Below are 55,744 nucleotides of genomic sequence, written 5' to 3' on the forward strand. Positions count from 1 at the left end.
AGCATCGGCTCGAGCTCCAGCTTGTCCTCCTCCACCGGCGTGACGTCTTCCGGCTCCGACCCGTCCATGCTCGCTTCCAACTTGAAGCGTTCGTGGAACGGAAGCACGACGTGCTCCTTGGTCGGCTCCAAGCAGCGGGAGCAAGACAATTCCACGTCGAGGGACAGTTCGCCCTCCACATGGGCAATCCCTTCTTCGCCCCACGCCTTCGCGTTCACGTCCATCGGACTCGCGCTCAGGACATCTTTGCGCACTTGCTTCAGCCAATCGGTGTCCAAGCTGGTCTTGAACGTCGTCGCCGTCGCTTTGGCGGCCACTTCCCGTACATGAATCTCCATGGTATCACTCCAAACAAACAAAGTTTATTATATCGATTCCCGGATCGTTTTGTCAACATTTTCACGTCGTGCTATAGTGAAAAAGATACGAAAAACGGACGGAGGTCGGACGATGCGCACGGTCGGCATCATTGTCGAGTACAACCCGTTTCACAACGGTCATCTCTATCATTTGCAGCAATCGCTGAAAATAACGAATTCCGACGCCGTGGTCGCGGTCATGAGCGGCCATTTCCTGCAGCGGGGCGAGCCCGCGCTGCTCAACAAATGGACGCGCGCCGAGATGGCGCTGCGCGGCGGCTGCGACGTCGTCATCGAGCTGCCCGTCGCCTACTCCACGCAGGCGGCGGAATGGTTCGCCTACGGCGCCGCGGCGCTGCTCGACGCGACCGGCGTCGTGGACGCGCTCTGCTTCGGCAGCGAAGCGGGCGACATCGCGCCGCTGCGCCGGGTCGCGCGGCTGCTCGCGCGCGAGCCGGCCGCCTTCGCCGGGCTCATGGCGGCCGAGCTGCGCACGGGAGCGAGCTATCCCGCCGCGTACAGCGCCGCCGTCCGGCGGTTCATGGCCGAGGCGGGCGACGCGGAAGCCGCGGCCTTCCCGTTCGAGCAGCCGAACAATACGCTCGGGCTGCATTATCTGCTGGCGCTGGAGCGGCTGGGCAGCGCCATCGAGCCGTTCTCGCTGCGACGGGAGAAGGCCGGCTACGCGCAGACGACGATTACGGACGCGCAGATCGCGAGCGCGACGGCGATCCGCAAGCTCGTCGCGGAGTCGGCATCGCCGGCGTGCGCCGCGCCGTTCGTGCCCGCCTCGACGCTCGAGCTGCTGCTGCGGGACGACGCGCTCGGCAGAGGCCGAAACGGCTGGGAACGGTACGCCCTGCAGCTGTTTCACAAATTGGCGGGAGAGCCCGCGGACGTGCTCGGCCGCTATCACGAAATGAGCGAAGGACTGGAGCACCGCGTCAAACGGCTGCTTCCCGGGCTCGATGCCGTCGCCTTCGAGCCGCTGCTCGAGCGGCTGAAGACGAAGCGCTACACGCGCACGAAGCTGCAGCGCGCCCTGCTCGCCGTCCTTCTCGGGCACGGCAAGGAACAGCTCGCGCCGGACCGTCTGCGAAGCGGCGTGCAGTACATCCGCGTGCTCGGCTTCAGCCCGCGCGGACGCGAGCTGCTGAAGCGCATGCGCGCCGCCGCCAAGCTGCCGATTCTGAACAGCGCCGCCGGGGCGCCGGGCGAGTATCCGTATTTGACGCTGGACGTCCAAGCCACCTCGGTCTATGCCCTGGGCTGGCCGAACGCCGCGCCCCGGGATCTGTTTCGCGATTACTACGAGAAACCGGTCACCATCGGCTAGCGAGGAGCGAAGCAGGTCTATCCGCGTCCAGACAAGCGTACACATGTAATGGCCCTGGCATGGCCAGGCCCTACCCTGTACGTGGAGCGTGGTACGATGAAACGCACCGTAACGCTTGCCCTATTATCCATCCTGCTCGTAGCGGCTATCATCACGAAGCCGGACGAAGCGTTCCGGGCCTCGCTGCAAGGCTTGACGGTCTGGTGGAATATCGTGTTCCCGGGATTGCTTCCGTTCTTGACGCTGCTCGAGCTGATGACGGCGTTCGGCGTCGTCCATGCCTTCGGCACGCTCCTGCAGCCGCTGATGCATAAGCTGTTCCGCTTGCCCGGCGAAGCCGGCGTCGCCGTTGCCTTCGGCTGGACCGGGGGCTTCCCTTGCGGCGCCGAAGCGACGTCGTCGCTGCGCAAAAGCGGCGCCTTGTCCGCGGCCCAAGGCAACCGCCTGCTGGCGCTGGCGCACATGCCCAACCCGATCTTCATCATCGTCGTGGTCGGGACGGGTTTCCTGCATCGCCCCGAGCTCGGCGTCGCCATCTTGCTCGTCGTCTGGCTCGCGGCGCTCGCGCCGGCGCTCGCGCTCGCGAGATTGGCGAAGCGCGAGCGGGCCGAGTCGGTCTCCCCGCCGCCGGCCAATCTCCTTCGCCGGGCCGCGGCCGCGATGCGGGACGCCCGAAAGCGAGACGGCCGCTCGTTCGGCAAGCTCCTCGGCGACGGCGTCACCGCCGCCGTCTACAAACTGATGGCCGTCGGCGGCTTCATGATTTTCTGCGCCGTGCTCGTTCGGTTGCTGGCGCCGGCGATTCCCGGCATCGTGCCGGCCTACGCGCTCCCCGGCTTGATAGAAAGCCACATCGGCTCCTATGCCGCCGCATCGGCTTCGTTCGCCGGCGGGCTGCCTTGGAAAGCCGCGGCGGCGGCGGCGGTGCTCAGCTGGGGCGGCTTCAGCGCCATGCTGCAGGCCGGCGCGGCGGTCATCGGCGCCGGTCTCTCCCTACGGCTGCTGGCCGTGTCCCGCGTTTTGCAAAGCGCGATCGCGTTTCTGCTCATGCTGCTGGCCTGGAAGCCGATCGCCCGGCTCACGGACGGCATCGCGCCGGCTTTCTCGGCGTTCTCCGGGCGAGAGGCGACGTCCTTCGCCCCTTCGGGCGCCGTGCGCGCGTCCGAGCTGCATACGCTATGGCCGTATGCGCCCGCCGTGCTGCTCGCCTTCGTCGGCGCGCTGCTCTTGCTGTCCGCCGTCTCCGCGATCGCGGCCAAGCTGCGGCTTCCTTAGCCTTGCGGACCGTTCGCGCCCGCGCTTTCCGAGAACTTGGCGATCAGCGCCCGCTGCACTTCGGGCGGCACCAAATCCTGCACGTTCCCGTGGAACATCGCGATCTCTTTCACGATGCTGGAACTTAGATACGAATATTTCGGATTCGTCATCATGAATATCGTTTCGATGTCGCCGTCCAATTGATGGTTCGTCGACGCCATTTGAATCTCGTATTCGAAGTCCGTCACGGAACGGATCCCGCGCACGATGACGTCGGCCTGCCGCGACTTCATGAAATGGACGAGCAAATCGCGAAAGCTGTCGACGGTCACGTTCGGCAAATCCTGCGTCACCTCCGCCAACAGCTGCTTGCGCTCCTCGACGCTGAACAGCGGCTTCTTGCTCGTATTGTTAAGCACCGCCACGATCAAACGATCGAACTGCTTCGCGGCGCGCCGGATAATGTCCAAATGCCCGCACGTGACCGGATCGAAGCTGCCGGGATAAACCGCCACGCGGCTCCCGGGCGATCCGGTTGTAGGTGTTGCTTCCATGATTCAATCCTCCGTTGGCTCTTGCCCGTTCTCCGCTTCGTAGCGGTAAATCGTGACCGCGGTATCGCCGTAATGCGTATGTTTGATTTGGCTGTAATGATCCATCGCTTCGGGATACAAGTGTTCCGCGTCATGCTCCACGACGAGCTTCGCGCCATCCACCAGCAGCCCGCGTTCCGCCAGTTCCCCCATCAGGACGTCCATGTCCTTCATCCGGTACGGCGGATCCAAGAACACGAGCGCGAACTTCAACCGGCGCTTGGCCAGCGCCTTGACGGCCCGCACGGCGTCGGTTCGATAAATTTCCGCGCGATCCGACATGCCCGCCGCCTGCACGTTCTGCTTCACGACTTCGATGCTGGCCCCTTCCAAATCGACGAACACGGCTCTGTCCGCTCCTCGGCTCAGCGCCTCGATGCCCAGTCCGCCCGTGCCGGCGAACAAATCGAGCGCCAAGCCGCCGTCGAAATACGGACCGATCATGCTGAAGATCGCTTCCTTCACTTTATCGGTCGTCGGGCGCGTGTTTTTGCCCGGCACCGCTTTTAAAGACCGGCCTTTCGCCGTGCCTGATATGACTCTCAATGCTGCGACTTCCCCTTTCCTCTGCAACCAACCCGCATACGCTAGATATCGTATCACAATTCGACCGGCAAATTAAAGAACGGGCGGCCGCGCAGCCCAAAAAATCCCCCTCCGCCGCCGTCGGTCAAACCAAAAAGCGCTCCGCCGAAAGGCGGAACGCTTTTCTACTATAATAAGGGCATGAATTACGCGTAATGGCAAGCTGCCCAGTGGTTCGGTTCCACTTCGCGGAACGCCGGCACCTCCGCGGCGCACTTCTCCGTCGCGAACGGACAGCGCGTGCGGAACGGACAGCCGCTCGGCGGATTGATCGGGCTCGGCAGGTCGCCGGACAAGACGATCCGCTCCTTGTGATCGGCAACGTCGAGATCCGGTACCGGAATCGCCGACATCAGCGCCTTCGTATACGGATGCTTCGGGTTGGCGTAGAGCTCTTCGCTCTCCGCGAGCTCCACCATCTTGCCCAAATACATAACGGCTACGCGGTCGCTGATGTGCTTGACCATCGCCAGGTCGTGCGCGATGAACAAGTACGTCAGGCCGAAGTCGCGCTGCAAATCCTGCAGCAGGTTGACGACTTGCGCTTGGATCGACACGTCGAGCGCGGAGATCGGCTCGTCGCAGACGATGAATTTCGGATTGACCGCGAGCGCGCGGGCAATGCCGATCCGCTGGCGTTGACCGCCGGAAAATTCGTGCGGATAACGGGAAGCGTGCTCCGGACGGAGTCCGACGCGGTCAAGCAGCCGCTCGACCTGCAGACGGCGGTCTTTGCTTCCGTTCGCCAAACCATGAATGTCCAGCGGCTCGGCGATCAGGTTCTCGACCGTCCAGCGCGGATTGAGCGACGCGTACGGATCCTGGAACACCATCTGCATTTCGCGCCGCAGCGCCTTCAGCTTCGAGCCTTTGGCCTGCATGATGTTCTGGCCTTTGAAATTGACGACTCCGGCGGTAGGCTCATACAATCGCAGGATCGTGCGTCCGGCCGTGGACTTGCCGCAGCCCGACTCGCCGACCACGCCGAGCGTTTCGCCTTCGCGAATGCCGAAGCTAAGGTCGTTGACGGCCTTCAGCGTCTGATTGCCGCCGACCTGGAAAAACTTTTTCAAATGATCGACTTCGATCAACACGTTGTCTTTTTTGCTCATGCGCTCGCACCCTCTTTCATAGCCGGGTCATGGAGCCAGCAGCGCGCCGTTTGCGTCTCGCTGATCGTGTAGTTGACCGGGTCGTTGTCGACGCAGATGCGCATCGCTTCGTCGCAGCGCGCGCAAAACGCGCAGCCCTTCGGCGGAGCGGACATATCCGGCGGCGTGCCGACGATCGGAATCAGCGGCTCGTCCTTGCTGTGGTCCAGGCGCGGCAGCGAACGCAGCAGGCCTCTCGTGTAAGGATGCTGCGGGTTTTTGAAAATTTCGTACTTCGTGCCCGTCTCCACGACTTTGCCGGCGTACATGACGACGACGCGGTCGCAGGTTTCGGCCACGATGCCGAGGTCATGCGTGATCAGGATGATGGACGTGCCCGTTTTCTCCTGCAGCTCTTTCATCAGCTGCATGATTTGCGCTTGGATCGTGACGTCGAGCGCGGTCGTCGGTTCGTCGGCGATCAGCAGCGCCGGGTTGCACGCGAGCGCGATCGCGATCATGACGCGCTGCCGCATGCCGCCGGAGAACTGATGCGGGTATTGACGCACGCGGTCATTGGCGTTCGGGATGCCGACCAGCGTCAGCAGCTCGATCGCGCGTTCCGTCGCCTGCGATTTCGTCATGTTCTGGTGCTTGATCAGCACCTCGGTAATTTGGCGGCCGACCGTGAGCGTCGGATTCAGCGACGTCATCGGGTCTTGAAAGATCATGCCGATCTTATGACCCCGGATCGCTTCCATTTCCTTCTCGGATTTCTTCAGCAAATCTTCGCCCATAAATTCGATGGTGCCTTGCTTGTATTCGCCCGGAGGCGTAGGGATCAAGCGAAGAATCGATTGGGCCGTGACGCTTTTGCCGCTGCCCGATTCGCCGACGATCGCTACGGATTCGCCGCGTTTGACATCCAGAGTGACGCCGCGCACAGCTTGTACTTCTCCACCGCGCACATGAAACGAGATATGCAAATCGTTGATGCTTAATATCGGATCGTTCATAGAGCTCACTCCCAGCGCTGAAATTTATTTTTTCATTTTCGGGTCGAATGCGTCCTGCAGACCGTCCCCGAAAATATTAAAGGCAAGCATCATGATGCTAAGCAGGGATGCCGGAATAAACATCGTCCATGGATAGAGCGTCCAGGACGAAATGGCTTCGCCGATCAAGGAACCGAGCGACGCGGCCGGCGATTGTACGCCCAGGCCCAGGAAGCTGAGGAACGCCTCGGAGAAAATCGCCGACGGCACCGACAAGGTAACCGTTACGATGATCGGACCGAGCGTGTTCGGAATCAAGTGCTTGAACAGGATGCGCGCGTTGCTTGCGCCCATCGACTGCGCCGCCAGCACGTACTCCTGGTTTTTCAGCTGCAGGATCTGGCCGCGCACGATCCACGACATCGTAATCCAGCCGGTAATCGACAACGCGATGATAATGGTCGTCAGGGACGAGCCCATAACGACGCTAAGCAGGATGACGACGAGCAAATGCGGAATGGCGTAGAGCATTTCCGCGATCTTGTTCATGGCGCCGCCGAGACGTTTGCCGGCGTAGCCCATGATGCCGCCATAGATAATGCCGATGATCAAATCGAATAGCGCGGCCGCGACGCCGACCGTAAGCGAGATGCGAACGCCCAGCCAAGTGCGGGTAAATAAATCACGGCCCAGATTGTCTGTTCCGAACCAGTGCTTGGCCGACGGGGCGGCGAACGTATCGTCGAGATTATTCGTGTACGACGTATACGGCGACAGCATCGGACAAACGATGGACAGCACGGCGATGACGATCAAAATATACAAACCGGTCATGGCCCAGCCGTTGCTGCGGAGCCGTGCCCAAGTAATTTGCCAAGTTGAACGGCTCTCGGTTGCGATAACCTCGGCCTCGGTATGCTTTTTTTCCAAACGTTCGAACGGAGACGGAGCAGTTTGACTCATGATTTAACTACACCTCCGCTCAATTTAATGCGTGGATCCACAAAGATGTACAGGATATCCGTAACGAAGCGTGCGGCCATCAGAATGACGGCATAAAAAATCGTAATCCCCATGATTAGCGTATAGTCACGGTTCATGACGCTGTCCACGAAGTAAGCGCCCAAGCCTGGGAGTCCGAAAATTTGTTCGACGACGACGGAGCCGGTAATGATGTTCGCGGTCATAGGTCCCAAATACGTCACGACGGGCAGAATTCCGTTGCGCAGGCCGTGCTGCCACAAAATCGCCCGCGGCGTCAAGCCTTTGGCCTTCGCGGTGCGAATATAGTCGGACGTAAGCACTTCCAGCATGGTCGAACGGGTCAGACGCGCGATAAACGCGATCGGAAGCGTACACAACGCAATCGTCGGAAGCACGTAGTCCAACGGACCTTCCAAGCCCGCAACGTGAAAAATCGGCACTTTAACCGCCAGAAAATATTGAATGATCGCGCCGATAACGAAGTTCGGCACGGAAATGCCGATAACGGCAAGAAACATCGCCGTATTGTCGACGAGCCCGCGATGCCGGAGCGCCGCCATCATGCCCAAATAAACCCCGATAATGACAGAAACAACGACCGCGATCGCACCGACTTTCGCAGACGTTCCGAAGGAATCCGATATGATGCTGGTCACCGTACGGTTTTGGCTTTTCATCGACAATCCGAGATCGAACTGAAACAGCTTCTTCATATAGATCAAGTATTGCTCGCCCAGCGGTTTGTCCAAACCGTAGTGCGCCATGATGTTCGCCTTAATTTCCGGTGGAATAGCCTTCTCTTGGGTGAAAGGGTCCCCAGGGACTGCTTTCATTAAAAAGAAGGTTGCGGTGGCTAGAATCAGAAGGGAAAACACGATGTTGATAAGTTTACCACCCAAGTACCGAACCATCCTAAGCACTCTCCAATCATAGAGAAGGGATATATATGGGTATACCACATATATCCCTATGTCCCCTGAATTCTTATTGCTTATTTATTATTTTTCGATCGAAATGCGCGTATAATCCACATTGCCGCTGAAATCAATGACGTAGTTTTTCACGTACGGCTTGATCAGCTGCGCGGAAGAGTAGTAGTAAAGCGGCATGATTGCTTGATTGTCGCCAATCAGGATTTTCTCCGCTTTTGCCATTGCGTCAACGCGTTTTTGTTGATCTGCCGTAGCGTACGCCTCTTTCACCAGCGCGTCGTATTCGGGATTTTTAAAGCCGATGTCGTTGTTGCCGCCTTTCGACGTGAACATGTCGATGAACGTCATCGGATCGTTGTAATCCGCGCCCCAGCCCGCACGAGCGATATCGTAGTTCAGGCTTTGACGGTTTTTCAGGAAGACCTTCCATTCCTGCAGCTCGAGCTTGGCATCAATGCCGAGGTTTTCTTTCCACATGTTCGCGATCGCTTCCGCAACCGTTTTATGCAGGCCTTCGTTGAAGGAGAGCGTGAATGCAGGCATCGACGTCATGCCTTCTTCTTTCAGACCTTCGGCAAGCAGTTCTTTCGCTTTCGCTACGTCTTCTTTGAAGTAGTCGTCCTTCACTTCGGAACGATATTCGCCGTTCACGCCGTGGATACCGGTCGATACGAAGCCGTAGGCAGGTACTTCGCCAGCTTTCGTAACTTTGTCAACGAGGTCTTGACGATTGATTGCCATCGAAAGAGCTTGACGAACTTTAACGTTATCGAATGGTTTCTTCGTGTTATTGAAGTTGTAGTAGTACGTGCTTGCGATACCTTTGATGGACAGCTCTTTGCTGTTTTCTTGACGGTACTTGTCCAGTTGCTCAGGCGGAATTGCACCTGTAGGTTTACCTGCCCAATCCAGCTGGCCGGTCTTGTACATGTTCAGCTCGGTGTTCGGGTCTTTAACCATCGAGAACTTAACGCTTTTCAGCTTGATGCTGTCTTTATCCCAATAGTTTTCGTTCGGCACGAGCTCGATGGAATCGCCGTGCTTCCACGATTTCATTTTGAACGGGCCATTGCTGATATAACCGTCGGCTTCCGCGAAGTTCGCGTCTTTTTTCACCGGATAAGCCGTGAAGAACGCCGCGATGTTCAGGAAGTAAGGCGTCGGGTTTTCCAGGTCGACTTCAAGCGTCCTGTCGTCGAGCGCTTTGACGCCGACTTGGCTCGGATCCGTGATATGATCCGGGTTGTCCGTCGCGATGTTGTAATTCTGGCCGTTCTTGATGTAGTAGAGCTGGTAAGCGTATGGCGCCGGCGGGTTGAGCTTCGGGTCGAGCGTACGCTTCCACGAATACTCGAAGTCTTGCGCCGTTACAGGGTCCCCGTTGGACCATTTTGCATTGTCGCGCAGATGGAACGTGTATTTTTTGCCGTCCGCGGAAACGTCCCATTTCTCGGCTACGCCCGGTACGATATTACCGTCGGCGTCTGCGCGCGTCAGACCTTCGTAAAGGCCTGTAAGTACCGTAAACGATACTTGGTCTTGCGCTTGCGAGACGTCAAGACTAGGCGGTTCGGACGTCAGGTTCATCCGGAACGTTTCGCCGGAGCCCGATCCGCTCTTCCCGCAGGCAGCCAAAACTCCTGTCAGGACCAGCATGAGTGAAACTAAAAGCAGCATTTTCTTTTTCATTCTTCAGAGCCCGCCTCCATGCAAAATGTATAATTTTTTAAATCCTGTAGCCAATCATACATCCTTTTTTACAATTTGTAAAACACAATTTGAACGCTTGTAAAGATTTACTATCCCTCGATGTCAATTAAGTTGACATTTATGTAACTGGTAGCGGATTCATGGTTGATGCGCCTCAGTTTCCTTATCATTATATCCGTAACGCAAAAAGCACCGCAGGCCAAATTATGGCTTGCGATGCTTCTACTTGCTTGATCGGCGAGCTTAATTGTTCGTCGTCGCGTTGCCTGTCGCGGCGTTACCCGTCGGGACGTTGCCCGTCGAAGCGTCGCCCGTCGCGGCCGCGGCGGTCGAGAGCGTGTTCGTGATTTGCGATTTCTTCTTCAAATCGTCCAGCCATGCCGTCGACAGGTCGGAGACTTTCGACTGGATCAGCTGTTCCTTGATCTCGTCTTTCTTCTCGGCCAACGTCGACGCTTTGGCTTCGTGACGGTCCGTGACCTTGATGATGTGATAGCCGTACTGGGATTTGACCGGCTCCTTCGTCATTTCGCCGACCTTCAGCGCGAACGCCGCTTTCTCGAAAGCCGGATCCATGGCGCCTTTGCCGAAGAATCCGAGGTCGCCGCCATTGTCCTTCGAGCCCGTATCCGTCGATTTCTCTTTGGCCAGCGCCGCGAAGTCCGCGCCGCCTTCGAGCTGCTTGATGATCGCGTCGGCTTCTTCTTTCGTCGCGACGAGAATATGCGACGCCTTGACTTCTTCCGGCTGATCGTATTGCGCTTTGTTCTGGTTAAAATAATCTTCGACGTCTTTGTCGGTCACTTGCGCCTGCGGCTCGAGGATTTTGCGGATCCGCAGCTGCATCGGCGTTTGCGCCTTCAGGTCGTCCAGCGTCATGCCGCTTTGCTGCAGCGCGCTTTCGAACTCGGCTTCCGACGGGAAGCGCTTCTTGATGTTCGCGATTTCCTTGTCGACGTCCGCATCGGAGATGACGATGTTCTTCTTGTCGGCTTCCTGCTTGATGAGTTCGTCTTGAATCAGGTTGTCCATCGTTTGCGCGCCGCCGAGCTTGGCCATCGCGTCATAGAGCTGATCCTTCGTGATCGATACGCCGTTGACGGAACCGACCGCCTGCTTGCCCGAGCTGCCGCCGAACGGAGGCTTGATCAAGACGACGATCAGAATCAGCGCGAGACCCAGGGAAATATACATCCACGCCTTGCCGCCGCGGGACGGCTTGGAGACGAATGCCGCAGGCACCGCCCGGCGCGCGTCGTCTTCCCGCTCTTCCTCGTCCCGATCGAAAGGCTCGTCCTTATGATCGTCCGCGTCCGCGAACTCGGCCTCGTTCGCCGCTGCTTCGCGTTCGCGCGCGGTTTCTTCGGTATCTGCGCTCGCTTGGGTGGTGTCTTGCTCCAACGATTGCTCGTTGTCCTGCTTCAATTCTTTCTCTTTGTCGTTCAACTTGAAATCTCCCTTCCGGCAATTAGCTGTCGTCTTATCTCTACTGTGTCACTATAGCAGAAAAAATATCGACAAACCTTAAGAAAAGATAAAAGTTGACTCGACAGGTTTCGATCGCATTTCGTTCGCGATCCGTTCGCGCGTTTAAAGCAGCCACGCATGCACGGGAAGGAGCAGTACCGGCGTAAACGCCGCGCTCGCCGCCATCGCGAAGCCGCTGAGTCCGCCGCGTTCCTCCGATTCCGCGATCAGCCGCGCGGAACCGATGCCGTGGGCGGCGGCGCCGATCGCGATGGAGGACGCGATCTTGCCGGAGACGCCGCACAGCCGCAGCAGCCACGGCCCCGTCACGCTGCCGAACAGGCCGGTCAGCACGGTCAGCGCCGCCGTCAATGCCGGCGAACCTCCGAGCCAGCCGGACAAATCCACGGCCACCGCCGACGTGACGGACTTCGGCAGCGCCGAGCGAAGGAAGGCGCCGGTGCCGCCGAAAGCGAGCACGCACGCGGCGTTGACGAGCAGGCCGAGCGCGCTCCCGGTCAGCGCTCCGAGCACCAGCGACGGCAGCAGCGCCTTCAGGCGCATGGCGTGCTTGTACAGCGGGACCGCCATCGCCACCGTGGCCGGCCCGAGAAAGAACGACACGAGATCGCCGCCGATGCGGTACGCGTCGAACGAAATGCCCGCAAACCGGAGGCAAAGGTAGACGATCAAAGGCGCGCCGATCAGCGGATGCAGCCACGGGAGCCTCCGGTATGCGAAGACGGCCGCCGCGTATGCCGCGAGCGTAAGCGTCGTTCCGAGCAGCGGGTCGGCCATCAGATTAACGTTCATGCCCAGCCGCCTCCCTTTTCTCCCGCTCGCGCATCAGCCATTTCGTCGCGAGTCCCGTTCCGACCATCACGGCCGACGTGCCGGCCGTGAGGCCGACGAGCGCCGCCAGCCACGATTCTCCCAGCATCGGCGCGACCGCGGCGGCTCCCGCGAGCAGCGGTACGAAGAACAGCATCATGTGCTTGGTCAAAAACGCCGCGCTGCCCTCGACCCACTCCAGCTTGATCACCCGCAAGAACAGCGCGGCCGTCAGCAGCAGCAGCCCGAGCACATGCGACGGCAGCGGCACGCCGGCCGCTTGGTGAAGCAGGAAGCCGGCGCCGTCGAAGCCCATGATGATGCAGAAGCCCCGCACGCCGTCAGTTCACCCGGTTGACGGCGTTCCCGCGCAGGAACGACCGCACATTGTTCGCGGCGATCGCCATGAGCCGGCGCCGCGCTTCGACGGTCGCCCAGCCGATGTGCGGCGTGACGAGGCAATTCGCCGCCGCGAGCAGCGGATGGCCGGGCGCCGGCGGCTCCGCGACGAGCACGTCCAGCCCCGCTCCGGCAATGCGCCCTTCGTTCAGCGCGTCGGCCAGCTCTTGCTCGACGACGTGAGCGCCGCGCGCCGTATTGACGAGCAGCGCGTCCCGCTTCATCAGCGCCAGCGTATCGCGGTTCACGATCCCCTGCGTGTCCGGCGTGAGCGGACAATGCAGCGAGACGATATCCGCCTCGCGGAATGCGTCCTCCTTCGTCACGAACCGGACGGCTTCCAAGCCCGCGACGTCCTTCGGCGTGCGGGTATGTACGATCACCTTCATGCCGAACGCCAGCGCGATCCGCGCGACTTGTCGGCCGATGCTGCCGAAGCCGATCAACGCGAGCGTCTTGCCGGCCAGCTCGCGCAGCGGCGACAGCGTGAACGTGAAATCCGGCCCGGCCGCCCAGCGGCCGCCGCGGGCGGCGTCGCTGTGAACGCCCACGCGGCTCGCGAACTCCAGCAGGAACGCGAAGACAAGCTGAGCGACCGAAGCGTTGCCGTAGTCCGGCACGTTCGCGACGACGATTTCTCTTGCCGCCGCCTCATTCAGGTCGATGATATTGTAGCCGGTCGCCAATACGCCGATATAGCGCAGCGACGGCAGTTGCCGGATGACCTCCGCCGGAAGCGGCGTTTTATTGGTCAATACCAGCTCCGCTCCTGCCGCGCGGGACACGATCTCCTCGTACGCGGTGCGATCGTATACCGCCAGTTCCCCTAGTCCCCCGATCTCGTCCCAGCTCAAGTCGCCCGGATTCAGCGTGTAACCGTCCAACACCACGATCTTCTTCTGCATGCGATCCCCTCTCCGCTTCCAAGTCTGGCAGTGCTCTAAGAAGATCATACAACAGGAATTCGGAAGCCGTAACGCATTTCGGGAAAAATGATTTCCAACCCGAGGTATAAGTCGCCGCAATCTGGGTATTCTGAAGATATCGGCGTCGCGAGATGCCGTAGACAACCGCGGAGAAGACTTACGTTTCCCCATAAGCTCTTCGTCCGGTTTCTCCTCTCCCATGAAAGGGGCCCTTCGAAAGAAGGGCCCCGGATTTTTTATATCCCCGGAAGCTCTCCGTTTCCGAATGATTTTCGAAACCTGCGCTTCCGCATCGTCATTTCACTGCCCGCTATCGCCCCATGAGCTAACTGCGCGGCGTTAAAGCTAACCTACGAATGCTTCCGAGTTAACGGGAGTTACGCTTATTACTGGAAATATTTCAATCCGCTGGTTTATGACTTCTATATAAATGATAATGAATTCTGCCATACCCTCGTAACAGTGCCGTTCACTTAACCGGACAGCAGGCCTTCTTTTGAAAAAAAATGAAAGCCCCGGCGTAAATTCGCCAGGGCTTTTTTATCTTGTTGCTTCGGATCGTTAACGCTTATTAGCTGCGTTCCGGGTTACGGTCATGGTTACGGCTTCTTAAGCCGGCCAGACCGATCAATCCCAACAATCCCAGCCAACCCCAATCAAAATCATTGTCGTTATCCACGGCGTTGGCGCGGTAATTGCCGCCCGTCGCGGTCGAGGTCGCGTTGTAGCTGTTCGTATTCATTCCGCGCCCGTCGTACGACTGATTATTCATAACCCCGTTGTTACTTTGGTTCGTGGCCGTTCCATGAGCTTCTAGGATGCCGGTGCCCAGCATGAAAGCCAAACAGCCGACCAGCAGCGTTGCCAAACCGAATTTCTTCTTCAAATGAATCTAACTCCTCTACAGGGTAGTTTATATTTCTAACGTTGGTTTTCCCGCAGCCGAGTCTAAATATTCGGGAAATGCTCCCATTCGTTTGGCCGCGGTCGGCTTCCGGAATAGTTGGCGTCGCATCCCGTTGCATGAACGGAAAGAAACGCGAGCGTAGTAAAGAAAAGTATGAATGGCCAAAGCAAAAGCCGGGAAACAAGCCGAAGGCATGAATTCGTGAGTAGAGCCCGGAGGAATCGCGCGAAGACCGGAATCCGGCAGGCCAGGCGGCCCAAGCATGTTGCTGCTCGGGGGTCATGTACGGCTTCGTCTGCATTGGGGACCGATTGTATGGGGGATGATCGGATTGGCAAGCGGCACCGCGATCGGCTTTGCGCTCGATAAAGCCGTAAAGACGGCTTCCCGCAAAAAGAAACGCGGGATAGAACGGCGGCGGAGATAGCTCCGCTTCGCCCGGGGCATGCTATAAGCAAATCGAGGATCAAAGGAGCGGGTACCCGATGAACAAGGAAACGGCGATCTTGTCCGCGCTGGAGGAAGTCAAGGATCCCGAGGTCGGCGCGAATATCGTGGATTTGGGGCTGGTCTACGGCATCGATGCGGAAGCAGACGGGACCGCGGTCATCCGAATGACGCTGACCATCCCGGAATGTCCGCTCGCCGACGATATCGTACGGGACGTGAAGAACGCGGCATTGTCCGTGAGCGGCGTCAACGACGTGCGGGTGCGCCTGGTGTGGGAGCCGAAGTGGACGCCGGCGATGATGAACGACAACGCCCGGGAAGAGATTCGCGCGCTTCGCCAGGCGGGGCACTGATTAAGCCCGGCTTCATAGAAGAACAGCTTGCCGCGATATTCCGCCGCAGGCAAAACAAAAGCCGCCTTCCGGTCAAGCCCGGTTTGGCGGCTTTATCGTTTCGCGTTCAATTCGCTTCGGAGAAAGGCCAGGAACCGCAGCGCTTCTTCGCGCGTCAACTCCCGTTCGCCCAACGCAAAATTAAATTGCTTCAGAATGGTCTCATCGTCCAAATGAAGCGCGTCGACTAGGTCCTGAATATGCTTGTCGATGTCAACCACGGCCAATTTCCCTCCTCATCCGGCAGCTGGCTGGCATTGAAGCCCCTATAGCTTTGCGTCACCATTTTTCAATGGTTTTGCCTTGACTTGCATACGTTTGATCGGGAAACGATGAATGCTTAAGGAAGACGGAGTCGTTGCGCTAACGAACGTCCCGGATCCGCGGGATGCTCATCCGGGATCTGATCGGCATTGCCCTCGCAAGTCTCTTCGTCCATGCTTATCGCAAACGCCTGGCCTTCTGTCTCTCTTGGGCCTGCTTCAACATCCAGTTCGGCGTCTTTCCACGCGTTGAATTTAACTGAACTAATCCCGAGTTGCCGTATTATATCACTTAAATCCAACTTCATCAATTTCCCTTCCTCCCATCCGCCTAAGGCATTCATAACGAACCAACATCATTAACCATATCAAGAATCGGACGAGGAAGTTGTCGAACGAGGCCGGCGATTTTTGTCGAAATCAACTTCATTTACCACATCGAATTTTTATTGACAAGCCGCCCCTTTTGTGTTCTCGAAAATGATCGCTTTTGGCGGACCGTCCCGATCCGCGAGGCGCCCGGCTTTTTTCGGCGAGATTGCCGATTCGACAAAACAAACGGCCGCCCGCTCCTGCGGTTCGACTTACTTTTTAGCCGAGATTTAATAAAATACTGTTATTCCGAAAACATTCATGATCAATGATACGATCAAAGGAGAATACAACCCGTCCTATGAAAACAAGAGAATGCTCCACCCAAGCGACGTTCGAAGCGCTTATTTCGCGCATGGTCATTGCGAGAACGAAAAGAGAAGCCGTCGAGAAAGCAGCCTACGAATTGAACGCGCATAATGCCGACGCCGACCGGATCACGCTGCGCGGCGAACGGGGCGAACCGTTCCTCTTCTTCGTCGTCAAGGTCGAACTGCTGGATTGGCATGACGCGGACCTGACGGATTGCTGCCATCAATTCAAGGTTTTCGGCCGGATGCGCCTGGCGCTCCGGCCCCAGCAGACCGCGTTCGATCCAAGCGGCGAAGGGGAGCGCGGAGCCTTCCGCCTGCCCGTCACGTCCGTCGGCGACAACCCCGTGTTCGTGCTGCCGAACGGATCGGAGCCTTGTTTCTTGACGGTGCTGCAGCAAAGCATGTCGTGGGAATCTTCGCGCATCAAAAGCATCGCTCACCTTAGCAAGCTTGCTTGAACCCGAAATCATTCATCGAGGAGATGGTAACATGCGGACGATCTACGAAAACTACAGAGGCTTTACAATTTTCAAGCAAACGAACAATTACAATGCGGTCAAGAACAGTACGGACGACAATCAAAACGAAATCGTGTTCTGCCACCGGCAGCTGGGCGAAGTCCTGAACACGGTTGATAAGTATATCGAAGAATAACCGGGCAGCCGGAACGAATCATCCCGCCCATGACGGAAACGAATCCCCTAAAGCAACCCGCGATCGCAGAGCAACCCGCGCCCGGCAGCCGTATTCCGGACCGGGTTGCTTGTTTGCCTTCCGTCCCTTCGCCGAGGCGGCGTCCGGCTTCACGCGCTTTCAGGCGGTTCGGAGGTCCGGCATCACGGCCAGAATCCGCGCGACGCGAAATACGCGAGGCGCCCGTTTCTCCATATCGAACGCTTTGACGCGATCCCCTTGAACCGCATCCACCCGAATCCGGCGCTGCGTTATCCGGCCGGACCGATCGCAGTATATCATCGTCACGACCGTACCCACGTATTTTTGGGGCATCTCCAATCCCTCCTGATCCGTTTCCGTCTTTTTCTACAGTATAGAACAGAACGCTTGTTCCCATCAAGCGTCAATCTCGTTCGTCCGTCCGGGAAATACCGGAAATCCAATTATGAATTATATTTTCCATTTTTTACAACACTAAATTATTGTTATTTCTGGAGGAAAACGTTTCTTGGCAAGGTACTCATGTAGAGCGATGTAATTATGATCAGAAAGGAATGTTCGAGGTTGAAAGCATTCCATCTTGACCGGACGGGTTCGATTCGGGAACATGCCGAAATCGGGCTGTTGAAAGCGCATGGTTTGACGGAGCCGGCCATGGCGGAGACGCTGCGCGCGCATTACCCGCACGGCCTCTCGTATCACGGACGAGCCTATTTCACGGAAAACCCGCTGCACGGCCGATTCGGAATCGAAGCGATCTTCGAATACGAACGACGCCTGCATTTCCCGGCGCTTCCCTCCCGGTTCGAATCGTTCTTCGCCGCGGCGACGCTCGAGGAGCTGATGTTTCAATGGTACCCGCGCTTGCTGCCTCCCTACGAGAACGGGCATGTCTGGGAAATCGAGTTCGAGCATGCCCATCATGCGACGCTGGATGCCGCCTGGCTTCATTACGGACACCCGGAATCGTTCTGGGCATGCGAATGCAACGCGCGCAAGTACTGGAGCGGGGAACGCAGCGATGCTCCGTTGATGGAAATCATCGTCAAGCCTCCGCTTACGGCGACCCGGAAAGTGCGGTTTTGAACCGTTCGCCGGCTTAACATGAAAGCGTTTCAACGACGAAAGACCCGCCTGGCGCCTCTTTGAACCTCGAAGCGGCCTCCGGCGGGTCCTTTTCGTATTCAACTGGCCTGCCGCGCCCGACGGCTCGCGGACGCGGGTGCTGCACCGGATCCGATAAGCCGGCGCGTTCTGCCGGATAACGCCGATCAGATCAATTTCGCCCGGCGCAACACGGACAAGATCCGGTAAAAGTCGTAGCTGGCGCCGTAAGGCGAATCCACCAGCTTCTCCTGCACCGCCGCCGCTACGGCCTCCTTCGCCCAAGCGGGAATCTCCTTCACCGCGTGCAGCGCTTCCAGCCGCGCCGTCCGGTCCCTGAGCGCCTGCATCGCGCCGTTCTGCTCGTCGAGCTTGGCCCGCAGCGCCGCGTTGTCCGCCGCCAGCTCCGCGACGGCCGCTTGAAGCGCGTCGAACGCCTGCCTTTCCTCCGCCGTCATCGGCTTTCCCTCCTCGCCTCTCGCGTCGCTGTCCTTCAGCCGGTTGTCGTTGATGATGCGGACGAGCTTGTCGGCATAAGCCGGATCCGTCGCGTAGCCGCTGGCCTGCAGCATCCGCGCCTGCGCCTCCGGCGTAGCGGCGTTCCGGACGGCGTCGTACCGGCTTCGCGCGTAGAGCAAATCCTGGTCCTTATAAAAATCGCCTACGCTGTCGTACGCCCGGAACGACGCCACGACCTCCGCCCGCTGTCCCCCGACCGTCTCCCAGGTGCGCTTGTTCACGACGTCGCCTTTCCAATACCCGTTCGGAACGCCGCCGGCCGCTTTCAATCCGCCGAGGTTGTTCCAGGCCGGAATGATCCCGCCGGTCTCCAGCCAGCTCTGCGCCAGCCGGACCGACGGGAAGATCGGGGAGCCTTCCGCGTACAACCGCCGCGCGATCGGCCGAAGCAGCCCGAAAAACGATTGTTTGTCCATCGCCAACCTCCCTCCGGCTTATACAAGCCTGCGGCATGTATATGCAGCCCGCGGCGCGGGCGGCACCGCTGGCGCCCGCATGCGCCGTCCGTACGGACGAACGCCCATCTCCGCCGCTGCATACGATGTAGCAGGAACACCAGGTTTCGACTCGAAGGAGAGGGTGACACGTGGAATTGCATTTGGTTCCGCTGCATTGGGTTTACCTCGCGTTTATCGTGCTTATACTCGGCGTGCTGATCAAACGCCGGGATACGACGCTCGTCTGCGTCGTCGGCATTTTCGCCCTCGGGCTGATCGCGACCGACAGCTTGAGCGGCTCGGTCAGCGGCATTTTCAACAGCTTTATTTATGCGACGACGCAGCTCATCGGGACCATCTTCATCATCTCCGTCATCGTGGCCATGAGCCGCGTTCTCATTCGCACCGGCATCAACGAAATGATGGTCGAGCCGCTGACCCGCTTCATGCGGACGCCCGCTCTCGCGTTCTGGGGCATCGGCCTGATCATGATGGTGACGTCCTGGTTCTTCTGGCCGTCGCCCGGCGTCGCGCTCATCGGCGCCGTGCTGCTGCCCGTCGCGGTCCGCGTCGGCTTGCCCGCGCTAGGAGCGGCGATGGCGATGAACCTGTTCGGCCACGGCATCGCGCTGTCCGGCGACTATATCATCCAAGGGGCGCCGAAGCTGACCGCCGACGCGGCCGGCCTGCCCGTCTCGAGCGTCATGGAAGCGAGCGTCCCGCTCGTCGTCGTCATGGGCGTCGTCACGACCGTCGCCGCTTTCTGGATGATGCGCCGCGACATCGCGAACGGTAAATGGCGCGACGGCCTCGTGGCCGGAGGCAGCCCCGCCGCGTCCGCCGGGGAAGACCGGATCGTCCTTCCGAAACGATGGATGCGGGCGCTCGCCGTGCTGATTCCGCTTCTCTTCGTGCTCGACGTCGCCGGCATGTTCGCGCTGAATCTTCAGGGCGGCGACGCGACCGCGCTCGTCGGCGGCACGGCCATCTTCATCCTGCTGCTCGTCACCATGCTCGCGCACCGGAACAAGGGGCTGGAGCAGACGACCGAATACCTGATCGAAGGGTTTCAGTTCGGCTTCAAGGTTTTCGGGCCGGTCATCCCGATCGCGGCGTTCTTCTACCTCGGCGACTCCGCGTTCGCGACGCTGTTCGGCGACGTGCTGCCGGCAGGCTCGCAGGGCATCGTCAACGATCTCGGCGTCGCGCTTGCCCATCACGTGCCGCTGAACCAGGCGGTCGCCTCCGTCACCCTGACCGTGACCGGCGCCATCACGGGCTTGGACGGCTCCGGCTTCTCCGGCATCTCGCTCGCCGGTTCCGTCGCCCAGCTGTTCGCGTCGGCCATCGGCTCCGGCGCGGCCACGCTGACGGCGCTCGGCCAAGTCGCGGCGATCTGGGTCGGCGGCGGCACGCTCATTCCGTGGGCGCTCATTCCGGCCGCCGCGATTTGCGGCGTCAGCCCGTTCGAGCTGGCGCGCCGCAACCTGAAGCCCGTCCTCATCGGCTTGGCGGCGACGACGATCGTGGCGATGTTCCTTGTTTAAGGTCATTGACAAATAATTATTTTTGTGTTATAATAATAATTTATGCTGTTGACGCTCATCATTCCCTTCGGCTAAGATGGTCTTCGAGACTTTCTAAGCGGAGGGATTTTTTATGTTCATCGCAAACGGCATCGCCATGCTCGAACTTCGCGCCGTCGTCATGGGCCGGACGACCGCGATCCATCCGACCTTGCTCTGGCGGGACGACCGCGTCCTGCTGGTCGATACCGGCTATCCGGGTCAGCTGCCGCTGCTGCGGGAAGCCATGACGGAAGCGGGGCGCCCGCTTGAATCGCTGACCGACGTGCTGCTCACCCACCAGGACATCGATCATATCGGCGGGCTTCCGGGGCTGCGCGACGGCTTGCCGGCGCGTCCCGTCACGTGGGCGTCGGCGTTCGAACGGCCCTACGTTCAAGGCGAGAAACTGCTCGTCAAAATCACGCCGGACGCCGTCGACGCGGCCGTTGCCGCCCTGCCGCCGGAAGTGCCGGACGACAAGCGCGCCGCCTTCCGCCAGGCGCTTCTTCATCCGCCGAGCGGGCCGGTCGACCGCCTGATCGGCTACGGACATGCCGAAGCGCCGCTCGAGGACGTCGAGGCGCTGGACACGCCGGGCCATACGCCCGGGCATGTCAGCTTGTATCACCGGCCAAGCGGGACGCTGATCGCCGGCGACGCGCTCGTGCTCGAGGACGGCCGGCTGAAGCTCCCGGACGCCCGGCTGAACAGCGACCACGAGCAGGCGCGCCGCTCGCTCCGGCAGTTGGCCGGGCTCGCCATCGCGGGCGTCGTCTGCTACCACGGCGGCTATTTCAAAGGCGACGTGCAGGCGCAGCTCCGCGAGCTGCTCGCTTGAACCGCACGCCGCGGCGGAGCGATCGGCGCCGGTGCGCCATGACCGTCGATGGCGCGCAGCGCAAACAGCGCCGCGGTTCCTTCCCTGAGAAAGGACCGCGGCGCTGTTTGGCCTTGCCTATTCGGTTGAAGATTCGCATACAAGACCGGATGCCGGCTCCGCTTCCGAACCCGCTGCCGCCGCGCGCCTATTCCTTTCGGCATGCCTCGCAGACGCCGAATACCTCGAAGCGGTGGTTGATGATTTTGAAATTCCCGGGCAGGTCGAGCGGCTGCTCCATCGGGCAGTACTCGAACGTCAGCGTTTTCTCGCAGTTGATGCAGATCAAATGGTGGTGGTGATGATCGAGGCAGCTAGCCCGGAACTTCAGCCCGCCGTCCATGAAATAAAACTGCTCGAGCGCCCCCATCTCGCTGAGCAGCCGCAAATTGCGATAAACCGTATCGAAGCTGACGCCGGGGTGGGCGACCGCCATTTGATCGTAGACGTCCTTCGGGGACAAGTACCCTTCCGCCCGAGAGAAGATTTCCGCCAGCTCCCGCCGCTGCTCCGTGATCCGCCAGCCGTTGGCGGTCATGATCCCGATCATCTGCTTCACGGGATCCTGGTGCTGGTGCTGTGAATCGGCCATTTTCCTCGCCCTTCCTGTACGGACCGCCGGGTGGCCGGCGACCGCGTCATTAGACTGATAGTGCTAGTTTAGCATATTTCCCCGAAGATTCACCAATTTATGACCAAGTCGCGGTACGCGCGCGCAAAAAGGCCCTTCCCGGACTGCCGGAAAGAGCATTAAGCACGCCTGGCCCGCGCTATGGCACGTTGCCCTTTCTTCCGCCGCCGCGACGGGCAGGCTCAGGACAAGCCGTAGAACGTCAGCGCGTTGGCCAGCAGCCGTTCCTCGACCTCCGGAACGGGCAAGCCTTTGACCGCCGCGATCTCTGCCGCGACGCGGCGCGTCATTTCCGGCGCCGTGCGTCGTCCCGCGAACGGACCTTCGAACGGCCACGGACCGTCCGTTTCCGTCATCAACAGCTCGAGGGGATACGCGCGGACCAGCTCGCGGATCTCCGCTTCGTAGAGCACGTCCGGCGTGACGGATACCGCGTACCCGTTCGCGATCATCCGCCGCACCGTCGCTTCCGGCCCTTTGAACCAGTGGAAATGCGCGCGCCGTACGCCGTAACGTTCCAGCAAGTCGCAGGCCTTCGCCGCATCCTCGTAGACCGCGTGCAGGACGATCGGCCGGCCCAGCTTCGCGGCCAGCCGGACGAACCGTTCGAGCAGCGCGGCGTACGGCGCTTCGTCGAAGCGGCGGCCCGCCTTCTCGGCTTCCGTCCGCGCGTAATACGGCAGGCCGACCTCGCCTACCGCGAATTCTTCGCCCTCCGCCGCGCGCGCCTCGATCCAGGCGACCAGCGCGTCCAGCTCCGCCTCCGGCGGCAGCGGCTGCTCGGGATGAAACCCGTACGCGGGATGGACATGGCCGGGAAACAGCCGCGCCAGCCGGCGGTTGGTCTCGCAGGAGCTCCGGTGCATCGAGACGGCGACGACGGCCGCTATGCCGCCTTGGCCGAACGCGCGCCGCAGAAGCGGTTCGCGCTCGTGCTCCTCGTACAAATCCAGATGAATGTGGGCATCCGCCCATCGGCCGTATCGCCGCAAGCGGCTCATGGCGCCGCCCCCTTTCCGATTCTTCGCTAGAACGGTTTAACCGCGCGCCGCGTCGGGCCGCAGCATGTCGTACAGCTCCTGCTTCAAGCGAATGAATGCCGCATCGCCCCAGAGCGCTTCCGAACGCGGCCGCGGGAACGGCACGGCCACTTCGCGCACGATCGACGCCGGCGCGGCCGACAGCACCAAGATCCGGTCGGAGAGCAGCAGCGCCTCCTCGATGCTATGCGTGACGAACAGCACGGAGCGGCGGTTGCTTTCCCAGAGCGAGAGCAGCCAGGCCTGCATGTGCTGCCGGGTCAGCGCATCCAGCGCGCTGAACGGCTCGTCCAGGCACATGAGCCGCTGCGGCGACAGCAGCGCCCGGAGGAAGGACACCCGCTGCTGCATGCCGCCGGACAGCACGTCCGGGTATTGGTCCGCGGCCGCGTCCAGCCCGATCCGGGCCAGCCAGTCGCGGGCAAGCCCGCGCGCCTCGCGCTTGCCGAGGCCGGCGATCGTCAACGACAGCTCGATATTCGCGGACACGGTGAGCCACGGCATGAGCGACGCCTGCTGCGGCATGTAGGCGATATGGCCGCGCGCGCCGACCGTGCTCCGGCCGTGCAGCTGAATATCGCCCGAAGTCGGCAGTTCCAAGCCGCCGATCAGGTGAAACAACGTCGTCTTGCCGCTGCCGGACGGACCGATCAGCGTGACGAACTCGCCGTCGTCCACGCGGAACGACACGTTGTCCAGCACGGCCTTCTCCGGCGTCCCCCGCTTCCCGGGGAACCGCTTGGACAACTCGCGGACTTCCAGTACGGCGCTCACGACGGCCGTCCCTCCCTTCGCCCCTGCGCCGCGCCTCGCGCGAGAAGCCGCTCCGCGAGCGCGATGGCGCCGAACAACGCCAAGCTGAGCAGCACGATCACGCCGATGGCGGCGAATACTTTCACGGTCTCGAAGCCGTGCTGCGCGATCAGCATGAAATATCCCAGGCCGCTGTCCGCGCCGATCGCCTCCGCGTAGATGGCGCTGATGACGGCGTAGGACGCGGCGATCTTGAGGCCCGAGAACAGATGCGGCACCGCGCCGGGCAGCTCCAGCCGCCAGAACAGCTGGCGCCGCGAGGCGCCGATCATGCGCATGTAGTCGTACAGTTTGCCGTCGCTCTTCGACAGGCCCGTCATCATGGCCACCGCGACGGGAAAGAACGTCACGAGCGCGATCAGGATGACGCGCGGCAGCGCGCCGAAGCCGAACCAGAGGACGAGCAGCTGGCCGATCGCCATGACCGGCACGTTCTGGCTCAGGACGAGCAGCGGGTAAAAGCCCGCTCGGACCCAGGGCAGCACGTGCAGCAGCGCCGCGATCAGGAATCCCGCCGCCGCGCCGATGCCGAAGCCGAGCAGCGTGATGCCGAGCGTCGCCCGCATATGATGCGCCAGCAGCGGCGCGGAATCAATCGCCTGCTTGGCGATGGCGGACGGCGCGGGCAGGACGTACGCCTCCGTCCCGAAGAGCCAGACCGCCCCCTGCCAAAGCAGCAGAAAAGCCGCCATGACGATCGCTGGCGGCAGCAGGAGGGCGCGTTTATTGCCCATCCGGGTATTTCTCCAGCAGGGCGTCCATCGACGCGGTGCCTGCCGGCACGTAATACACTTTGATCTGCGAGATGATCGACGGGCAGCCCATCTCCGCCATGGCGGCGTTCATCTCCTGCACGACGGCGAGCAACTTGTCCAGCTCGCCTTCCATCGTCGTCTCGAGCGGCGCGACGCGGTACGGCACCCCGGACGCCTTGATGACGTCGATGGCGCGGTCGACGTACGGAATGACGCTTTCCCCGTTCGGGGTGCGCGGCAAAATTTGAATGCTCAGCAGTGCGTTAGCCATGAATCAGTTCTCCTTTTCCGGCAGGAAGTCGTTGGTGAAGGCTTTATCGGCGTCGAGCGGCTTGTCGAGCAGCTTATGGTCGTACATCCAGTCGGCGTAGTTCTTCCACACCGTCAGCTTCTGCTCGCCCCAGCGCGGCGCGTCCGCTTGGTAGCGCGGGCTGAGCCACTTCTGGCTGGCGCGGACGAGATCCGCGTTCAGCTCGGGCACGGCCTTGATCAGCACGTCCGCGGCTTCGTCCGGATGGTCGATCGCGAATCGGTAGCCTTCGGCCGCGGCCGCCATGAACGCTTCCACGGTGTCCTTGTGCCCGGCGATCATCTTCTCGTTCGTCGCCAGCACCGGCGTGTAATAATCCAGCTTGTCGCTGTAATCGGTCAGATAAACCATGTTGATCTTCTCGCCCTTCAGCTCCGCCGCGACCCCGTCCCAGCCGTAGAAAATCCAGGCGAAGTCGATGTTCTTCTTCGTCGCCGTGAAGAAATCGGCGTCGCCGATGTTGGCGATCTTGACCTTCTTGAAGTCGCCTTTGTCTTCTTCCATCAGCGATTGAATAACCGCCGGTTCCGCGGGCGAACCCCAGCCGCCGTACGTCTTGCCTTCGAACGCCTTCGGCGACGTGATGTTCTTGACCGCCGGCGACGCGAAGCCGGAGGTGTTATGCTGGATGACCGCCGCGAGCGACACGAGCGGCACGCCCTGGATCCGCGCCTGCGTGACGCCTTCCTGGTAGCTGACGCCGAAGTCGGCGGCGCCCGTCGCGATCATCGTGTCCGCGCCCGCTTCGCCGGGCTGGATGATATCGACCTTCAAGCCGTGCTGCTCGAAGAAGCCTTTGTCGCGGGCCACGTACAGCCCCGTATGATTCGTGTTCGGCGTCCAGTCGAGCACGACCTTGATTTCCTTCAGCGCGTCTCCGGCTGCGGCATTCCCGCCGTTCGCGGCCGCGTTCGTACCGCCGCTCCCCGCGCCGTTCGCGGCGTTGCCCGCGTTCCCCTCGTCGTTCTTGGCACCGCAGCCGGCCAACGCCAGCGCCGCGATCAGCACCGTCGCCAGCGCGGCCGTCCAGCCGCCCCGTCTAATTTTGTGTCCCATGTCTCGTTTCTCCCCTCGCCTGCCCTCTTGCCGGACCGCGGATAATCTGCGAATCATGCTGCCCCGAATCGTGATCTGCGCCGCTCGGACGCCCGTCGTCTGCTACCTATCGTGCCCCGAACGCCGATGCGGCATCAGGCCTCGCTTGGCGAACGCGTGCGCCGGTCGTCCACGAACGAACCAAAAAGGCATCCCCCTTCCGGAGGATGCCTCTATCAGCTGCTTACGGCTTGCCACGACGCCGTGCCACGGCGTGCGCCAAGCAATTGTACGCGGTTCCTACGCTGGCATTATCCAGATCAGGTCTAGGGTCGAGATCGTGCGGAATCTCCTCTCAGCCGGCCATGCCCAGCTCCCCATCGCTATTCGATTGGTTGCAACGAGCTTATTATAGCAGACCTTCCCGTAAAATGGCACCCCCTCCGGAAAAAAAGCCCCGCGGAGGGGACCGGGCGAGCGGAAGCCGCGTTCGCGCATGAAAAAACCGGGGGTCAAGACCCCCGGCCGTTGCGAAATTTCTGCGTATGCGCCTTCGCCTCGTCGGTATTCGTGACGCGGTTGCGGCTCCATTCGATCAAAATCCGGTCGATGTACCGGAAGTGCAGCTTGCCGGCGAACACCGCTTCCTTGAGCGCGAAACGAATCAGCTCGTCCGGATACCGGTCCTGGTCGACCCAAGCGCTGATCGTCTCGCATTCCATCGGCGACAGCGGCCGGCCGAACTCCTGCTCGAACGCCGTATACAGATCCGCCGGCTTCGTCCACTCCGCCGCGTCCTGCGCCGCCCCCGGCGTCCGTCCGGACTGCGGCTCCCGTTCGGCGCCGACCGAGCGGCGCGCTTCGTCCGCCAGCCATTCGGCGCCGCGGATCAGGAAGCCCGTCCAGTTGTACCGTTCGATGACGATGCCGCTGACGGGATCGGCCTCTTCGTCGATCGCGAGCAGCCCTTCCTTGATCAAGCGGCCAAGCTGGCCGTGCGCCGTCTTCGGCGCGATGCCGAGCCGTTCCGCCAGCTGCTCGGGCGTCGGGAAATCGACGCCCTCCGCCTGCCGGAACAGCATCAGCTGCAGCATCAGCATCATGTCCGCGTCGGACAGGCCGACGCCGCGGTAAGCGCGCAGCAGACCGGCGGGAACGACGACGCTGCCGCCGTTCATGGCCGCCGCCATCCCGCGCGCGTACGCTTTCCACAAGTCTTGTTTCACCGGCCGTATTCCTCCCCCTTGCATAACCTGGCCGTTGTCCGCCGCTTCCGGCGATTACGGGTACAGACGGTACAGCATGCGCGGGAACGGAATCGTTTCGCGCACGTGATCGAGCCCGCAAATCCAGGCGACCGTCCGTTCGAGACCGAGACCGAAGCCGGAATGCGGCACCGTGCCGTACTTGCGCAGGTCGAGGTACCATTGGTACGCCTCGGTGGACAGCTCATGCTCCGCGAAGCGTTCCGCCAGCAGCTCCGGATCGTCGATCCGCTGCGAGCCCCCGATGATTTCGCCGTACCCTTCCGGCGCGATCATGTCCGCGCACAGCACGACTTCCGGACGGTTCGGATCGGGCTTCATGTAGAATGCCTTGAACGACGTCGGGTAGTGCGTAATGAACACCGGACGGTCGTACATCTCGGCGATGGCCGTCTCGTGCGGCGCGCCGAAGTCCTCGCCCCACCGGATCTCGTGTCCCTGCTTCTGCAGATACGCGATCGCTTCGTCGTACGTGATGCGCGGGAACGGCGCCTGAACGGCCTCGAGCTTGCTCACGTCGCGGCCGATCGTCTCCAGCTCCTTGCGGCAGTTCTTCAGCACGTTCTGCACGACGAAGGAGACGAACTGCTCCTGCACGCGCAGGTTCTCTTCGTGGTCGACGAACGCCATCTCCGGCTCGATCATCCAAAATTCGATCAAGTGGCGGCGCGTCTTCGATTTCTCCGCCCGGAACGTCGGTCCGAACGAGTACACCTTGCCGAGCGCCATCGCCGCCGCTTCCATGTACAGCTGGCCGCTTTGCGTCAGATACGCGTCTTCGTCGAAATATTTCGTATGGAACAGGTTCGTCGTTCCTTCGCACGAGGACGGCGTCAGCACCGGCGGGTCCACCAGCGTGAAGTTCCGTTCGTCGAAGAACTGCTGGATCGAGCGGATGATTTCCGCGCGGACGACGAGAATGGCGCGCTGCTTCGGCGCGCGCAGCCACAGGTGGCGGCGGTCCATCAGGAAGTCGACGCCGTGCTCCTTCGGCGTGATCGGGTAGTCGTGCGAAATCTGAATGACCTCGATCCCTTCCACCGTCAGCTCGAAGCCGGATTGGCTCCGCGGCTCTTCCCGCACGACGCCCTTCACGTACAGCGAGCTCTCCTGGGTCAGCTCCTTCGCGGCGTCCCACACGTCCTCCGCCGCTTCGCTCTTCACCACGACGCCCTGCACGTAGCCCGTGCCGTCCCGCAGCTGCAGGAATTGGATCTTGCCGCTCGAGCGCTTGCCGTTCAGCCAGCAGCCGATCCAGACGGACTGGCCGACCGCGTCTTTCAATTGTCCGATCGTCGTTAAGGTTTTCATTCTATCGTCCTCCGTTCGAATTAACGCTATTCCTTGTCTTGCTTCGCCAGCCGGTACGTGTCGCGGGCGATCAGCAGCTCTTCGTTCGTCGGCACGACCAGCGCTTTGACGCGGGAGGCGTCGGTCGAGATGAACCGCGCTTCCTTCGAGCGGACCGCGTTGCGCGCCTCGTCGAGCTCGATGCCGAAGAACGAGAGGTTCTCGCACACCGCCTTGCGCACCGCCGCGGAATTCTCGCCCACGCCCGCGGTGAACACGACGGCGTCGAGGCCGTTCATGCCGGCGGCATAGGCGCCGATGTACTTGCGCAGCCGGTACGTGTACATGTCGAACGCCAGCTTCGCCTGCTTGTCGCCGTCTTCCATCGCTTCGACGATCTCGCGCATGTCGCTGCCGATCCCGCTGATCGCGAGCAGCCCGCTGTGCTTGTTCAGCATGGAATTGACCTCGTTCAGCGTCAGCTCTTCCTTGTTCATCGTGAACGGCACGATGGCGGGATCGAGATCGCCGCTGCGCGTGCCCATCATAAGCCCTTCGAGCGGCGTCAGCCCCATGCTCGTGTCGTACGACTTGCCGTGCAGGATCGCCGCGCAGCTCGCGCCGTTGCCGATGTGGCAGGTCACGAGCTTGAGCGTTTCGAGCGGACGGCCGAGCGTCTCGGCCGCCGCCTTGCTGACGTAGTCGTGAGACGTGCCGTGGAAGCCGTAACGCCGGATTTTATGACGGCGGTAGAGCACCATCGGAATGGGATACAGGAAGGTCTCCTGCGGCATCGACTGGTGGAACGCCGTATCGAACACGACGGCCTGCGGCACGCTCGGCAGGTTGTATTCCACCGCGGCGATCCCCATCATCGCCGGCGGGTTGTGAAGCGGCGCCAGGTCGAACAGGCGGCGGATCTCCTTCTTCACGTCCTCCGTGACGAGCGTCGACTCCTTGAAGCTTTCGCCGCCGTGCACGACGCGATGGCCGACGGCGTCGATCTCCTTCATGGACAGCAGCACGCCGTGCTCCTTATGCGTCAGCATGTCGATCAGCCGGCGCACCGCCGTGTTATGGTCCAGAATTTCGCTCACTTCGTTCACTTCCGGCCGTCCAGCCGGCTCGTGCACGAGAATCGACGCATCCATGCCGATCCGTTCCACGCGGCCCTGGGCCAGTACCGCTTCTTCTTCCATATTATACAGCTGGTACTTCAGCGAAGAACTGCCGGCGTTCATGACAAGAATGATCATATCCGTCCACCGTCCTTGTCGTATTCGAAAAAGCCGCTCCCGCTCTTGACGCCGAGCTGGCCGCCGCGCACCATTTTTTTCAGGATGAACGACGGCCGGTATTTCAGCTCCCCGTACTCGCGGAACATCCGCTCCAGCGCGGCCAGCACGGCATCGAGCCCGAACCGGTCCGCCATCTCGAACGGCCCGTGCTGGAACGCGTAGCCGATCCGCATGGCGCTGTCGATGTCTTCCGCCGACGCGACGCCTTCCTCCAGCACGTGAAGCGCCTCGTTGATGAACAGGCAGATCAGCCGGGTCGTGACGAAGCCCGGCGATTCGAACACCATGACGCCTTTCTTATGTATCGTCGTCTCCACGAACCGCTTCGTCCGTTCGAACACGTCGTCGCTCGTCTTCAGCCCGCGCACGATCTCCACGAGGTCCGCCCGGTTGACGGGATAGACGAAATGCATGCCGATGACGCGGTCCGGATTGGACGTCACGCTCGCGAGCTCCGTCAGGCTGAGCGTCGACGTGTTGCTCGCCAGGATGACGTCGGGCAGGCAGACGGCGTCCAGTTCCTTGAAAATCGCCAGCTTGCTGTCCAAGTCTTCCGTGATCGTCTCGATGACCAGCTCGCAGGACTGCAGCTCGTTCAGCGACGACTTCGGATGGATGCGGCTCAGCACGAGCTTCTTCTCCGCGGCCGTCACCGCCCACCGTTCCATCTGCTTGTCCAAGCTTAATTCGATCATGTCCAGGGCATGCGCGAGCCGTTCTTCGTTCTGCTCGGCCATATACACGTCAAGCCCATTGGCGGCGAGCATCTCGCAGATGCTCTGCCCCATCGTTCCGGCGCCTACCACGCCGACTTTACGCACTGCAGTCAATCGTGCACACCTCCAAATTTCATCTTCTAGTATACCGTTTTTGCGCGCAAATAAGAAGGCGGATGTCCATCCGCCTTCTTGTCCGAATGCGTATCATTGCGCGAGCGCCCCGGGACGCTCCGCGGTCAGCTGCCGCAGCAGCGCGCGGAACCGGTCGCCGCTCAGCGTTTCTTCCTTCACCAGCACGTCGAGCGCCGAGAGGAAGACGTCGCGGTGCGCCTCCAGCAGTCCTTTCACGCCGTGCATCAGCTCGTTTAGGACGTTGCCCGTCACGGCCGCCCATTTGTCGGGCGTCATCATGGAGCCGTCGACGATGCCGAGCTCGGTCAAACCGGATTCCACCATCGAGCGGACGATGTTCATCGCCTGCTCGAAGTCTCCGCGCGAACCCGTGCTGCGCTCGCCGTAAAACATCTCTTCGGCCGCGGCGCCGCCGAGCGCGATCATGATCTGGCCTTCGAGAAACTGCTTCGTGTACAAATACTTGTCCTGCTGCGGGTTGTGTCGGACGTAGCCGAGCGCGCCGCCCCGCGGCAGCAGCGCGACCTGCGAGACGCTGCCGGGACGGACGAGCTCCGCCGCGATCGCGTGGCCGAGCTCGTGGAGCGCGACGCGCTCCCGCTCCTCGTTCGTCGCCTCGCGGTCCGTCCGCTCGCCCATCATGACTTTGTCGATCGCCATGGACAGATGCCGCTGGCTGATCGTCTCCCCGTCCTCGCGCATCGCGTAAATCGCCGCTTCGTTCATGACGCTCTCGAGCTGCGCGCCGGAGAAGCCGAACGACTCCTCCGCAATCTTCCCGAGGTTCACGCTGTCCGGATCGATCGGCTTGTTGCGGGCATGCAGATTCAGAATATGCTCGCGGCCTTTCTTATCGGGCAGGTCGACGGCGATATGGCGGTCGAAGCGGCCCGGGCGGAGCAGCGCCGCGTCGAGCATTTCCTTGCGGTTCGTCGCGCCGATGAGCAGGATGCGCGGCGAATCCGACGTATGGATGCCGTCGAGTTCGGTCAGCAGCTGGTTGAGCGTCTGGTCGTATTCGCGCTGCTGCCCGCCGTCGCGCTTGCCGCCGATGACGTCGATCTCGTCGATGAAGATGACGGCGCTGGCCTTGCCCTGCTTGGCGGCCTTCTGGCGCGCCTCCTTGAACAAGTCGCGGATCCGGCTCGCGCCGACGCCGACGTACATCTCCACGAACTCCGAGCCCGACGCGCCGAGATAGACGGAATCGGTATAATTGGCGGCGGCTTTCGCCAGCAGCGTCTTGCCCGTGCCCGGAGGGCCCGTCAGCAGGATGCCCTTCAGCGGGCGAATGCCGAATTTGGAAATCTGGTCGACGTGCACGAGAAAGTCAAGCGCTTCGATCAGCTCCTGCTTCGCCCTGTCCTGGCCGCCGATCTCTTCGAACGACATCGGCTTCAGCTGACGCGGCTTTCCTTTGCGCTCGCCGCCGACCGTCGCCAGATGGCCGCGCGAACGCGCCATGTAGATCAGCGCGCCGGCGACGACGGCCAGCATCACGAGCGGCATGACGTTGATGCCTGCCGCGAATTGCAGAAACAAAATCAAGACCGGGATGAACCCGATCAGCATTTCCTTGCCGTATTTAAGCATTTGGCCACGCTCCAATCGTATTCGCTTCTCGCGGAAGCACGACGTATTTGACCGACTGGCCGTCTTTCAGCGTAATATAGACGTTGGCGTCGTCCATCTCGGAACCGGCTTGAATGCCGGGATGGTCGGTCTGCGCCTGCGTCATGGCGGCCGGAATCGCCGCGTATTCGCGGTGGTCCATCGCCTGGGCGACCTTGAAGAGCATGGAAGACCAGACGTCGTCCAGCTTCGCGGACGAGCCTGAAGGCTCGATGTTCAGCTTAAGCGTTTTGGAACCGATGATGGCATCGCCTTTCGTGGCGATCGTATCGTATATATGCCGAAGATTCGCAACCCCGTTGAGCGTCAGATTCACGGTCACGGCGTCGCGGCCGATGACGGGCTTGGCGTTCACGACGCCGGGCGCGCCGGTCGCGATGCGGTCAAGCGGCTTAAGGTCGGCTTCGTTGCGGTACATGAACCACCCGCCGGTAAGCAGGGCGGCGGATATGACAGCCGTCAGCGCAATCGGCAACGGACGTAATTTCATGGCAAAAAGCTCCCTTCATCCTTGGATTCGTTATCCTTTCGTCTATCAATGCCGCTATACGAAAGTATATCATAATCCGTAGATTCCAGGAGCCGGGGAATGCTGGCAGGCTTGCCTGCCGCTATTGGGCCGGCAGCTTATACATGACGATCAGCGAACCGTCGCGATACCGGTAAAAGTCATAGAAATGATAAACGGCGCCGCTTTGCTTGCGCGCGTAAAACACTTCCCATACCGGCTCGCCGCCGAACAGGCCGAGGCGGATATGGGCGATATCGGCATCCGGCTTCTGCTGCAGGAACGCCGCTTTGATCTCGGCCTTCGTTCGGCCTTCGCTCGCCTTGAGCGTGATGGTCGCCTCCTTCTTGAGCCAGGCGTAAGCGGGCGCGCCGCTCTCGTCCTTGCCCTTGACGACCCATACCGGCTCATCCCAGACGTACGCATACGAGCCGGCGATGTCTTTCAGTCCGCTGCGCTGCTTCGCGTCCGCTTCGGCGGACGCCTCCGCCTTCCATACCGGCGCTTGCACGTAACGATAATACGCGTTGAACGCGACGAGCAGCAGCGCCAGCACGACGACGAGCAGCGCGATCCAGCGGCCCGTCGTCATGAACGGCGCTCTCTTGAACCGGTTGACGCGCATCAGCTCGTTGACAGCCTTTCAAAGCAGCGCTGCGCCTCGGCGCGAATCCGCGCCTCGTCCAGGAAGACGCAGGCGCCGTCCTTGACGACCCGTTGGCCGTCGACCCAGACGTGGCGCACGTCCCGTCCCGTTCCGGCGTATACCAAATGCGAGACGAGATCGGTCCGCGGATAGAAATGCGGCTGTTCGATATCGATCGCGATGAAGTCGGCCTTCATGCCTTCCTTCAGCCGGCCGATCCGTCCGTCCTGCCAGATCGCGCGCGCGCCGCGGACCGTGCCGAGCTTGAGCGCTTCCCATGCGGGAACGGCTGTCGGATCGCCCGAGACGCCCTTGTGGATGAGCGCCGCCAAGCGGATCTCGTCGAACAGGTCGAGGTTGTTGTTGCTGGCCGCGCTGTCCGTGCCCAGGCCGACGGTCACGCCCGCGCGCAGCAAGTCCGGCACGCGCGCCACGCCGCTTGCCAGCTTGAGGTTGCTCGCGGGGTTGTGCGAGACGCCGACGCCGCGCTCGGCGAGCAGGGCGATCTCGCCGTCCGTCAGATGTACCGCGTGCGCCACCAGCGCCGGCCGCGAGAAAAAGCCGAGCTTGTCCAGGTGCTCGACGGGACGGCAGCCGTACTCGTTGACGTTCTGCTGCACCTCGGCGGCGGTTTCCGACATATGGGTATGCAGCGGGAGATCCAGCTCGTGCGCCGCTTCCACGATCCGCGCGATGTAATCGGGCGGGCAGGTATACGGCGCGTGCGGGGACAGCATCGTCCGAATGCGGCCGTTCGCCCGGCCGTTCCATTCCTGCGCGAACCGCTTCGCTTCGTTCAGCTTGGCGGTTTGCACGTCGGGCGGGCACAAGCCGATGACGCCGCGGGTCAGAAGCGCCCGAATGCCGGACTGTTCGGCCACTTCGGCGACCAGATGCATCCGGTCGTACATGTCGACGAACGTCGTCGTGCCGGAGCGAAGCATCTCGCTGACGGCCAGCGCCGTTCCCCAACGGGCGTCTTCGTCCGTATATTTGCCTTCCATCGGCCACATCTTCTGCTCCAGCCAAACCTGCAGCGCTTCGTCGTCGGAATAACCGCGCAGCAGCGACATGGCGGCATGGCCGTGCGTATTAATGAGGCCGGGCATGAACGCATAGCCCCGTCCGTCGATGATTTCGGCGCCATCCGGCACGGGATCCGGCGTCTCCTCGCTCAGGTATAGGATGGTATCGCCCTCGACGACCATGTGGCCGTACACCACCGGACGGGCGTCGTCCATCGTGACGAAGGCGCCGTCTTTAATCCAGATCCGCTTCATTCTCGTTCTCTTCTCCTTCTTCGTCCAAATAATACGCGAGGCTCATCAGCTCGGTCGTGAAATTCGCATAGTGGATCCGCACGGCATCCTGCACGCGGAGGATGGTCGGGGCGAAATTCAGAATGCCGTCGACGCCGGCTTCGACGAACTTGTCCGCGACGTTCTGCGCTTCGATCGCCGGTACCGTGATGATGCCGATCCGGATGTGGCGCTCGACGATCGTCTCCTTCAGCTTCTCCATCGGCAGCACGGTCAGCCCGTTGATGGACGAGCCGATCATGGACGGATGCACGTCGAACACCGCGGTGATTTTCATATTATCCTTCAAGTACGTATTATAATTGCAGAGCGCCCGGCCGAGATTGCCGGCGCCCACGAGCGCGACGTTGAGGGGCTGGTCGAGCTTCAGGATTTGCCGGATCTTCTCGATCAGGTACGTCACGTCGTAGCCGATCCCTTTGCGGCCGAAATCGCCGAAGTACGCCAGATCCTTGCGAATCTGGGCGGGATTGAGATCGAGCCGGTTGCCGAGCTCCTGCGATGAAACCGTCTGGACATCCCGCGCGCTCAAGTCGTTCAATACCTGCAAGTACACGGGAAGTCTGCGAACGACGGCCTCGGAAATTTTCATCGGTTTCATGTTTCCACTCCTTCTTCGCGCGGGGTCAGCCATTCGTGCATCCGCGGCACGATTTGGTCCACGTGCATCGTTTCGATCTTCGGACCCGGAAGCGAGTACAGAAAGTATTTGCCGTAATACGTATCGATGACGCGCGTATCGTAAATGAGGACGATGCCCCGGTCCTTCGCCGTCCGGACCAGCCGGCCGAAGCCCTGCTTGAAGCGAATGACCGCCTGCGGAATGGACAGCTTCATGAACGGGTTCTGGTTCTGCTCCTGCAGCAGCTCCGACTTCGCCTCCACGAGCGGATGGTTCGGGGGCTGAAACGGCAGCCGGACGATGGCGAGGCACGTCAGCGCGTCGCCGGGAATGTCGACGCCTTCCCAGAAGCTGCTCGTGCCGAGCAGGATCGAAGCGGCCTGCTGCTGGAAGCGGCGCGTCAGCTTGCTGCGGTTGCTGCTGTCGATGCCTTGTCCCAGCACCTGAATGCCGTGTTCCGACAGCGCTTCTTTGAGCGGCTCGTACGCTTGCTTCAGCATTTTGTACGACGTGAACAGGACGAGCATCCGGCCGTGCGTGCCGATGGCCGTCTCCGTCAGCGACGCGACGAGCTTCTCCATGAACATCGGGTCGCCGGAGGCGCCCTTCAGCACCGGGAAATTGCGCGGGATGATGACGAGCGCTTGTTCCCGGTAGTTGAACGGAGACGGCAGCTGAACGGTTTTCAGCCGTCCCGCTTCTTCCTCGCCGGCCAAGCCGAGCTGCTCGCAAGCGTACTGGAACGATTTCTGCACCGACAGCGTGGCCGATGTCAGGACGACGCTGCGCTTCGTGTCGAAGAAATAGGTGCGCAGCTGGCTGCTGACGTCGGCGGGCACGGCGTACAGCTGCACCGACTTCGCCCGCGAATTGGCATTGGCCTCCAGCCAATATACGGTGTCGGTCTTATCCGCCTTGATGAACTGGCGCAGATCGTCCCGCGCGCGGGCCAAATCCTTCACGGTCCCGCTCAGATCGGTGACGAGCGCCGCGATGGCGGGATCGTCGATGTCCTCCTTGATGGCGGCGAACACCTTGTCGAGCGGCCGGATGATTTGAGTCAGGTAACCGTGCACCGCCTCCTCGATCAGCTGGGCTTCTTTCCACAGCTCCGGCAGCTTGCCGCCCCGAAGCCGCAGCACGTACTGCCCCGCCTCGCCGCCGGGCGAATCGGCCGCCCCGCTTCTCCCCCCGCCGCCGCTCGCGCTCGCGAGCGCGTACAGCAGTTCGAACAGCCGGTCCCACTCGTCGCGCAGCTCGCCGAAAACCGGCACCACCTCGTCGATTTCCTCGCGCCACTTCTGCGTCTGCTCGACGTTCTCGTGCGCCAGCCGGCTGTTCAGCACGATCAGCTGGCCGTTCCGGGCATCCTTGCAGAGCCGGAACACCGGCTGCTGGATCCCGTAGTAGGACAGCTGCGTCCCGAGATGCTTGCCCGCGACGTCCTCCAGATGATGCGCTTCGTCGAGGATGAGATGCTCGTAGCCCGGCAGGAGGCGGTGATCCGCGCGGATGTCCGTGAACAGCATGGAGTGGTTCGTGATGACGACGTCCGCGATGTTCGCTTCCTGCTTCGCGCGGTGATAATAGCAGCGCTTGAACCACGGACAGCTTCGGTTCAGGCAGGAATCCGCGTCGCTCGCGACCGCGCTCCAGAAGTCCGCGCCCCGGTTGCCGAAGTTCAGCTCCTCCTGATCGCCGTGCTCCGTCTCGCTCAGCCAGACGACCATTTGCGAGGCCGTGATCCGATCCTCGGCCGGCGCGCCGAAATCGCGCATGTTCACTTTGCCCTCGAACTTGCGCAGGCATAAGTAGTTGCCGCGTCCCTTGAAAACGGCGGCTTTGAACGGATACGGCATGACGGCGAGCAGCAGGGGCAAGTCCCGCGACCGCAGCTGTTCCTGCAAATTGATCGTATGCGTGCTCACGACTATCTTCTTGTTGTGCTGGACACCATAGTAGAGAGCCGGAATGAGATAGCCGAGCGACTTGCCCGTGCCCGTGCCGGCTTCGATGAGCAGATGCCGTTCTTCCTCGAGCGCGTCGATGACTTCCCGGAACATCATGTTCTGCGGTTCCCGTTCCTCGTAGCCCGGAATGACCGCGGCGATGCCTTGCTTGAGGTGTTCGAGAAAGGCGGGGAACGTCCAACCGGCAGCCGAAGCGGCCGCCTCCTCGTCGCTGCGCGGATGCTGCTCCTCCGTCCAGTCGCCGGCCTTCATCGCGAACTGCCGGAAATACGCAAACGCATCCATGTCGATCGCCGAGGTCATCTCTTTGCGGGTGGCGAATCGCGAGACGAACCAGCCGAGATCGTCGATCTCGTCGCCGAGCAGCTGGGCAAGCCGCTGCAGCGTCAGCAGCGGAAGGCCTTCCAGTTTACGGCAGCACGCAGCGAACAGCTCCGCCGTGGCCATGGCGTCGCTGTCCGCTCGGTGATGCTGATCGTGTTCGATGCCGAATAGTTCCGTCACCGCGCCAAGCTGGTAGGTCGTCAGCGTCGGATACAGAATGCGCAGCAGGTCGATGGTATCGAGCCGGCGTCCGTCGAACGCCACGTACCCGCTGCGGTCGAGCGCCGCGTTCAGAAACCCGGCGTCGAAGCTGACGTTATGCGCGACGAGCACCGCGTCGGAGAGCAGCGGCACGACTTCGAGCAGCACTTCCTCCAGCTCCGGAGCGTCCGCCACCATCGCTTCTTCGATGCCGGTCAGGCCCGTAATGAAAGCCGGGATCGGAATCGTCGGCTTGACGAACGAGCTGTACGTCCGCACGACCTTCATGTCCTCGTCCATCAGGACGAGCCCGACCTGTATAATATCGTCTCCGGCGCCGTGGCCGGTCGTTTCCAAATCCAATACGGCGTAATTCATCCGGTACGTATCCTCCCCAAACAAGCAAAAACGCCGCTCCCGGCAATGGCGGCGCGTCGCCGGTCAGCCCGGCCCGCGCCGCCCGGGCGGAGCGCGTTTCGTTTATAGAACGTTCAGCGAGGACCGATAGTTTCCCCTGCTCACTTGACCGTTCGAAGTTACAGCTGGCCGCTTCCGAAATAAAGCGACAGTTGGCCCGCGTGCTGCGCGCAGGATTGCATGTTCGCGAGCGGATCGGTGAAATTCGGGTCGGCTTGATGCGCCTTCTCGAAATAAACGGCCGCCTGCTCCAAATTCATGCGTACCGCTTGAATGCAGCCGAGCGCGTTCAGCCCGAGCGCCCGCCATCTCGGATGCTCCGTGATCTCGACCAGCAGCTGGAAATGCCGCTGGGCGTCGTGCCATTCCTGCAGATGCATGAACGTCATGCCGAGGAACAATCGCGCCTGGTTGTTCTCGGGCGACCGGTCGACCGCCTCTTCGAAATGCGACGCCGCTTCCCGGAACATCAGCAGCTTGAAGTAGCCCTGACCCTTCGACATGGACCGGTGAAACGCGGCCGAGGCTTCCCAATCCTCGTCGTCCGCTCCCGCCAAGCCGACTCCGGCCACGGCAGGTCCCGCCGCTTGCTGGGCTGCCTGAGGCACCGCGGAAATGATTTTCGGGTACGCCGTCTCCTTGGGGCTGGCCCCGGCCGGTTGGCTTTCGCCGGCGGCCGGGCCATGCCCGAACTGCTGCTGCATGTCGCGGAAATCGGCCATCTTTTCCTCGAATTGCAGCCATTCTTCGATAAATTGATCGCTGAACTGCTTCAGCTTCGCTAACTGCTCATCCAATCGTTGGCGCTCTGTGTCGTTGGCATGCGGATAATGAATGATGATGTCTTGAAGAATGTCCTGCATCGTGTTGAAAACATGCTTGAACATGATACGCCCCCACCTTCACGCCGTAATGTAGAGAATGAAGCGAGTGTTATGCTCATTCTTTGCCCGGGCACCGCTTTTCATACTACAACCCAGACGTTTCACAGCGTTGGCATCGGGATTACGGCGCTTTCGTCACAGCACGGTCGCGTGAAGCTCTTCGTTCGTCAATTGGACGGGCTTGTTGGCCGCATCCAGGATGACGACTTTCGGCTTGTAGGCCCGCGCTTCCTCTTCCGTCATGACTCCGTACGAAATGATGATGACGTTGTCGCCGGGCTGCACGAGCCGCGCCGCCGCGCCGTTCAGGCAAATGACGCCGCTGCCCCGGGGGCCGGTGATGACGTACGTCTCCAGGCGCGCGCCGTTATGGTTGTTGACGATTTGTACTTTCTCGTTGGGCCAAATGTCGGCCAGCTCCATCAACTCTTCGTCGATGGTGATGCTGCCGACGTAATTCAGGTTCGCTTCAGTGACTGTGGCTCGGTGAAGCTTCGATTTCATCATCGTTCTGAACATGGCGGCCACCTCCAGTCGGTTGAAATAAACGGTTATCGATCAATCGCGTGGCGCCGAATTTGACGGCGAGCGCGAGAATCACCTGCGCGTCGGCTTCGGCAAGCGGCAGATCCGGATCGAGCGGCTGCAGCGAAGGATACGTCAGCAGCTCCACGTAATCGATCTCGGCCAGCGGCGCCGTGCGGATGCGCGCCGTCGCTTCGGCGACCAGGCGGCTAGCGGTCATGCCCGGCTCGGTCAGCAGCTTTCCCGCGTCGCCGAGCGTCCGCGACAAGACCAGCGCCTGTTCGCGGTGCTCCGCGTTCAGGTAGACGTTGCGAGAGCTCATCGCCAGGCCGTCCGGCTCGCGGACCGTTTCGCACGGCACGATCTTGACCGGAATGTTGAGGTCGTTCACCATTTGTTGAATGACCGCCACCTGCTGGGCGTCCTTCATGCCGAAGTAGGCGCGGCCGGGTTGAACCAGATTGAACAGCTTGCTGACGACCGTGCCGACGCCGTCGAAATGGCCGGGCCGCGAAGCGCCGCACAGCTTCGTCGTCACCTCGCCGATCAACACGCGGGTAAGCGGCTTCGCCGGGTACATTTCGGCGACCGAAGGCGCGAAGAGCAGCGCGGCGCCGTTCTTCTCCGCGAGCGCGGCATCCCGCTCCAAGTCGCGGGGATAGCGCTCGAAGTCCTCGTTCGGCCCGAACTGCAGCGGGTTGACGAACACGGACACGACCGTGAATGCGCCGTCGTCGGCCGCGCGGCGCATCAGGCTCGCGTGGCCTTCGTGCAGGTAGCCCATCGTAGGCACCAGCCCGATCAATCCGTTCGGCGACTGGCCGCGCCGCCTGGCGAGCTCGGCCTTCAATTCGGCAATCGTCGTGCAGATGATCATGACTGTCCGCCTCCTTGGGACGCGCCGGCCTGATCGCGCTGCGCGCCGTTCTCTTCGGCGTTATCGGCGCCGCCGCCGTACAGCCGGCGGAGCACTTCCTGCTCCATCGGGAAGGCATGCGCCTGCTCCGGAAACGCGCGCGACTTCACGTCGGCGACGTAAGCGCCGATCGCGCCGCGGATCGTCGTTCCGAGATCCGCGTACGTCTTCACGAAGCGCTTCTCGTAATAAGGCGAGGCGTACTGCAAAATATCGTGATACACCAGTACTTGCCCGTCGCAGCCCCGGCCCGCGCCGATGCCGATCGTCGGAATGGACAGCGCCGAGGAGATCGCTTCCGCGAGCGGCTCCGTCACGAGCTCCAGCACGACGCTGAACGCTCCGGCTGCTTCCAGCGCCTTGGCGTCGTCGATCAGCCGCTGCGCTTCCTTCTCCAGCTTGCCCTGCACTTTGTAGCCGCCGAGTTGATGGACCGATTGCGGCGTCAAGCCGATATGCCCCATGACCGGGATGCCGGCCTTCACGAGGGCCGCGACTTCGTCCGCGACCTCCGCGCCGCCTTCCAGCTTGACGGCGTGGGCATGGCCTTCCTGCAGCAGTCTTGCCGCGTTGCGAAGCGTCGTTTCCTTGCCGAGCCGGTAGGTCATGAACGGCAGATCGGCCACGATGAACGTAAGTCGAGCGGCGCGGGCGACCGCGCGCGCGTGGTACACCATATCGTCTAGCGTCACGGGAATCGTCGTGTCGTACCCCAGCACGACGTTGCCGAGGGAATCCCCGACGAGCAGCATGTCGATGCCGGCTTCCTCCGCGAGCTTGGCGGATGGATAGTCGTAGGCGGTAAGCATCGAGATCGGCTCTCCGTTTTGCTTCATTTTTTTCATCTTCGTAATCGTCAACGGTTGGGTCATGGGCTTCGTCCTCCTTAGAATTGGATGGGCGTCCGCGAGGTTCGTCATGCCTAAGTTAAGCTTTCACGATCGGCGTTCGTCCTATGTGATCAACGCAAAAAAACCTTCTAGCCGCCGCTAAAAAGGTTCCAATCCAAAAAGGAACATCCTGGCTAAAGCGGGCTTCCTTCTGTCTCGGTCCCTGACGGCTCAGAGCAGAAATGCGCACTGCCTTGCAAACGAAGCGGATGATGTCATTCCGGTCCGCCGCATTGTCCCGGGTGCGGTTCGCGTCCTGCGCGATACCGCCCCATCGATGAGCATGACTGGTAAGGCGAGTATATCATTAAATCGGCAAACCGTCTATGAACGGTTACCCCTGCGGCGGCACCTGCTCCGCGGAAAAAAGCGGCACGACGGCGCCGTCGTCCATCCGCACGAGCAGAGCGCCTTGGTCGTTCAAGCCGATCGGCGTGCCCGTGGTTGACTTGCCGCCGACGATGAGCCGCGTCGGCTTGTGCAGCGTGACGGACAGCGCCTCCCAGATCGTCTGAATGGGAGCGAAGCCTTCCCGCTGATATACGGCGTACAGCTGCTGGAATTGGGCGAAGAACGACGCGACGATCTCCGCTCTGTCGAGCTCCCGGCCCAGTTGGATGCGCAGCGACGTCGCGATGTCGAGAAGCTCCGGCGGGTAATCGTCTTCGGTTAAGTTGACGCTGATGCCGATGCCGGCGATCACGTAGCGCAGGCGCTCTTCCTCGGCCGTCGTTTCCAGCAGAATGCCGCTGATTTTTCGGCCGCCGACGAGCAAATCGTTCGGCCATTTGATGCCGATGTCGAGCGGCGCGGCGGCCGCGCGCAGGGCGCGGCACAGCGCGACGGCCGTCAGGAGCGTCAGCTGCGGCGCGAAATGGATCGGCATGCCGGGGCGAAGGATGAAGCTCATCCAGATCCCCTTCCCCGAAGGGGATACCCATTTGCGTCCCATTCGGCCCCGTCCGTTCGTCTGCTGCTCGGCGATGACGAGCGTGCCTTCCGGCGCGCCTTCTTCCGCCAGCCGCTGCGCGATGTTCTGGGTCGAATCGACCTCGTCGAACAAGCGGATGCCGCCGATCATCGCGACGCCCTTCTCCCCGAGCTTGGCGCCGAGCTCAAGCGCCGTCAGCTTGGACGGACGGTCGATCAGCCGATAACCGAGCCTGCGCGATGCCTCGATCCGATAGCCCGCGGCTTCCAGCTTCTTGATCTGCTTCCAGATCGCCGTCCGGCTGACCTGAAGCGCTTGGCTCAACTGTTCGCCCGATATGTAATGTTCGCTTCCCTGCTGCTCCAGCAGCTCGAGCAGGCGATTGTTCATGAATGGTCACCTCGCGTTTCTTGCGGCTTGTCGATTTGCGCAAGCCGGTCCGCCGCTTCGGCGAGCAGCGCCGCTTTCTCGTTCGGCACGCCCCCGAGCGCCGCGGTTTCCAGCAAGCCTTGAAGCAGCTGGCCCAGCCACGGACCGGGAGGCCTGTCCGCGAGCGCCAGCAGCTCCTTGCCCTTCACGGCCAAGTCGCGGATCGCGCCCGCGGGCATGCCCCGCACCGTCGCCTCCAGCGCTTGCGCGTAGGGGCCGAGACCGGCATATCGCTCCGCGGTTTGTCCGTCCGCCGCGATCAAGTCCGGCACGCGCTTGACGATGCCCGTCCAAGCGAGCGCGGCGGCTTGTCCGTGACGCAGCGCGGCAAGAATCCAGCTGCGCCGCGTGTCGTCCGACAGCCGCGCGGCCGCTGCGTCGTTCTCGGCCGCCGGCGAACCGGCGAGGCCGAGCAGGTCGCGTTCGGCCCGCTCCGCCATGGCGCCGTGAACGGCCAAGACCGCCGCGAGCCGTTCGCCGCGGACCGCCGCGTAGCGCAGCGTCCCGAACAGCTTCAAGCTCGCGTCCGCGCCGAGCCCGAGCAGCGCGCAGAGCGCCGCCCACCGGTCCTGGCCGTCCGGGATGCCAGCCAGGCCGCGGAAGCCGCGCGTCAGCGGCGCCGCTTCGGATCTGCGGCGGGCGGACAGCGCCGCGTAAGCCGCCGCCGCGGAAGCGAAGGCTTCCGGAAGCGGCTCTTTCGTGCAGCCCAGCAGGCCGCTCGCCGCGAGCAGCGCGCCGGCCCGTTCCGGCCGGCTGCCGCCGATCATTTTGTCGAACTCGAGCCCGATCCGTTCCATGGCGATATGCGCGAGCAGCCCGCGATGCCGCCGGACCGCGCGCCACGTGCCGGGCGCGATCCGCAGGTCGTAGGCCGCCGCGAACCGGACCGCCCGCACGATGCGCAGCGCGTCCTCCTGGAGCCGCGCGTCGGCCTCGCCGACGCAGCGCAGGATGCCGCGCTCGAGATCCCGGCGTCCGCCGAACGGATCGACCATCGTCCCGTCGGCGCGCATGGCCATCGCGTTGATCGTGAAGTCCCTGCGCAGCAGGTCTTCCTTCAATTCGGTCACGAACCGCACCTCGGACGGCCGGCGAAAGCGTTCATAGGCCGATTCCGTGCGGAACGTGGTGATTTCGTAAGTGCCGCCTTCGTGCACGACCGTGACGGTGCCGTGCTGTAGCCCGGTCGGAATCGTCCGCGGAAACGCGGCGATAACCTCTTCGGGCGAAGCGGCCGTCGCGATGTCCACGTCCTTCAGCGGCCGCCCGAGCAGCGTGTCCCGGACGCAGCCGCCCACGAAAACGGCTTCGAATCCGCGCGCTTCCAGCGCGGCAAGCAAAGGGAGCGCCTTCGTCAGCGCTTCGCTCATCGACATGGCCCTCCCTCCTTTCCTGCTATGGGTGCTGGCTTACTCGCAAACCGGCTCCGGAATGTCGGCTTCGATGCCGAGCGTCTTGTAGTAGATTCGCTCGTATTCGGCCGTAATCAAATCGTTGCAGAAGCGGGTTCTGGCCCGGTGCAGGCACGCTTCGCGAACCTTCCGGTAGAGCCCTTCGTTGCGCAGCAGCCGAATCGCGTTGTAGGCCATGTCGTCCGTATCGCCGATCGGCGACAGATAGCCCGTTTCGCCGTGGGACACCAGCTCGGGAATCCCGCCGGCCGTGGAGCCGATCGTGGGCACGCCGCAGGCCATCGCTTCCAGCGCGACGAGCCCGAAGCTTTCCTTCTCCGACGGCAGCAGCATGACGTCCGCGATCGAGATGACCTGCGCGACGTCGTCCTGCTTCCCGAGGAAGTGCACGCGGTCCTGCAAGCCGAGCTGGCGGACCCAAGCCTGCACCTTCGGCAAATCCGGCCCTTCCCCGACGAGCAGCAGCCGGCTCGGCACTTCCCGGACAACCTTGGCGAACACGTCGACGACGTCCTGCAGCCGCTTCACGGGCCGGAAGTTCGAGATATGCATGAGGATTTTCTCGTCGCCCGAAGCGAAATCGCTCCGCAGCGAGCTGCATTCCCGCGGAAAGTAAACGCGTTTGTCGACGAAGTTATACGTCAGCTCGATCGGTTTGTCGATGTCGAGCAGCTCCCGCGTTTCGCGGATCAGGTCCTTGGATACCGCCGTGACGGCGTCGCTCTTGTTGATGCCCATGCGGATCAGATCCTTGAGCGACTCGTCCTGGGCCAGCACCGTAATGTCCGTGCCGTGCAGCGTCGTCACCGTGCGAAGGCCGTCGCCGACCATTTCCTTGGCCAAGTAGGCGCAAACCGCATGCGGCACCGCGTAATGGACATGCAGGATGTCCAGCTCCTGCATTTTCACGACCTGCGCCATTTTGCTGGCGAGCGACAGATCGTAAGGCGGATATCGGAAGACGTAATAGTCGTTGACTTCGACTTCGTGATAGAAGATGTTTTTCTGGAATTGGCCCAGCCGGAACGGAACGCTGTGCGTAATAAAATGAATTTCATGCCCTTTCTCGGCAAGCAACTTGCCGAGCTCCGTCGCGACGACGCCGGAGCCTCCGAGCGTCGGGTAGCAGGTGATGCCGATCTTTAAGCGTCTAGCCATGCGCTGCACCTCCGATTCTTTCGTTACCTATGCCTATGCCTATGCGGCGAGCGACGGCTCAACGCGGCTTCATCAAGATATAATACGCTTGACAAAACGAGCGTTCGTTTAAAACAACGTTACCGCATGCGGCTTCCGGATTGCAAATCCTTCGGCGTACGCCCAGCCCCGCGTTTGGCCGAGCAGCATGTCCCTCGCTTCCACGCGCTGGATGTACCGGTCGGTCAACGGCGTCCGCACCCGGTCTTCGCCTTCGGCCGGCGGCGCGAATTGCGAGCGGTAAGCCTGCAGCGCCGCGAGCTTCGTGCCGATATGATCGCTGATATCGGTGACGAGACTGACGTCCCCGCTGTCATTGATATAGTAGAAATACGTTTGCTCCACTTGTACGGGCGGCAGCTCCGGCATATAATTGCGCAGCTTCGCGTTGAAGACCGCTTCTTCGATCAATCCGCTGCAGTTGACGTGGTCCGGATGGCGGTCGCTCCAATAAGGCGCGAAGACGAGCCGCGGGCGCAGCCGGCGAATTTCGGCCACGATCGCCCGGATCTGCTCATCCGAGCCGGTTAAACCCCGGTCGGGCAGACGCAGCACGGAGCGATGCGATAAACCAAGCACCGCGGAAGCGTCGGCGGCTTCCTGCCGCCTCGTTTCCACGGTGCCGTTGGAGGACATCTCGGCTTCGGTCAGGTCGCAGATCGCGACGCGGTAGCCTTGCGCGACATGCTTCGCGATCGTGCCGCCCATGCCGATCTCGACGTCGTCCGGATGGGCGCCGAAGGCTAATAGATCGACGGCCTCCATTACGCCTCACCCGGCTTGTACTTGTGCACGAGCTCGCGCCACGCGAAATCGCCGCGCTGCAGCGCGCGGACAAGCAGCTCGCCCGTCGCGACGTTGGTCGCGACCGGAATGCCTTGCACGTCGCAGAGACGCAGAAGCGCGATGATGTCCGGCTCGTGCGGCTGCGCCATGAGCGGGTCGCGCAGGAAGATGATCAGGTCCATTTCGTTCTGCGCCACGAGCGCGCCGATCTGCTGATCGCCTCCGAGCGGACCGGACATGAACCGGTGGATGTTCAGCTTCGTCTGCTCCATGATTCTAGCGCCCGTCGTCCCCGTCGAATACAAGGAGTGGCCTTGGAAAACATGTTCGTATGCGGTGACGAAATTGACCATTTCGTCTTTCTTTCGGTCGTGCGCGATAAACGCGATGTTCACCCTTGCTGCACTCCTCTCCTGTGTCCTCAAGCTCTCTTCCGCCTTGGCGGCCGGCTTGTCCGGACAGCTAGTCCATCAAATGTTCGAATCCGTAGATGAGTCCGGTATAGGTCATGATTTTCTTGCACGCGACGCTCACGCCGGGCATATACCCCGCGCGCTCGTAGGAATCGTGCCGGATTTTCAAGGTTTGGCCGTAGCCCCCGAAGACGACTTCCTGCTGGGCGAATACGCCCGGCAGCCGTACGCTATGTATGCGAAACCCGTTATAATATCCGCCTCGGGCGCCCTCGATGATTTCCTTCTCGTTTGGATTGCCCTGCCGCAGCTCCTGCCGCGCCTCCGATATCAGCTCCGCCGTTTTGATCGACGTGCCCGACGGGGCGTCCAGCTTCTGGTCGCCGTGATATTCGATGATTTCGACGTGCGGCATATACTTGGCGGCCTGCTCGGCGAATTTCATCATCAGAATCGCGCCGATGGAGAAGTTCGGCGCGACCAGCGCGCCGAGCCCTTTTTGCTTGCACAGCTCGTCCAGTTCGGCCATTTGCTCCGGCGTCAGCCCCGTCGTGCCGATGATGGGGCGTACGCCGTGAGCGATCGCGAGGCTCGTGTTGCCGTAAGCCGCGTGCGGAACCGTGAAATCGACCAATACGTCCGCTTCGGCGCTTTTTAGCGCGCCTTCAAGATCGGCTTGTACGTTAACGCCGCAGGGCGGCAGGCCGACAAGCGTTCCCGCGTCGACGGGACCGGCGGATGGGCTGACCGCCGCCGCCAGCGCCAGTCCTTCGTCCTGAAGCACCATCTTGACGACTTCGCGCCCCATCCGCCCGTTTGCTCCCGTTACTGCTACTCGAATTTGTTCCGCTGCCATTGGGTCACCTGTTCCTTTTCCGTTTACTTCGCTGGCTGTACGCGCGAAGGGCTCTGCCCTTTCGTCTCAGCTCGGCATACAGCGATCGCGCCGCGGCATGCTCGGGATCGAGCCGTACGGCCTCCCGCGCGTAAGCCGCGCCTTCATCGTACCGCCGCAGCGAAGCGTAAGCCGAACCCAGCAGCAGCAATGCCTCCAAGTTCAGCGGATCCATCCGCGACGCTTCGATCAGCATCGTTAGCGCGCGGTCTATATCCGCGGGCGATTGCGTCAGCAGCTGCGCCGCTTCGCTGACTAGGGCTTTCGCTTTCACCGTCTGCAAGTGATACCCGTACTCCTCATGATCGGCATCCAACTGCACGGCCTTCTCCGCGAACTGCAGCGCCTTTTGCCATTTCCCGCTGCGCGCGCACGTAATCGAGCATTTATAATAGACCGCGCCGTTATCCGGTTCCAGCTCGATCGCTTCCTCGAACCGCTGAATCGCCATCTCGTAATCGCCGTTCAGGATGGCTTCGTAAGCTTTCTTCACGCAGCTCTCTACGTCCATCCGCCCATCCTCCTTGTACACAGGTTGATGGTAACAGCATATGTAGGAAGCCGGATTACGGTTCGACGTTTTTTCTCGTCCACCGGTCGGCGTCGCGCGTATTGAATTTATGCATGACGCGGTCATGGGCTTCCGCCAGGTCGATGCCGAGCGAATTGGCGAAACAGACGACGATGAACAAAATATCGCCGAGCTCCATCTCGATGGAATTGTCCGCCTCGTCCGCTTTCTTCGGCTTCTCCCCGAAGCGGTGATTGACTTCCCGCGCCAGTTCACCCACTTCCTCGCTCATCCGGGCGAGCATCGAGAGCGGGCTGAAATACCCTTCCTTGAACTGCGATATGTATGCGTCAACCTCTTTCTGTATGTCCGCGAGCGACTTTTGCGACACCGTCCAAGCTCCTCTCTGTGCATGAGGTTTCCCTACATATGTTATATCAAACCGTTTCCGAACACAATGCTTTTGACTTTCCCGGGAAAGAGACATACTATGTTATAGCCTTCATCTTTGCACCATTCCTCGAAAGGAGCCGGGTTCCCGTTGAAAACGAACGTTACGCAGCTGCTTCGCAATCTGATCCCGGTTATGCTGGGGACCGCGATTTACGCGTTCGGCTTGCATTATTTCCTGCTTCCCAATCAATTGATGGAGGGTGGCGTCACCGGGATCGCGATCTTGCTCAATTACGCGCTCGGCTGGCCGTTGTCGATCTCGACCTTCGTGCTGAACATCCCGCTCTTCATTATAGGCTGGCGCATTCTGGGCCGTTCCCATACGGGCTACACGGTATTCGGAGCCATCTCGCTCTCGGTCTTTCTGGCGCTCATGGAGAAGTTCATCGCGCTGGGATGGATCGTGCCGTTCCGCACGTCGAACGATTACATACTCGCGGTGCTCTATGCCGGCGTCACGCTGGGCGTCGGTCTTGGCATCGTGTTCCGCTTCGGCGGGACGACCGGCGGCGTCGACATCGTCGCCCGCATCGCCGCCAAGCTGAAGGGCTGGAGCATGGGACAAGTCATCCTCACGCTCGACGTGGCCATCATCGCCTTGTCGCTGCTCTATATCCCGAAGGAAAAGGTACTGTACACGCTCGTCGCCGTCTTCATCGCCTCGAAAATGATCGACTTCATCCAGGAAGGCGCCTACGCGGCCAAAGAATTCACCATCATCACGGAATTCGGCGATGAGATCGGCCGGAAAATCACCCAAGAAATGGACCGCGGCGTCACGCTTTTCCCGGCCAAAGGCGCGTATTCGGGCAAACCGAAACAGGTCGTCTACTGCATCGTGGCGCGGCACGAGATTCGGCTGCTGCGCGCGATCGTCCGCGGCGTCGACCCGCGCGCGTTCATCGTCATCAACGACGTGCACGACGTGCTCGGGGAAGGCTTCAAAGAAGAATAACCGGCCCAGAGGGCCGGTTATTTTTTCGCTCGCCGATGCAGCGGCATGCCGTTTAGAATTTGTTGCGCGAGTACGGAATGCTTCCGTTTCGATCGTTCCGATATTTGCGCCAGCCGATGAAGCCGAGCACGCCCATTACGAAAGCGGCAATGAACATTTCCCCGATCAGCATGGAGCCATGCCTTTGCTGCCCCACGGTCATGTCGGGCGGAAGCGCTTCCGCTGCAGCGGCCTCGCCGATCTGATTCGGATCGCGGAACAGCGAGCTCGCGGCAGACGTCAGGCCGTCAAGCGCCGATAAGACGGATTCCGGCCGCATCTGGCCGTTTTCCGCGGCCGTCACGACCGCTTTGATATACCCGATGCGTTCCTTGACCGTTTCGATCGAACCGGGATCCCGCTGCATGAGCGCCGCTACCTCCAGCCGGTCGACATGCTCGCGGTAAATTCCGATCGCCGCTTCGGCCGCCAAGGCCCGATCCTCGGTTTGCGATTGCCAACTCGTCCGAATCCGCTGCGCGTCATCCTTCAAAATCTCTTCGTATTGGAGCCATAACGGCGACTTCGGACGAAAAACGGCATCGCTGGCCAGCTTCAGCCGGGCGGCTTCCGTATACCAAAGCGTGGTCGTTCCTTTTTGGGGCATCGCCTTTTTGGCCGCCTGCAGGCTGAGGTCGAACGCTTGCCAGCCGACCGGCGTGCCGGTGCCGCGTACTTCGGGCAGGGCGGCCAAGCCTTCGATGCGCTGCAGCAGTACGTACGCTTCCTGCCGGTTCGAGCGGTTCGCCGCCGCATAAAAGGCATCCGACCACGCGCTGAGCCGTTCCAGCGACGAATTGTTGTCCGCGTCCGCGCTTTCCGGACTTGCGTCGGCAGCCGACGCGGCGAATTGCGCGGGTTTCAGGCTGCAGCCCGACGCCAGAAGCAAACAAATACCGGCGCAAACCAGCGCAATGAACGATGATGCCTTCATGACCATCCCCCCTATTACCATCGTATGGAGGGATGTCCCATCTTAGACCTTGCGGTAGGCGATTAATAGCCACGTGATCAACAGACTGAACACCGACAATCCCATCGTGAACGTCTGGATGGCGGACAAATCGTTTTCGAGCACGTCCGGCAGCCAGGGAAACACGAAAAAGGTATAGTCGATCGTGTCGTTGAGCAGGAGCCACAGCAGCGCCAAGAACGCCATGAACCGTCCGAACACCATATAACGGACGAACAGCATCGCCTCGAACGCCATGCCGAGATGGGAAACGATGAGCATATAATGCTCCCACTGCAGCTGATCGCCCTGCGCGCCGCCCGCCATGATCATCGTGACCGCCCAAATGCCGTATTTGATCGACGTGACGACGCCGAGCGCTTCGATGATCGAACGGACCGTCAAACCTACGGTACCGGAACCCGGGAGCCGCGGAAATAATAAGAAGAGCAAGGACAGCGTAAAAAACAAGCTGGCGGTTGGGCTGTCCGGTACGAAGACGACCTGCCAGGCGGATTGCGTCTCCACCGTATACGCCATTTGATTGCCATACCAGTAATAGCCGTAAACGGTCCCTAACGTGTTGACGATAAAAAGAAGCCACAATATCGTGCGATTGGTCAAGAAATCGCGGCTCCACGGCAGAACGGCTGCTTTCACGTCAATCCTCCTCGTCCTGAACTCAGGCATTGTTGCAAAAAAACCTGATCGTGGGAACGATCAGGTTTTGATTCTCTCCATGCCTTATTTTGCAGGCGCTTTTTGTTTCGCGAGCCAAGTCGTCAGTTGATCGATCTCATCGGCGGTCAACTTATCCTTGAAGGCCGGCATGTTGTTCTTGCCGTTCGTCACGATGTCGACCAGCTCTTCTTTGCTGAACTTGTCGCCGATGCCGTGGAACGACGGAATGCCCGAGCTTTCGTTGCCCTTCAAGTCCGCGCCGTGACACATGACGCATTGCGCTTTCTGTTCGACCAGCGAGCTTACGACCGGATCCTTGGCGTCGACCAGCGGAATTTCCGGCGCGGGTTCGCCTGCCGGACGGCCGGCTTTCGCCGCTTCTTCCGCGGCTTCGCGCGCTTTCTCTTCCCGGAGGATTTGTTCCGGAATCGTGTTCGTGATCTTCAGCTCGTGCTGGTAGTGATCCCACGATTGCTTCGTCAGGTAGAAGCACGAGATCAGCGACATGAACATCAGCAGCGACGCGATCGGACGTCTGTAGAAGCGGCGCTCTTTGCCGGTGTCCAGGAACGGCGCCAGCAAGAGCGAACCGAAGGCGATGCCCGGAACGCCTACCGTACCGAGCACGACGTAGCTGCCCGACACGTATTGCAATTTCAGAAATTGATACAGGAACAGGAAGTACCAGTCCGGCATCGGAATAAACGCCGCGTTCGTCGGATCTGCCGGATAGCCGAGCGGAGCCGCTTCGGAAATCGTCAGCACGAGGAAGCCGACGAGCACCACGACGCCGACCATCCATTCCTTCAACAGGAAGTTCGGGATGAAAGCTTCCGATTTGCCTGGATAAGAAGAATAATCCGGTGGGGTCACGGGGCCGGGAGCCGACTTCTTACGAACCCGGGAGTCACCGACGAATACGACTTTTTCGTTCGATTTATGACCGTGTGCCATTCGCAGAATGCCTCCTTTCGGCTTAGAGTGGTCCCGAAATCCCTTGCTTTCGGATCATAAAGAAGTGAGCCGCGAGAAGCGCGAGCAGCGCGCCAGGCAGGAAGAAGACGTGAATCGCGAAGAACCGCGTCAGCGTTTCCGCGCCGACGATCTCGCCGCCTTGCATCAGCTCTTTAATGTATGTACCGATCCACGGCACCGATTCGGCGATCTGAATGCCGACCTTCGTCGCGAAGTAGGCTTTGTTGTCCCACGGAAGCAGGTAGCCCGTGAAGCCGAGACCCAGCATGATGAAGAAGATCAGCATGCCGACCACCCAGTTCATTTCGCGCGGCGCTTTGTAGGAGCCCGTGAAGAACACGCGCAGGGTGTGAAGGAACATCATGACGATAACGAGACTCGCGCCCCAGTGGTGCATGCCCCGCACGATTCCGCCGAATGCGACCTTGTGCTGCAGGAAGTCAACGCTCTTGTACGCATTGATGATATCCGGCACGAAGTACATCGTCAGGAACATCCCGGACAAAATTTGAATGACCGTAATGAAAAACGTCAAGCCGCCGAAGCAATACACGAATGCGGAGAAGTGATGAGCAGGGTTGACGTGCTCCGGTACTTCGTGGTCCGCGACGTCCCTCCACATCGGCGTAATATCTAGACGTTCGTCGATCCAGTTGTAGATACCTTTCATCATCAGATTGTTACGCCTCCTTATACCCGTGTATTGGCTTTGATCGGACCGAGGTAAACCCAGCCGCTCTCGACCTTCAAGTCGTATTCGTCCAGCGGTTTAGGCGCGACGACCAAATTCTTGCCGTCCTTGGTGTAGTGGGCGCCGTGGCATGGGCAAACATACTCCTCGTTCTTCTCCGTGTTCCAGCCGATCGTACAACCAAGATGTTTACAAACCGGAGAGAGCGCGAACGGTTTGCCGTCTTGCCCTTTGGAGATCCAGGCCGTCAGCTCAGGGTCGCTGACATACCAGCCGTCCACCTGGTGGATTTTGAACTTGAATTCTTGAGGTTCGTTCGTAATTTTTGTTTCTTCTACGACTTTAATCCACGTACCGGCCGCTTTTTTCTGCAAGATCGGATCTACCGCAAAGCGGATCATCGGAAGCGTCATACCCGCTGCCATGAAAGCGCCTGCGCCGCCGAGCGTATACGACAAAAATTGACGCCGCGACATCCCGTTGCGTTTCACCGCGCCGTGCGTGTTATCGTGTTCATGGTTACTCATCTTCTGTTCTACCCCCTTTGCTGAGCCATATCTTGTGTTCTGCCGGAGAAGGCAAAACAAACGATGAACTAGGACATTACTTATAATAGCCTAGGTGATATGGAGCGTCAAGAATTTGCCAATCGAATATATGGACAGTTCAAATTGGGATTTGTCAATTGTTATCAATTTGTCACAATTGACCTTGTCTGGAATTTGTTTTACCCAATCCGCTGTCACCTTATGCAAAACGATGCAAGCTTGTCCGGCCGATGAGTCAGGCGCGACCGAGCCAAAGCTTGCGAACGGACTCGCTGACGGCACCCGGTTCGGGCGACTCGCCGTCCTCGTCCGGACCGACGGCCAGGTCCGCGCCGCATGCTTCGGCGGACGGCAGCGGAACGGCCGAGGCCAGAATGATGTATGTGAATCCGGCCGTACGCAGATTGCCGCATACCTCGCGGAGCTGCCCGGCAAGCTCGGGCGACCGCGCGCCATACTGGATGGCGGGATACGTGACGATTCTTCCTTTGAACGGCTGTTCGATCGTATGCAGCACGTCGCGGAGACGTTCGAGCTTCCGCGCCGCTTCGTGCGGCATTTCCGCGCCCGTCAATCCCGTCACCGGCAGCACCGCCGTATCGAGATACGGTTGAAGCTCCGCCCACTGCTCTGCGTTTAATTCGCTGAATTTCATTTGTTTTCCCGCTCCTCCGGTCATTAGGATATGTATGTTCGGCAAAATCCATTCTATTCAATATACCATAGGTATCCCTATTATAATGAAAGAAAATTTCCGCGCCTTCCCGCCCGGCCTTCGGAGCAAAAAATGCCAGGACCATCGAGGCGTTCGCCCCGACATCCTGGCATCATGTAATCGATCGGCCTGCATGCGCTGCGCGCGGGGCGCGCCGCCATCGACATCAAACGTGCAGCGACTTCAACTCGTCCGTCAACCGCTGAAAGGTATCCTTGTCGCCGGAGGCCAGCGCCGTATCGATCTCGGCGTACAGCTTATCCATGCGAAATTTGAGTACGGCTTCGTCCAGGAGCATTTCCGCGGCAAGTCCCAGCATGACTTCGTATGAGAGTTTCATTTTGTCCATAGGATACACCTCCACCTCCAACTGAGCGTTTAAGAGATCCTATATTCCTTTCCTTACGCCTTTTGCTTCCCAATCGTCTTCTTTTCTCCGTGCCGATCGTCTAATCTGTCCGTGCCGACGACTCCCGCAGGCGACCAAGCGAAAGCATATAGGTGGTTCAAGTAAGTGCGATTCTCCCGTTCGGGGAGGGTATCGGCTCTACTAAATTATATTCAACGTACTTGAAAGAAGCTAAGGACGTTGGCCCGCCGCCGAACGAATGTGCTTCAGCCCGGCGGCATCCGTCACGCCCCGGCGGCTAACCGTTCAGCACGATCGCCTCGTCGTCGAGGCTCTGTCCCGCCACGATCGTCCGGCCGAGCGGCGTCATCCGAAGCACTTGTCCGAAATCGGCGTGTTCGCCGATGCGAAGCAGCCCGAGATGCAGCATCATGCCGATGAGCCGCTGCTCGAGAATCGTTTCGGGCTGGTCGTAATAGAACGGCTTCACGTAGGGCTTCAGCGTCGAGAGGACGGTATCGGTCTTCACCCATTTATTCCCCAGCTTGTCGATCCAATAAACGAGCGAGCGAATATTCGGGATCGGTCCCCTGTATAGCCGCAGCCAGAATTGATACAGCTTGTCCGGCGGCTCCGCCGACCGCAGCGCCTGGCGCTCCTTGCCCGCCGGCGACAGCTCCAGCACCTCGTTCTGCTCGACGATCCAGCCTTTGTAGTAACAGTAGTCGTACAGCAGGGACAAGCGGTTCGGGTACTCTTTGATTTTCCGCCCGTACCCGAACCGCCATTCTCCTTTGCCCGGCAGCGGTTCCTTGACCCCGAACAGCTCCAGCAGCTGCATGACGCTTCGCTTGTACATCGTGCCTTCCGTCGTGAGGGCGACTTCATTTAAGTGGATGTACGTCAGCAGCTGCGCCACGTCATCCCCCATCAGCATCTGTTCGTCCCGGTAGGCGTGGGGCTCGTCGTCCGCGTATACCGCGCCCGCGATCAAGCGGCGCTCCAGCGACTGCTTGAACCGCTCCTTCAAGTCGCTCGGCACTTGAAAGAGATAGCGCTCCGGGCCGGCATAGCCGTTGAACAGCCAGCCGTATTGCTTGAACCGGGATATCGTCTCCCGCGGACCGCTTTCCGGTTCGGGCCGGTCCTTCGCCGTCGTCTTCGCTTTTGCCGGCCGCTTGCCCGAAGCTTGCGACTTCGCTGCCGGTTTCTTGACGGCCGGCGCGGACTCGTTCGCGCTGGGCGCGGCAGCCGATGAGTCCTGCTGCCCGGCAGGCGAACCGAACCGGCTCAACTGCACCCGGGCGACTAACTCCTCCAGGCTGAA

General features: G+C 61.0%; 61 protein-coding genes and 2 riboswitches (2 of these 63 only partly in view). Of the genes, 9 read left to right on the forward strand and 52 right to left on the reverse strand.

The annotated features are described in order from the left end of the window. Window positions 1–338: the 5' portion of a YceD family protein gene (locus BMZ79_RS06405; RefSeq protein ID WP_090637705.1), read on the reverse strand. Its footprint begins 175 nt before the window's first position; 338 of the gene's 513 nt are visible here — the first part of the coding sequence; the start codon lies at window positions 336–338; the stop codon falls past the left edge of the window. Window positions 339–450: 112 nt separating this feature from the next. Between BMZ79_RS06405 and BMZ79_RS06410 the strand changes: the two genes are divergently transcribed. Together BMZ79_RS06410 and BMZ79_RS06415 are read left to right on the forward strand one after the other, a co-directional pair. Then, window positions 451–1,695, forward strand: coding sequence for a nucleotidyltransferase (locus BMZ79_RS06410; RefSeq protein WP_090637707.1), 1,245 nt, complete (start codon window positions 451–453; stop codon window positions 1,693–1,695). 96 nt (window positions 1,696–1,791) lie between these two features. Next, window positions 1,792–2,970: a nucleoside recognition domain-containing protein gene (locus tag BMZ79_RS06415; RefSeq protein ID WP_090637709.1), complete on the forward strand. Its 1,179-nt coding sequence runs from the start codon at window positions 1,792–1,794 to the stop codon at window positions 2,968–2,970. On the opposite strand, the gene coaD is transcribed toward BMZ79_RS06415, so the two are convergent. The 12 genes from coaD to BMZ79_RS06475 all read right to left on the reverse strand — a co-directional run bounded on the left by coaD (window position 2,967) and on the right by BMZ79_RS06475 (window position 14,351). Then, complete coding sequence (gene coaD / locus BMZ79_RS06420; RefSeq protein WP_090637711.1) at window positions 2,967–3,506, reverse strand: pantetheine-phosphate adenylyltransferase; 540 nt, start codon at window positions 3,504–3,506, stop codon at window positions 2,967–2,969. The genes BMZ79_RS06415 and coaD overlap by 4 nt on opposite strands. A gap of 3 nt (window positions 3,507–3,509) precedes the next feature. Further along, window positions 3,510–4,091 (reverse strand): 16S rRNA (guanine(966)-N(2))-methyltransferase RsmD, encoded by a 582-nt coding sequence (rsmD, locus tag BMZ79_RS06425; RefSeq protein ID WP_090637713.1) that lies wholly within the window; start codon window positions 4,089–4,091, stop codon window positions 3,510–3,512. A 185-nt stretch (window positions 4,092–4,276) separates the two neighbouring features. Further along, the gene (locus BMZ79_RS06430) at window positions 4,277–5,242 is read right to left on the reverse strand and encodes an ABC transporter ATP-binding protein (protein ID WP_090637714.1); all 966 of its coding nucleotides are present in this window, start codon (window positions 5,240–5,242) and stop codon (window positions 4,277–4,279) included. Next, on the reverse strand, window positions 5,239–6,237 hold the full coding sequence (locus BMZ79_RS06435; RefSeq protein ID WP_090637716.1) for an ABC transporter ATP-binding protein: 999 nt from the start codon (window positions 6,235–6,237) through the stop codon (window positions 5,239–5,241). Before BMZ79_RS06435 ends, BMZ79_RS06430 begins: the two co-directional genes overlap by 4 nt. Before the next feature lie 24 nt (window positions 6,238–6,261). Next, a complete protein-coding gene (locus BMZ79_RS06440) occupies window positions 6,262–7,179 on the reverse strand; it encodes an ABC transporter permease (RefSeq protein ID WP_090637718.1) in 918 nt (305 codons plus the stop codon). Beyond that, window positions 7,176–8,111, reverse strand: a complete 936-nt coding sequence (locus tag BMZ79_RS06445) for an ABC transporter permease (protein WP_090637720.1) — start codon at window positions 8,109–8,111, stop codon at window positions 7,176–7,178. The genes BMZ79_RS06440 and BMZ79_RS06445 overlap by 4 nt, the downstream gene beginning before the upstream one ends. Before the next feature lie 87 nt (window positions 8,112–8,198). Beyond that, entirely contained in the window at window positions 8,199–9,821 is a 1,623-nt protein-coding gene (locus BMZ79_RS06450; protein ID WP_090637722.1) for a peptide ABC transporter substrate-binding protein, read from the reverse strand. Window positions 9,822–10,085: 264 nt separating this feature from the next. Beyond that, on the reverse strand, window positions 10,086–11,288 hold the full coding sequence (locus BMZ79_RS06455; RefSeq protein WP_256252582.1) for a peptidylprolyl isomerase: 1,203 nt from the start codon (window positions 11,286–11,288) through the stop codon (window positions 10,086–10,088). A 144-nt stretch (window positions 11,289–11,432) separates the two neighbouring features. Then, window positions 11,433–12,122, reverse strand: coding sequence for an LrgB family protein (locus tag BMZ79_RS06460; RefSeq protein ID WP_090637724.1), 690 nt, complete (start codon window positions 12,120–12,122; stop codon window positions 11,433–11,435). Beyond that, complete coding sequence (locus BMZ79_RS06465; RefSeq protein ID WP_256252583.1) at window positions 12,112–12,477, reverse strand: CidA/LrgA family protein; 366 nt, start codon at window positions 12,475–12,477, stop codon at window positions 12,112–12,114. Before BMZ79_RS06465 ends, BMZ79_RS06460 begins: the two co-directional genes overlap by 11 nt. Before the next feature lie 4 nt (window positions 12,478–12,481). Then, on the reverse strand, window positions 12,482–13,444 hold the full coding sequence (locus BMZ79_RS06470) for a D-2-hydroxyacid dehydrogenase (RefSeq protein WP_090637726.1): 963 nt from the start codon (window positions 13,442–13,444) through the stop codon (window positions 12,482–12,484). A gap of 592 nt (window positions 13,445–14,036) precedes the next feature. Beyond that, entirely contained in the window at window positions 14,037–14,351 is a 315-nt protein-coding gene (locus BMZ79_RS06475) for a WGxxGxxG family protein (protein ID WP_090637728.1), read from the reverse strand. Window positions 14,352–14,857: 506 nt separating this feature from the next. On the opposite strand from BMZ79_RS06475, the gene BMZ79_RS06480 reads away from it, so the two are divergent. Further along, a complete protein-coding gene (locus BMZ79_RS06480; RefSeq protein ID WP_090637729.1) occupies window positions 14,858–15,175 on the forward strand; it encodes a metal-sulfur cluster assembly factor in 318 nt (105 codons plus the stop codon). A gap of 92 nt (window positions 15,176–15,267) precedes the next feature. On the opposite strand, the gene BMZ79_RS34170 is transcribed toward BMZ79_RS06480, so the two are convergent. Then, window positions 15,268–15,435, reverse strand: coding sequence for a hypothetical protein (locus BMZ79_RS34170; RefSeq protein ID WP_177222031.1), 168 nt, complete (start codon window positions 15,433–15,435; stop codon window positions 15,268–15,270). A gap of 18 nt (window positions 15,436–15,453) precedes the next feature. Continuing rightward, window positions 15,454–15,527: riboswitch (cyclic di-GMP riboswitch) on the reverse strand. 27 nt (window positions 15,528–15,554) lie between these two features. Continuing rightward, window positions 15,555–15,788, reverse strand: a complete 234-nt coding sequence (locus tag BMZ79_RS06485) for a hypothetical protein (protein WP_143088898.1) — start codon at window positions 15,786–15,788, stop codon at window positions 15,555–15,557. Window positions 15,789–16,150: 362 nt separating this feature from the next. On the opposite strand from BMZ79_RS06485, the gene BMZ79_RS06490 reads away from it, so the two are divergent. The 3 genes from BMZ79_RS06490 (at window position 16,151) to BMZ79_RS06500 (ending at window position 17,924) form a co-directional block, all read left to right on the forward strand. Next, on the forward strand, window positions 16,151–16,621 hold the full coding sequence (locus BMZ79_RS06490; protein WP_090637733.1) for a hypothetical protein: 471 nt from the start codon (window positions 16,151–16,153) through the stop codon (window positions 16,619–16,621). Between the two features lie 31 nt (window positions 16,622–16,652). Then, window positions 16,653–16,817: a hypothetical protein gene (locus BMZ79_RS34175; RefSeq protein ID WP_177222032.1), complete on the forward strand. Its 165-nt coding sequence runs from the start codon at window positions 16,653–16,655 to the stop codon at window positions 16,815–16,817. Window positions 16,818–17,402: 585 nt separating this feature from the next. Then, complete coding sequence (locus BMZ79_RS06500; RefSeq protein WP_090637737.1) at window positions 17,403–17,924, forward strand: hypothetical protein; 522 nt, start codon at window positions 17,403–17,405, stop codon at window positions 17,922–17,924. Between the two features lie 185 nt (window positions 17,925–18,109). On the opposite strand, the gene BMZ79_RS06505 is transcribed toward BMZ79_RS06500, so the two are convergent. Continuing rightward, window positions 18,110–18,877, reverse strand: coding sequence for a glucosaminidase domain-containing protein (locus tag BMZ79_RS06505; RefSeq protein ID WP_090637738.1), 768 nt, complete (start codon window positions 18,875–18,877; stop codon window positions 18,110–18,112). Window positions 18,878–19,047: 170 nt separating this feature from the next. Between BMZ79_RS06505 and BMZ79_RS06510 the strand changes: the two genes are divergently transcribed. Continuing rightward, entirely contained in the window at window positions 19,048–20,445 is a 1,398-nt protein-coding gene (locus BMZ79_RS06510; RefSeq protein WP_090637740.1) for a hypothetical protein, read from the forward strand. Window positions 20,446–20,557: 112 nt separating this feature from the next. Then, window positions 20,558–21,304, forward strand: coding sequence for an MBL fold metallo-hydrolase (locus BMZ79_RS06515; protein ID WP_090637742.1), 747 nt, complete (start codon window positions 20,558–20,560; stop codon window positions 21,302–21,304). Window positions 21,305–21,491: 187 nt separating this feature from the next. Here BMZ79_RS06515 and BMZ79_RS06520 read toward each other — a convergent pair whose 3' ends face one another. The 28 genes from BMZ79_RS06520 to BMZ79_RS06655 form a co-directional block, all read right to left on the reverse strand. Then, window positions 21,492–21,935 (reverse strand): Fur family transcriptional regulator, encoded by a 444-nt coding sequence (locus BMZ79_RS06520; protein WP_090637744.1) that lies wholly within the window; start codon window positions 21,933–21,935, stop codon window positions 21,492–21,494. Between the two features lie 221 nt (window positions 21,936–22,156). Next, window positions 22,157–22,975: a TatD family hydrolase gene (locus BMZ79_RS06525; RefSeq protein ID WP_090637746.1), complete on the reverse strand. Its 819-nt coding sequence runs from the start codon at window positions 22,973–22,975 to the stop codon at window positions 22,157–22,159. A gap of 36 nt (window positions 22,976–23,011) precedes the next feature. Next, window positions 23,012–23,788, reverse strand: a complete 777-nt coding sequence (locus BMZ79_RS06530) for an ABC transporter ATP-binding protein (protein WP_090637748.1) — start codon at window positions 23,786–23,788, stop codon at window positions 23,012–23,014. Beyond that, complete coding sequence (locus tag BMZ79_RS06535; RefSeq protein ID WP_090637750.1) at window positions 23,785–24,561, reverse strand: ABC transporter permease; 777 nt, start codon at window positions 24,559–24,561, stop codon at window positions 23,785–23,787. Before BMZ79_RS06535 ends, BMZ79_RS06530 begins: the two co-directional genes overlap by 4 nt. Continuing rightward, on the reverse strand, window positions 24,551–24,853 hold the full coding sequence (locus tag BMZ79_RS06540) for a thiamine-binding protein (RefSeq protein WP_090637752.1): 303 nt from the start codon (window positions 24,851–24,853) through the stop codon (window positions 24,551–24,553). The genes BMZ79_RS06535 and BMZ79_RS06540 overlap by 11 nt, the downstream gene beginning before the upstream one ends. A gap of 3 nt (window positions 24,854–24,856) precedes the next feature. After that, window positions 24,857–25,948, reverse strand: coding sequence for an ABC transporter substrate-binding protein (locus BMZ79_RS06545; RefSeq protein ID WP_090637754.1), 1,092 nt, complete (start codon window positions 25,946–25,948; stop codon window positions 24,857–24,859). A 259-nt stretch (window positions 25,949–26,207) separates the two neighbouring features. Next, window positions 26,208–26,317: riboswitch (TPP riboswitch) on the reverse strand. A gap of 122 nt (window positions 26,318–26,439) precedes the next feature. Continuing rightward, entirely contained in the window at window positions 26,440–27,153 is a 714-nt protein-coding gene (locus BMZ79_RS06550) for a DnaD domain protein (RefSeq protein WP_256252584.1), read from the reverse strand. Window positions 27,154–27,207: 54 nt separating this feature from the next. After that, entirely contained in the window at window positions 27,208–28,503 is a 1,296-nt protein-coding gene (asnS, locus tag BMZ79_RS06555) for an asparagine--tRNA ligase (RefSeq protein ID WP_090637757.1), read from the reverse strand. A gap of 26 nt (window positions 28,504–28,529) precedes the next feature. Next, window positions 28,530–29,738 (reverse strand): acetate kinase, encoded by a 1,209-nt coding sequence (locus BMZ79_RS06560; protein ID WP_090637759.1) that lies wholly within the window; start codon window positions 29,736–29,738, stop codon window positions 28,530–28,532. Continuing rightward, the gene (locus BMZ79_RS06565; RefSeq protein ID WP_256252585.1) at window positions 29,735–30,610 is read right to left on the reverse strand and encodes a 3-hydroxyacyl-CoA dehydrogenase family protein; all 876 of its coding nucleotides are present in this window, start codon (window positions 30,608–30,610) and stop codon (window positions 29,735–29,737) included. The genes BMZ79_RS06560 and BMZ79_RS06565 overlap by 4 nt, the downstream gene beginning before the upstream one ends. A 93-nt stretch (window positions 30,611–30,703) precedes the next feature. Continuing rightward, a complete protein-coding gene (locus BMZ79_RS06570) occupies window positions 30,704–32,224 on the reverse strand; it encodes an AAA family ATPase (RefSeq protein WP_090637762.1) in 1,521 nt (506 codons plus the stop codon). Next, window positions 32,217–32,753: a hypothetical protein gene (locus tag BMZ79_RS06575; RefSeq protein ID WP_090637764.1), complete on the reverse strand. Its 537-nt coding sequence runs from the start codon at window positions 32,751–32,753 to the stop codon at window positions 32,217–32,219. Before BMZ79_RS06575 ends, BMZ79_RS06570 begins: the two co-directional genes overlap by 8 nt. A 121-nt stretch (window positions 32,754–32,874) precedes the next feature. Then, a complete protein-coding gene (locus BMZ79_RS06580; RefSeq protein ID WP_143088899.1) occupies window positions 32,875–33,363 on the reverse strand; it encodes a cell wall elongation regulator TseB-like domain-containing protein in 489 nt (162 codons plus the stop codon). Window positions 33,364–33,395: 32 nt separating this feature from the next. After that, entirely contained in the window at window positions 33,396–34,697 is a 1,302-nt protein-coding gene (locus BMZ79_RS06585) for an amidohydrolase (RefSeq protein WP_090637767.1), read from the reverse strand. Further along, window positions 34,678–35,337 (reverse strand): redox-sensing transcriptional repressor Rex, encoded by a 660-nt coding sequence (locus tag BMZ79_RS06590; RefSeq protein ID WP_090637769.1) that lies wholly within the window; start codon window positions 35,335–35,337, stop codon window positions 34,678–34,680. The genes BMZ79_RS06585 and BMZ79_RS06590 overlap by 20 nt, the downstream gene beginning before the upstream one ends. Next, the gene (dinG, locus tag BMZ79_RS06595) at window positions 35,334–38,231 is read right to left on the reverse strand and encodes an ATP-dependent DNA helicase DinG (protein WP_090637770.1); all 2,898 of its coding nucleotides are present in this window, start codon (window positions 38,229–38,231) and stop codon (window positions 35,334–35,336) included. The genes BMZ79_RS06590 and dinG overlap by 4 nt, the downstream gene beginning before the upstream one ends. A 158-nt stretch (window positions 38,232–38,389) precedes the next feature. Further along, window positions 38,390–39,157, reverse strand: a complete 768-nt coding sequence (locus BMZ79_RS06600) for a tetratricopeptide repeat protein (RefSeq protein WP_090637772.1) — start codon at window positions 39,155–39,157, stop codon at window positions 38,390–38,392. Window positions 39,158–39,289: 132 nt separating this feature from the next. Beyond that, on the reverse strand, window positions 39,290–39,673 hold the full coding sequence (gene panD, locus BMZ79_RS06605) for an aspartate 1-decarboxylase (RefSeq protein WP_090637774.1): 384 nt from the start codon (window positions 39,671–39,673) through the stop codon (window positions 39,290–39,292). Next, complete coding sequence (gene panC / locus BMZ79_RS06610) at window positions 39,624–40,556, reverse strand: pantoate--beta-alanine ligase (protein ID WP_090637776.1); 933 nt, start codon at window positions 40,554–40,556, stop codon at window positions 39,624–39,626. The genes panD and panC overlap by 50 nt, the downstream gene beginning before the upstream one ends. Continuing rightward, window positions 40,553–41,467 (reverse strand): 3-methyl-2-oxobutanoate hydroxymethyltransferase, encoded by a 915-nt coding sequence (panB, locus tag BMZ79_RS06615; RefSeq protein WP_090637777.1) that lies wholly within the window; start codon window positions 41,465–41,467, stop codon window positions 40,553–40,555. The genes panC and panB overlap by 4 nt, the downstream gene beginning before the upstream one ends. 352 nt (window positions 41,468–41,819) lie before the next feature. Beyond that, window positions 41,820–42,806, reverse strand: coding sequence for a biotin--[acetyl-CoA-carboxylase] ligase (locus tag BMZ79_RS06620; protein ID WP_090637779.1), 987 nt, complete (start codon window positions 42,804–42,806; stop codon window positions 41,820–41,822). Next, a complete protein-coding gene (locus tag BMZ79_RS06625; RefSeq protein ID WP_090637781.1) occupies window positions 42,803–44,221 on the reverse strand; it encodes a CCA tRNA nucleotidyltransferase in 1,419 nt (472 codons plus the stop codon). Before BMZ79_RS06625 ends, BMZ79_RS06620 begins: the two co-directional genes overlap by 4 nt. A gap of 33 nt (window positions 44,222–44,254) precedes the next feature. Next, the gene (bshA, locus tag BMZ79_RS06630; RefSeq protein WP_090637783.1) at window positions 44,255–45,415 is read right to left on the reverse strand and encodes an N-acetyl-alpha-D-glucosaminyl L-malate synthase BshA; all 1,161 of its coding nucleotides are present in this window, start codon (window positions 45,413–45,415) and stop codon (window positions 44,255–44,257) included. Between the two features lie 108 nt (window positions 45,416–45,523). Further along, on the reverse strand, window positions 45,524–46,219 hold the full coding sequence (bshB1, locus tag BMZ79_RS06635) for a bacillithiol biosynthesis deacetylase BshB1 (RefSeq protein ID WP_090637785.1): 696 nt from the start codon (window positions 46,217–46,219) through the stop codon (window positions 45,524–45,526). Further along, the gene (locus tag BMZ79_RS06640; protein ID WP_090637787.1) at window positions 46,219–46,635 is read right to left on the reverse strand and encodes a methylglyoxal synthase; all 417 of its coding nucleotides are present in this window, start codon (window positions 46,633–46,635) and stop codon (window positions 46,219–46,221) included. Before BMZ79_RS06640 ends, bshB1 begins: the two co-directional genes overlap by 1 nt. Before the next feature lie 67 nt (window positions 46,636–46,702). Further along, window positions 46,703–47,509 (reverse strand): 4-hydroxy-tetrahydrodipicolinate reductase, encoded by an 807-nt coding sequence (dapB, locus tag BMZ79_RS06645; protein WP_090637789.1) that lies wholly within the window; start codon window positions 47,507–47,509, stop codon window positions 46,703–46,705. Between the two features lie 4 nt (window positions 47,510–47,513). Beyond that, on the reverse strand, window positions 47,514–48,059 hold the full coding sequence (locus BMZ79_RS06650; protein ID WP_177222033.1) for a tetratricopeptide repeat protein: 546 nt from the start codon (window positions 48,057–48,059) through the stop codon (window positions 47,514–47,516). Window positions 48,060–48,114: 55 nt separating this feature from the next. After that, a complete protein-coding gene (locus BMZ79_RS06655) occupies window positions 48,115–48,450 on the reverse strand; it encodes a nucleotide pyrophosphohydrolase (RefSeq protein ID WP_256252586.1) in 336 nt (111 codons plus the stop codon). 150 nt (window positions 48,451–48,600) lie between these two features. Between BMZ79_RS06655 and BMZ79_RS06660 the strand changes: the two genes are divergently transcribed. Beyond that, window positions 48,601–49,467, forward strand: coding sequence for a YitT family protein (locus tag BMZ79_RS06660; RefSeq protein WP_371263642.1), 867 nt, complete (start codon window positions 48,601–48,603; stop codon window positions 49,465–49,467). Between the two features lie 52 nt (window positions 49,468–49,519). Here BMZ79_RS06660 and BMZ79_RS06665 read toward each other — a convergent pair whose 3' ends face one another. The 8 genes from BMZ79_RS06665 to BMZ79_RS06700 all read right to left on the reverse strand — a co-directional run. Next, a complete protein-coding gene (locus BMZ79_RS06665; RefSeq protein WP_177222034.1) occupies window positions 49,520–50,440 on the reverse strand; it encodes a sporulation protein YpjB in 921 nt (306 codons plus the stop codon). Window positions 50,441–50,482: 42 nt separating this feature from the next. Further along, entirely contained in the window at window positions 50,483–51,118 is a 636-nt protein-coding gene (locus tag BMZ79_RS06670) for a DUF1405 domain-containing protein (RefSeq protein WP_256252587.1), read from the reverse strand. A gap of 84 nt (window positions 51,119–51,202) precedes the next feature. Beyond that, window positions 51,203–52,093: a menaquinol-cytochrome c reductase cytochrome b/c subunit gene (locus BMZ79_RS06675; protein WP_090637799.1), complete on the reverse strand. Its 891-nt coding sequence runs from the start codon at window positions 52,091–52,093 to the stop codon at window positions 51,203–51,205. A gap of 22 nt (window positions 52,094–52,115) precedes the next feature. Beyond that, a complete protein-coding gene (gene qcrB / locus BMZ79_RS06680) occupies window positions 52,116–52,787 on the reverse strand; it encodes a menaquinol-cytochrome c reductase cytochrome b subunit (RefSeq protein ID WP_090637800.1) in 672 nt (223 codons plus the stop codon). A 17-nt stretch (window positions 52,788–52,804) separates the two neighbouring features. Further along, on the reverse strand, window positions 52,805–53,332 hold the full coding sequence (locus BMZ79_RS06685) for a Rieske (2Fe-2S) protein (RefSeq protein WP_090637802.1): 528 nt from the start codon (window positions 53,330–53,332) through the stop codon (window positions 52,805–52,807). A gap of 256 nt (window positions 53,333–53,588) precedes the next feature. Next, the gene (locus BMZ79_RS06690; protein WP_090637804.1) at window positions 53,589–54,008 is read right to left on the reverse strand and encodes a DUF2487 family protein; all 420 of its coding nucleotides are present in this window, start codon (window positions 54,006–54,008) and stop codon (window positions 53,589–53,591) included. 226 nt (window positions 54,009–54,234) lie between these two features. Next, a complete protein-coding gene (locus BMZ79_RS06695) occupies window positions 54,235–54,417 on the reverse strand; it encodes an IDEAL domain-containing protein (RefSeq protein ID WP_090637806.1) in 183 nt (60 codons plus the stop codon). Between the two features lie 298 nt (window positions 54,418–54,715). Further along, window positions 54,716–55,744 carry the 3' portion of a hypothetical protein gene (locus BMZ79_RS06700; RefSeq protein ID WP_090637807.1) on the reverse strand. 219 nt of this gene lie beyond the right edge of the window, so 1,029 of the gene's 1,248 nt are visible here — the last part of the coding sequence; its start codon lies off the right edge, out of view; the stop codon is at window positions 54,716–54,718.

This window comes from Paenibacillus sp. UNC496MF (assembly GCF_900113915.1).
GTDB lineage: Bacteria > Bacillota > Bacilli > Paenibacillales > Paenibacillaceae > Paenibacillus_Z > Paenibacillus_Z artemisiicola.

Coding starts and splice junctions, on each gene's coding strand:
- BMZ79_RS06435 (WP_090637716.1), bottom strand. CDS start 6,237: ATGAACGATCCGATATTAAGCATCAACGATTTGCATATCTCGTTTCAT.
- coaD (WP_090637711.1), bottom strand. CDS start 3,506: ATGGAAGCAACACCTACAACCGGATCGCCCGGGAGCCGCGTGGCGGTT.
- BMZ79_RS06665 (WP_177222034.1), bottom strand. CDS start 50,440: ATGAAGGCATCATCGTTCATTGCGCTGGTTTGCGCCGGTATTTGTTTG.
- dapB (WP_090637789.1), bottom strand. CDS start 47,509: ATGGCAGCGGAACAAATTCGAGTAGCAGTAACGGGAGCAAACGGGCGG.
- BMZ79_RS06450 (WP_090637722.1), bottom strand. CDS start 9,821: ATGAAAAAGAAAATGCTGCTTTTAGTTTCACTCATGCTGGTCCTGACA.
- BMZ79_RS06490 (WP_090637733.1), top strand. CDS start 16,151: ATGAAAACAAGAGAATGCTCCACCCAAGCGACGTTCGAAGCGCTTATT.
- BMZ79_RS06560 (WP_090637759.1), bottom strand. CDS start 29,738: ATGATCATTCTTGTCATGAACGCCGGCAGTTCTTCGCTGAAGTACCAG.
- BMZ79_RS06685 (WP_090637802.1), bottom strand. CDS start 53,332: ATGAGTAACCATGAACACGATAACACGCACGGCGCGGTGAAACGCAAC.
- BMZ79_RS06410 (WP_090637707.1), top strand. CDS start 451: ATGCGCACGGTCGGCATCATTGTCGAGTACAACCCGTTTCACAACGGT.
- BMZ79_RS06515 (WP_090637742.1), top strand. CDS start 20,558: ATGTTCATCGCAAACGGCATCGCCATGCTCGAACTTCGCGCCGTCGTC.
- BMZ79_RS06575 (WP_090637764.1), bottom strand. CDS start 32,753: ATGAAATTACGTCCGTTGCCGATTGCGCTGACGGCTGTCATATCCGCC.
- BMZ79_RS06625 (WP_090637781.1), bottom strand. CDS start 44,221: ATGTCGATGAGCGAAGCGCTGACGAAGGCGCTCCCTTTGCTTGCCGCG.
- BMZ79_RS06590 (WP_090637769.1), bottom strand. CDS start 35,337: ATGAAACCGATGAAAATTTCCGAGGCCGTCGTTCGCAGACTTCCCGTG.
- qcrB (WP_090637800.1), bottom strand. CDS start 52,787: ATGATGAAAGGTATCTACAACTGGATCGACGAACGTCTAGATATTACG.
- dinG (WP_090637770.1), bottom strand. CDS start 38,231: ATGAATTACGCCGTATTGGATTTGGAAACGACCGGCCACGGCGCCGGA.
- BMZ79_RS06675 (WP_090637799.1), bottom strand. CDS start 52,093: ATGGCACACGGTCATAAATCGAACGAAAAAGTCGTATTCGTCGGTGAC.
- BMZ79_RS06440 (WP_090637718.1), bottom strand. CDS start 7,179: ATGAGTCAAACTGCTCCGTCTCCGTTCGAACGTTTGGAAAAAAAGCAT.
- BMZ79_RS06585 (WP_090637767.1), bottom strand. CDS start 34,697: ATGAAGCGGATCTGGATTAAAGACGGCGCCTTCGTCACGATGGACGAC.
- BMZ79_RS06505 (WP_090637738.1), bottom strand. CDS start 18,877: ATGGACAAACAATCGTTTTTCGGGCTGCTTCGGCCGATCGCGCGGCGG.
- asnS (WP_090637757.1), bottom strand. CDS start 28,503: ATGAAAACCTTAACGACGATCGGACAATTGAAAGACGCGGTCGGCCAG.
- BMZ79_RS06480 (WP_090637729.1), top strand. CDS start 14,858: ATGAACAAGGAAACGGCGATCTTGTCCGCGCTGGAGGAAGTCAAGGAT.
- BMZ79_RS06545 (WP_090637754.1), bottom strand. CDS start 25,948: ATGGGACACAAAATTAGACGGGGCGGCTGGACGGCCGCGCTGGCGACG.
- BMZ79_RS06600 (WP_090637772.1), bottom strand. CDS start 39,157: ATGTTCAAGCATGTTTTCAACACGATGCAGGACATTCTTCAAGACATC.
- panB (WP_090637777.1), bottom strand. CDS start 41,467: ATGACCCAACCGTTGACGATTACGAAGATGAAAAAAATGAAGCAAAAC.
- bshA (WP_090637783.1), bottom strand. CDS start 45,415: ATGGCTAGACGCTTAAAGATCGGCATCACCTGCTACCCGACGCTCGGA.
- BMZ79_RS06570 (WP_090637762.1), bottom strand. CDS start 32,224: ATGCTTAAATACGGCAAGGAAATGCTGATCGGGTTCATCCCGGTCTTG.
- BMZ79_RS06695 (WP_090637806.1), bottom strand. CDS start 54,417: ATGGACAAAATGAAACTCTCATACGAAGTCATGCTGGGACTTGCCGCG.
- BMZ79_RS06415 (WP_090637709.1), top strand. CDS start 1,792: ATGAAACGCACCGTAACGCTTGCCCTATTATCCATCCTGCTCGTAGCG.
- BMZ79_RS06470 (WP_090637726.1), bottom strand. CDS start 13,444: ATGCAGAAGAAGATCGTGGTGTTGGACGGTTACACGCTGAATCCGGGC.
- BMZ79_RS06540 (WP_090637752.1), bottom strand. CDS start 24,853: ATGGCTAACGCACTGCTGAGCATTCAAATTTTGCCGCGCACCCCGAAC.
- BMZ79_RS06445 (WP_090637720.1), bottom strand. CDS start 8,111: ATGGTTCGGTACTTGGGTGGTAAACTTATCAACATCGTGTTTTCCCTT.
- BMZ79_RS06535 (WP_090637750.1), bottom strand. CDS start 24,561: ATGGGCAATAAACGCGCCCTCCTGCTGCCGCCAGCGATCGTCATGGCG.
- BMZ79_RS06580 (WP_143088899.1), bottom strand. CDS start 33,363: ATGACGACGGGCCGCTGGATCGCGCTGCTCGTCGTCGTGCTGGCGCTG.
- BMZ79_RS06525 (WP_090637746.1), bottom strand. CDS start 22,975: ATGAGCCGCTTGCGGCGATACGGCCGATGGGCGGATGCCCACATTCAT.
- BMZ79_RS34175 (WP_177222032.1), top strand. CDS start 16,653: ATGCGGACGATCTACGAAAACTACAGAGGCTTTACAATTTTCAAGCAA.
- panC (WP_090637776.1), bottom strand. CDS start 40,556: ATGATCATCTGCACGACGATTGCCGAATTGAAGGCCGAGCTCGCCAGG.
- BMZ79_RS06690 (WP_090637804.1), bottom strand. CDS start 54,008: ATGAAATTCAGCGAATTAAACGCAGAGCAGTGGGCGGAGCTTCAACCG.
- BMZ79_RS06520 (WP_090637744.1), bottom strand. CDS start 21,935: ATGGCCGATTCACAGCACCAGCACCAGGATCCCGTGAAGCAGATGATC.
- BMZ79_RS06430 (WP_090637714.1), bottom strand. CDS start 5,242: ATGAGCAAAAAAGACAACGTGTTGATCGAAGTCGATCATTTGAAAAAG.
- BMZ79_RS06620 (WP_090637779.1), bottom strand. CDS start 42,806: ATGAACAATCGCCTGCTCGAGCTGCTGGAGCAGCAGGGAAGCGAACAT.
- BMZ79_RS06650 (WP_177222033.1), bottom strand. CDS start 48,059: ATGGACGTAGAGAGCTGCGTGAAGAAAGCTTACGAAGCCATCCTGAAC.
- BMZ79_RS06460 (WP_090637724.1), bottom strand. CDS start 12,122: ATGAACGTTAATCTGATGGCCGACCCGCTGCTCGGAACGACGCTTACG.
- bshB1 (WP_090637785.1), bottom strand. CDS start 46,219: ATGGAGGCCGTCGATCTATTAGCCTTCGGCGCCCATCCGGACGACGTC.
- panD (WP_090637774.1), bottom strand. CDS start 39,673: ATGTTCAGAACGATGATGAAATCGAAGCTTCACCGAGCCACAGTCACT.